This is a genomic window from Mycobacterium sp. 852002-10029_SCH5224772 (assembly GCF_001667315.1).
Lineage (GTDB): Bacteria > Actinomycetota > Actinomycetes > Mycobacteriales > Mycobacteriaceae > Mycobacterium.
Genome location: NZ_LZHT01000039.1, coordinates 1 through 57159, shown reverse-complemented (window position 1 = coordinate 57159; position 57159 = coordinate 1). Strand labels below are relative to the sequence as shown.

The 57159-nt window shown below is 68.7% G+C and carries 55 protein-coding genes and 1 pseudogene (1 of these 56 only partly in view); 21 read left to right on the top strand and 35 right to left on the bottom strand.

Annotation, left to right across the window (positions count from 1 at the left end):
• From A5775_RS08385 to glmS, 7 genes are all read right to left on the bottom strand, one after another.
• On the bottom strand, window positions 1–301 hold the 5' portion of the coding sequence (locus A5775_RS08385) for an alpha/beta fold hydrolase (RefSeq protein WP_197512432.1). It extends 755 nt beyond the left edge of the window; only the first 301 of its 1056 coding nucleotides appear in the window; its start codon is at window positions 299–301; its stop codon lies beyond the left edge, outside the window.
• A gap of 59 nt (window positions 302–360) precedes the next feature.
• The gene (gene alr, locus A5775_RS08380; protein ID WP_067250569.1) at window positions 361–1527 is read right to left on the bottom strand and encodes an alanine racemase; all 1167 of its coding nucleotides are present in this window, start codon (window positions 1525–1527) and stop codon (window positions 361–363) included.
• 183 nt (window positions 1528–1710) lie between these two features.
• Complete coding sequence (locus tag A5775_RS08375) at window positions 1711–3075, bottom strand: glutamate decarboxylase (RefSeq protein ID WP_156660620.1); 1365 nt, start codon at window positions 3073–3075, stop codon at window positions 1711–1713.
• Between the two features lie 39 nt (window positions 3076–3114).
• Complete coding sequence (locus A5775_RS08370) at window positions 3115–4536, bottom strand: NAD(P)H-hydrate dehydratase (protein ID WP_067250529.1); 1422 nt, start codon at window positions 4534–4536, stop codon at window positions 3115–3117.
• Between the two features lie 66 nt (window positions 4537–4602).
• Window positions 4603–5322 carry a rhomboid-like protein gene (locus A5775_RS08365; RefSeq protein WP_156660619.1) on the bottom strand — a complete coding sequence of 240 codons (720 nt, stop codon included), beginning with the start codon at window positions 5320–5322 and terminating at the stop codon, window positions 4603–4605.
• Window positions 5323–5335: 13 nt separating this feature from the next.
• A complete protein-coding gene (locus tag A5775_RS08360; protein ID WP_067250523.1) occupies window positions 5336–6229 on the bottom strand; it encodes a DUF4436 domain-containing protein in 894 nt (297 codons plus the stop codon).
• 139 nt (window positions 6230–6368) lie between these two features.
• On the bottom strand, window positions 6369–8234 hold the full coding sequence (glmS, locus tag A5775_RS08355; RefSeq protein WP_067250521.1) for a glutamine--fructose-6-phosphate transaminase (isomerizing): 1866 nt from the start codon (window positions 8232–8234) through the stop codon (window positions 6369–6371).
• A 403-nt stretch (window positions 8235–8637) separates the two neighbouring features.
• On the opposite strand from glmS, the gene A5775_RS08350 reads away from it, so the two are divergent.
• The 3 genes from A5775_RS08350 to A5775_RS08340 all read left to right on the top strand — a co-directional run bounded on the left by A5775_RS08350 (window position 8638) and on the right by A5775_RS08340 (window position 10850).
• On the top strand, window positions 8638–8835 hold the full coding sequence (locus A5775_RS08350) for an Rv1535 family protein (RefSeq protein WP_067250566.1): 198 nt from the start codon (window positions 8638–8640) through the stop codon (window positions 8833–8835).
• A 43-nt stretch (window positions 8836–8878) separates the two neighbouring features.
• The gene (locus tag A5775_RS08345; protein ID WP_067250517.1) at window positions 8879–9718 is read left to right on the top strand and encodes a dienelactone hydrolase family protein; all 840 of its coding nucleotides are present in this window, start codon (window positions 8879–8881) and stop codon (window positions 9716–9718) included.
• A gap of 91 nt (window positions 9719–9809) precedes the next feature.
• Window positions 9810–10850 (top strand): LLM class F420-dependent oxidoreductase, encoded by a 1041-nt coding sequence (locus tag A5775_RS08340; RefSeq protein ID WP_067250513.1) that lies wholly within the window; start codon window positions 9810–9812, stop codon window positions 10848–10850.
• A 4-nt stretch (window positions 10851–10854) separates the two neighbouring features.
• Here the strand turns inward: A5775_RS08340 and A5775_RS08335 are convergent, their stop codons facing one another.
• The 9 genes from A5775_RS08335 to eccCb all read right to left on the bottom strand — a co-directional run bounded on the left by A5775_RS08335 (window position 10855) and on the right by eccCb (window position 20943).
• Complete coding sequence (locus tag A5775_RS08335) at window positions 10855–12204, bottom strand: hypothetical protein (RefSeq protein ID WP_067250510.1); 1350 nt, start codon at window positions 12202–12204, stop codon at window positions 10855–10857.
• A gap of 3 nt (window positions 12205–12207) precedes the next feature.
• Window positions 12208–12537 carry a type VII secretion target gene (locus tag A5775_RS08330; RefSeq protein WP_067250507.1) on the bottom strand — a complete coding sequence of 110 codons (330 nt, stop codon included), beginning with the start codon at window positions 12535–12537 and terminating at the stop codon, window positions 12208–12210.
• A gap of 48 nt (window positions 12538–12585) precedes the next feature.
• On the bottom strand, window positions 12586–13920 hold the full coding sequence (glmM, locus tag A5775_RS08325) for a phosphoglucosamine mutase (protein WP_067250505.1): 1335 nt from the start codon (window positions 13918–13920) through the stop codon (window positions 12586–12588).
• 150 nt (window positions 13921–14070) lie between these two features.
• Complete coding sequence (gene rpsI / locus A5775_RS08320) at window positions 14071–14526, bottom strand: 30S ribosomal protein S9 (RefSeq protein ID WP_156660622.1); 456 nt, start codon at window positions 14524–14526, stop codon at window positions 14071–14073.
• A gap of 98 nt (window positions 14527–14624) precedes the next feature.
• Complete coding sequence (gene rplM, locus A5775_RS08315) at window positions 14625–15068, bottom strand: 50S ribosomal protein L13 (RefSeq protein WP_067250502.1); 444 nt, start codon at window positions 15066–15068, stop codon at window positions 14625–14627.
• 264 nt (window positions 15069–15332) lie between these two features.
• A complete protein-coding gene (locus A5775_RS08310) occupies window positions 15333–15635 on the bottom strand; it encodes a WXG100 family type VII secretion target (RefSeq protein WP_156660618.1) in 303 nt (100 codons plus the stop codon).
• 9 nt (window positions 15636–15644) lie between these two features.
• Window positions 15645–15962 carry a WXG100 family type VII secretion target gene (locus A5775_RS08305; RefSeq protein ID WP_067250495.1) on the bottom strand — a complete coding sequence of 106 codons (318 nt, stop codon included), beginning with the start codon at window positions 15960–15962 and terminating at the stop codon, window positions 15645–15647.
• 44 nt (window positions 15963–16006) lie between these two features.
• Window positions 16007–17272 (bottom strand): type VII secretion-associated protein, encoded by a 1266-nt coding sequence (locus A5775_RS08300; RefSeq protein WP_067250492.1) that lies wholly within the window; start codon window positions 17270–17272, stop codon window positions 16007–16009.
• Window positions 17269–20943, bottom strand: a complete 3675-nt coding sequence (eccCb, locus tag A5775_RS08295; protein WP_067250488.1) for a type VII secretion protein EccCb — start codon at window positions 20941–20943, stop codon at window positions 17269–17271. The genes A5775_RS08300 and eccCb overlap by 4 nt, the downstream gene beginning before the upstream one ends.
• 127 nt (window positions 20944–21070) lie before the next feature.
• On the opposite strand from eccCb, the gene eccD reads away from it, so the two are divergent.
• On the top strand, window positions 21071–22447 hold the full coding sequence (gene eccD / locus A5775_RS08290) for a type VII secretion integral membrane protein EccD (protein WP_082952927.1): 1377 nt from the start codon (window positions 21071–21073) through the stop codon (window positions 22445–22447).
• Entirely contained in the window at window positions 22444–23760 is a 1317-nt protein-coding gene (mycP, locus tag A5775_RS08285) for a type VII secretion-associated serine protease mycosin (protein ID WP_369827801.1), read from the top strand. Before eccD ends, mycP begins: the two co-directional genes overlap by 4 nt.
• On the opposite strand, the gene eccB is transcribed toward mycP, so the two are convergent.
• Window positions 23725–25107: a type VII secretion protein EccB gene (eccB, locus tag A5775_RS08280; protein WP_067250486.1), complete on the bottom strand. Its 1383-nt coding sequence runs from the start codon at window positions 25105–25107 to the stop codon at window positions 23725–23727. The two genes, mycP and eccB, sit on opposite strands and share 36 nt — an antisense overlap.
• A gap of 121 nt (window positions 25108–25228) precedes the next feature.
• On the opposite strand from eccB, the gene A5775_RS08275 reads away from it, so the two are divergent.
• Both A5775_RS08275 and A5775_RS08270 read left to right on the top strand, forming a co-directional pair.
• Window positions 25229–26113 (top strand): cutinase family protein, encoded by an 885-nt coding sequence (locus A5775_RS08275; RefSeq protein WP_067250481.1) that lies wholly within the window; start codon window positions 25229–25231, stop codon window positions 26111–26113.
• Window positions 26114–26155: 42 nt separating this feature from the next.
• Entirely contained in the window at window positions 26156–26791 is a 636-nt protein-coding gene (locus A5775_RS08270; RefSeq protein WP_067250478.1) for a cutinase family protein, read from the top strand.
• Here the strand turns inward: A5775_RS08270 and truA are convergent.
• The 8 genes from truA to infA all read right to left on the bottom strand — a co-directional run bounded on the left by truA (window position 26788) and on the right by infA (window position 31477).
• A complete protein-coding gene (truA, locus tag A5775_RS08265) occupies window positions 26788–27639 on the bottom strand; it encodes a tRNA pseudouridine(38-40) synthase TruA (RefSeq protein WP_082952926.1) in 852 nt (283 codons plus the stop codon). The genes A5775_RS08270 and truA overlap by 4 nt on opposite strands.
• A complete protein-coding gene (gene rplQ / locus A5775_RS08260) occupies window positions 27626–28270 on the bottom strand; it encodes a 50S ribosomal protein L17 (protein ID WP_067250471.1) in 645 nt (214 codons plus the stop codon). Before rplQ ends, truA begins: the two co-directional genes overlap by 14 nt.
• A 60-nt stretch (window positions 28271–28330) precedes the next feature.
• Window positions 28331–29374, bottom strand: a complete 1044-nt coding sequence (locus A5775_RS08255; protein WP_067250468.1) for a DNA-directed RNA polymerase subunit alpha — start codon at window positions 29372–29374, stop codon at window positions 28331–28333.
• A gap of 124 nt (window positions 29375–29498) precedes the next feature.
• On the bottom strand, window positions 29499–30104 hold the full coding sequence (gene rpsD, locus A5775_RS08250) for a 30S ribosomal protein S4 (protein ID WP_067250464.1): 606 nt from the start codon (window positions 30102–30104) through the stop codon (window positions 29499–29501).
• Window positions 30105–30114: 10 nt separating this feature from the next.
• Entirely contained in the window at window positions 30115–30531 is a 417-nt protein-coding gene (rpsK, locus tag A5775_RS08245) for a 30S ribosomal protein S11 (protein WP_008260256.1), read from the bottom strand.
• A gap of 6 nt (window positions 30532–30537) precedes the next feature.
• Entirely contained in the window at window positions 30538–30912 is a 375-nt protein-coding gene (rpsM, locus tag A5775_RS08240) for a 30S ribosomal protein S13 (protein ID WP_067250460.1), read from the bottom strand.
• Between the two features lie 178 nt (window positions 30913–31090).
• On the bottom strand, window positions 31091–31204 hold the full coding sequence (gene rpmJ / locus A5775_RS08235; RefSeq protein ID WP_003879483.1) for a 50S ribosomal protein L36: 114 nt from the start codon (window positions 31202–31204) through the stop codon (window positions 31091–31093).
• Window positions 31205–31255: 51 nt separating this feature from the next.
• Entirely contained in the window at window positions 31256–31477 is a 222-nt protein-coding gene (infA, locus tag A5775_RS08230; RefSeq protein ID WP_003418601.1) for a translation initiation factor IF-1, read from the bottom strand.
• Window positions 31478–31781: 304 nt separating this feature from the next.
• Here infA and A5775_RS08225 point away from each other — a divergent pair, with 304 nt between their 5' ends.
• The 9 genes from A5775_RS08225 (at window position 31782) to A5775_RS08185 (ending at window position 42166) form a co-directional block, all read left to right on the top strand.
• Complete coding sequence (locus A5775_RS08225; RefSeq protein ID WP_067250457.1) at window positions 31782–33413, top strand: FAD-dependent oxidoreductase; 1632 nt, start codon at window positions 31782–31784, stop codon at window positions 33411–33413.
• Between the two features lie 8 nt (window positions 33414–33421).
• Entirely contained in the window at window positions 33422–34954 is a 1533-nt protein-coding gene (locus A5775_RS08220; protein WP_067250454.1) for an ATP-binding protein, read from the top strand.
• Window positions 34955–34982: 28 nt separating this feature from the next.
• A complete protein-coding gene (locus tag A5775_RS08215) occupies window positions 34983–35831 on the top strand; it encodes an LLM class F420-dependent oxidoreductase (protein ID WP_067250552.1) in 849 nt (282 codons plus the stop codon).
• Window positions 35832–35851: 20 nt separating this feature from the next.
• Window positions 35852–36718, top strand: a complete 867-nt coding sequence (locus A5775_RS08210; RefSeq protein WP_067250450.1) for an LLM class F420-dependent oxidoreductase — start codon at window positions 35852–35854, stop codon at window positions 36716–36718.
• A 27-nt stretch (window positions 36719–36745) separates the two neighbouring features.
• Entirely contained in the window at window positions 36746–37741 is a 996-nt protein-coding gene (rfbB, locus tag A5775_RS08205; RefSeq protein WP_067250446.1) for a dTDP-glucose 4,6-dehydratase, read from the top strand.
• A gap of 1 nt (window position 37742) precedes the next feature.
• Window positions 37743–38360 (top strand): dTDP-4-dehydrorhamnose 3,5-epimerase, encoded by a 618-nt coding sequence (gene rfbC, locus A5775_RS08200; RefSeq protein ID WP_067250443.1) that lies wholly within the window; start codon window positions 37743–37745, stop codon window positions 38358–38360.
• A gap of 233 nt (window positions 38361–38593) precedes the next feature.
• Entirely contained in the window at window positions 38594–39715 is a 1122-nt protein-coding gene (locus A5775_RS08195; protein ID WP_067250549.1) for an acyltransferase, read from the top strand.
• Window positions 39716–39835: 120 nt separating this feature from the next.
• Complete coding sequence (locus A5775_RS08190; protein WP_067250440.1) at window positions 39836–40972, top strand: acyltransferase; 1137 nt, start codon at window positions 39836–39838, stop codon at window positions 40970–40972.
• A gap of 108 nt (window positions 40973–41080) precedes the next feature.
• Complete coding sequence (locus A5775_RS08185) at window positions 41081–42166, top strand: acyltransferase (RefSeq protein WP_067250437.1); 1086 nt, start codon at window positions 41081–41083, stop codon at window positions 42164–42166.
• A gap of 101 nt (window positions 42167–42267) precedes the next feature.
• Here the strand turns inward: A5775_RS08185 and A5775_RS25325 are convergent, their stop codons facing one another.
• Window positions 42268–42426, bottom strand: a complete 159-nt coding sequence (locus A5775_RS25325) for a hypothetical protein (protein ID WP_156660617.1) — start codon at window positions 42424–42426, stop codon at window positions 42268–42270.
• 102 nt (window positions 42427–42528) lie between these two features.
• On the opposite strand from A5775_RS25325, the gene A5775_RS08180 reads away from it, so the two are divergent.
• From A5775_RS08180 to mmsB, 3 genes are read left to right on the top strand one after another with little or no spacing between them, the layout of a single operon-like run.
• Window positions 42529–44049, top strand: coding sequence for a CoA-acylating methylmalonate-semialdehyde dehydrogenase (locus A5775_RS08180; RefSeq protein ID WP_067250434.1), 1521 nt, complete (start codon window positions 42529–42531; stop codon window positions 44047–44049).
• A gap of 7 nt (window positions 44050–44056) precedes the next feature.
• Complete coding sequence (locus A5775_RS08175; RefSeq protein ID WP_067250431.1) at window positions 44057–45226, top strand: acyl-CoA dehydrogenase family protein; 1170 nt, start codon at window positions 44057–44059, stop codon at window positions 45224–45226.
• A 12-nt stretch (window positions 45227–45238) separates the two neighbouring features.
• Window positions 45239–46117, top strand: a complete 879-nt coding sequence (gene mmsB / locus A5775_RS08170; protein ID WP_067250428.1) for a 3-hydroxyisobutyrate dehydrogenase — start codon at window positions 45239–45241, stop codon at window positions 46115–46117.
• A gap of 86 nt (window positions 46118–46203) precedes the next feature.
• Here the strand turns inward: mmsB and A5775_RS08165 are convergent, their stop codons facing one another.
• From A5775_RS08165 to A5775_RS08145, 5 genes are read right to left on the bottom strand one after another with little or no spacing between them, the layout of a single operon-like run.
• On the bottom strand, window positions 46204–46710 hold the full coding sequence (locus A5775_RS08165) for a MarR family transcriptional regulator (RefSeq protein WP_067250425.1): 507 nt from the start codon (window positions 46708–46710) through the stop codon (window positions 46204–46206).
• Between the two features lie 8 nt (window positions 46711–46718).
• Window positions 46719–47783, bottom strand: a complete 1065-nt coding sequence (locus A5775_RS08160; protein ID WP_067250421.1) for a histidinol-phosphate transaminase — start codon at window positions 47781–47783, stop codon at window positions 46719–46721.
• Window positions 47783–48802 carry a 3-oxoacyl-ACP synthase III family protein gene (locus tag A5775_RS08155; protein WP_067250418.1) on the bottom strand — a complete coding sequence of 340 codons (1020 nt, stop codon included), beginning with the start codon at window positions 48800–48802 and terminating at the stop codon, window positions 47783–47785. Before A5775_RS08155 ends, A5775_RS08160 begins: the two co-directional genes overlap by 1 nt.
• Window positions 48803–48809: 7 nt before the next feature.
• Window positions 48810–49457, bottom strand: coding sequence for a hypothetical protein (locus A5775_RS08150; RefSeq protein ID WP_067250415.1), 648 nt, complete (start codon window positions 49455–49457; stop codon window positions 48810–48812).
• Window positions 49438–51180, bottom strand: a complete 1743-nt coding sequence (locus A5775_RS08145; protein ID WP_231995133.1) for a thiamine pyrophosphate-binding protein — start codon at window positions 51178–51180, stop codon at window positions 49438–49440. The genes A5775_RS08150 and A5775_RS08145 overlap by 20 nt, the downstream gene beginning before the upstream one ends.
• Before the next feature lie 80 nt (window positions 51181–51260).
• On the opposite strand from A5775_RS08145, the gene A5775_RS08140 reads away from it, so the two are divergent.
• A complete protein-coding gene (locus A5775_RS08140; protein ID WP_067250409.1) occupies window positions 51261–51956 on the top strand; it encodes an ABC transporter ATP-binding protein in 696 nt (231 codons plus the stop codon).
• Window positions 51953–54469 carry an ABC transporter permease gene (locus tag A5775_RS08135; protein WP_067250405.1) on the top strand — a complete coding sequence of 839 codons (2517 nt, stop codon included), beginning with the start codon at window positions 51953–51955 and terminating at the stop codon, window positions 54467–54469. Before A5775_RS08140 ends, A5775_RS08135 begins: the two co-directional genes overlap by 4 nt.
• Here the strand turns inward: A5775_RS08135 and A5775_RS08130 are convergent.
• The 4 genes and pseudogenes from A5775_RS08130 to A5775_RS08115 form a co-directional block, all read right to left on the bottom strand.
• Window positions 54456–55082 (bottom strand): class I SAM-dependent methyltransferase, encoded by a 627-nt coding sequence (locus A5775_RS08130; protein ID WP_067250402.1) that lies wholly within the window; start codon window positions 55080–55082, stop codon window positions 54456–54458. The genes A5775_RS08135 and A5775_RS08130 overlap by 14 nt on opposite strands.
• Window positions 55079–55645 (bottom strand): DUF4389 domain-containing protein, encoded by a 567-nt coding sequence (locus A5775_RS08125; RefSeq protein ID WP_067250546.1) that lies wholly within the window; start codon window positions 55643–55645, stop codon window positions 55079–55081. Before A5775_RS08125 ends, A5775_RS08130 begins: the two co-directional genes overlap by 4 nt.
• 23 nt (window positions 55646–55668) lie before the next feature.
• Window positions 55669–56895, bottom strand: coding sequence for an NAD(P)/FAD-dependent oxidoreductase (locus A5775_RS08120; protein WP_067250399.1), 1227 nt, complete (start codon window positions 56893–56895; stop codon window positions 55669–55671).
• A gap of 15 nt (window positions 56896–56910) precedes the next feature.
• A pseudogene (locus tag A5775_RS08115) lies at window positions 56911–57159 on the bottom strand (hypothetical protein); the annotation flags it as partial.

Here is a 57159-nt window from a genome sequence, read left to right as displayed (position 1 = left end):
CGCGCTGGTCGTAGAAGACCATCCGCACCTCGGGAGCCAACTGGTCGGGCAGCCGCGTCCGCTGGAAATGAAACGCGCCCATTTGCAGACAGAATCCGTGGACGAACACCAGGGTCAAGGGCGCGTCGGCGGGGCCTGCTTCGCGGACCGCGAGCGGCACCCCGTCGGGCGTGGTCACCACCAGGCTGCGGTCGTCCTCGAGCGTGTTGAAATCCTCATGGGCGTAAGGGTCTTCGCCCGTGGCGCGCTGGGTCATCGACCGACGGGCCGAGGCCCCGATGATGGTGGCGATGGCCGTCAGCCCCGCGCCTCCCGCAAGCCAGGCCCTGCCCTTGTAGCGCACGCGGGTTCCGTCACGGCTCAACGGTGCGCCTCGCGGTAGGTCCTGGTGATTCGGCCGCGGGGGCTGGTCACCACTTCGTAGTGGATGGTGCCGAGCAGATCGGCCCAGTCCTGCGCGGTGGGTTCGCCGTTGCCGCCGGGTCCGAACAGGATCGCCTCGTCGCCCTCGGCGACATCGCTGCGCCCGGGGCCCAGGTCGACGACGAACTGGTCCATGCAGATTCGCCCGACACCCGGTCGGCGCCGGCCGTTGATCAACACCTCCAGCCGGTTCCCCAGGGACCGGAAGATGCCGTCGGCGTAGCCCACCGGCAGCAGCGCAAGGTTGGTGTCGCGCTGTGCGGTCCAGGTGTGCCCGTAGGACACGCTCTCCCCCGCACGGATCGACTTCACCAATGCCACAGGGCATTTCACCGTCATGGCCGGGACCAGACCCATGTCGCCTCGCTCGGGCACCGGGCTCAGGCCGTAGACCGCGATACCGGGGCGCACCATATCGAAGGCCAGGTCGGGACGCGACATCGTGGCCGACGAGTTCGACAGGTGCGCCACCTCGTAGGCGACCCCCTGATCGCGCGCCTGGGCCAGCATGTCGGCAAACCGTTGGGCCTGAAGGTCATTGACGGGGTTGGCGGGTTCGTCGGCGTACACCATGTGGGACATCAGGCCGCGTAGCACGATGGTGTTCTCGGCGACGGCGCGGCGCAGCGCGGCCAGCATCGACGGGTGCTGCGCCGGCGGGACGCCATTGCGGTTCAGCCCGGTGTCGACCTTGACGGTGATTGTCGCGGTCCGGCCGGTGCGGCGCACCGCGTCCAGCACCTCGTCGAGTTGGCGCTGCGATGACACGGCGATCTGTATGTCGGCCAGCAGCGCCGGCCCGAAGTCGATGCCGGGGGGGTGCAGCCAGGCCAGCACCGGCGCGGTGAGGCCGTCGGCGCGCAGCGCCAGCGCCTCGTCGACGGTGGCGACGCCCAACTCGGTCGCACCCGCGGCCAGCGCGGCGCGCGCCGTCTGGGCGGCTCCGTGGCCGTAGCCGTCGGCCTTGACGACGGCCATCACCTGCGCGTCGCCGGCCTGCTCGCACAGCAGCCGCACGTTGTGCTCGATGGCGCCCAGGTCGACCAGGGCCTCGGCATGCAGGCCCGGTGTCAGGGATATCGGCGTAGCGGCGGGCCCGTTCATGGCCGCCATTGTCCCAGAACCGCGCAGCGACGAGCGCTCCTGAGTCACACCCGCCACATGCGTCTCCGCTCCGGGGGACCACATTTGTGCCCACCTTCGAGCGACAAGCCAAGTTGTCGCGGTGAGGCGGGCAACAGCGCCCATGCCTGCGGGCCGAGACCGCTGTGACGAACGGGAAAACCGCTAGTGCGCGAAGTGCCGATCGCCGAAGTGGCCGCCGGGCCTGAGCTTGTCCAGCGAGGTCAGGGCCGAGACTGCGTCGTCGTGCAACGCCCGGGCCAGGTCGGCGGACAGGCCCTCGCGCACCACGATGCGCAGCACGGATACGTGCGTGGCGTTGTCGGGCATGGTGTAAGCGGGCACCTGCCAGCCGTAGCTGCGCAGCTCGTGGGAGAGGTCGAACTCGGTGTAGCCGCAATCCTTGGCGAGCCGGAAGCTGACCACCGGGGTGGCCGAACCGTCGGAGATCAAGTCGCAGTGATCCCCGACACGCAGCTGCTGACCCAGCCACTGCGCGGTCGATGACAGCGTCTGCATGACCTGCGTGTACCCCTCGCGGCCCAGCCGCAGGAAGTTGTAGTACTGGCCTACGACCTGGTTGCCGGGGCGGGAGAAGTTCAGCGTGAACGTCGGTATGTCGCCGCCCAGGTAATTCACGTGGAATACCAGGTCCTCGGGCAGGTACTCCTTGCTGCGCCAGACAACGAATCCGATGCCGGGGTAGGTCAGCCCGTACTTGTGGCCGCTGACGTTGATCGACACCACCCGGGGCAGCCGGAAATCCCACTTCAGCTCGGGACGCAGGAACGGCACCACGAATCCCCCGCTGGCGGCGTCGACATGAACCGGAACGTCCACGCCTCCGTTGGCGGCCAATTTGTCCAGCGCCGAGCAGATCTCGGCGATGGGTTCGAGTTCACCGGTATAGGTGGTGCCCAGGATCGCCATCACGCCGATGGTGTTCTCGTCGACGGCGTCGATGACCTGCTCGGGAGTGATGACGTAGCGCCCCTCCTCCATCGGCAGGTAGCGGGGTTCGACGTCGAAGTAGCGGCAGAATTTCTCCCACACCACCTGGACGTTGGACCCCATCACCAGGTTCGGGGTGCGGCCCTTCCAGTCTTTCCCGACCTTCTGGCGCCACCGCCACTTCATGGCCAGCCCGCCGAGCATCACCGCCTCGCTGGAGCCGATGGTGGACACGCCGCACGCGCTGAACGGGTCGTCGTCGTGCAGGTTGTCCGCGTGGAAAAGGTCGGCGACCATACTTACGCATCGCTGCTCGATCGCCGCGGTCGCCGGATATTCGTCCTTGTCGATCATGTTCTTGTCGAACGTCTCGGCCATCAGCCGGTTGGCCTCGGGGTCCATCCACGTGGTGACGAAGGTGGCCAGGTTCAGCCGCGAGCTGCCGTCCAGCATCAGCTCGTCGTGGATGAAGCGGTAGGCGGCCTCCGGGTCCATCGATTCGTCGGGCAACCGCAGCGCAGGCACCGGCGCGGTGAAGAGCCGTCCGGTGTAGGCGGGAGCGATGGAGTGCGCGGGCATTGAAGGGTGTTGCGGCACTGGGGAATCCTCTCGATGGATCTATAGGGCGGCTAGGGCGGCTCGAATGTGCGGGACCATGCGCGAGGCCGACGTGGGCGCGTCGCCGGGGCCCGGGTCGCGCGCGGAGCGTGCCGCCGCGCGCGCGTGGACGAAGGCAGCCGCCGCGGCCGCCTCGGCCGGTGGCAGGCCCGCCGCCAGCAGCGCGCCAATCATGCCGGACAGCACGTCGCCGGAACCGGCGGTGGCCGCCCAGGACTGCCCGGCCGGATTGAGGTAGACCGGGCCGCCCGGGTCGGCGACGACCGTGACGTTCCCCTTGAGCAGCACCGTGGCGCCGAACGCGTCGGCCAGCTTGCGGCACGCACCTACCCGATCATCACCGGGGGGGTTACCCGCTAGGCGCGCAAATTCACCCGCGTGCGGAGTCAGCACCGTCGGCGCGCTGCGACCGGCCACCAACTCGGGATGGGCTGCCAGGATGGTCAGCCCGTCGGCGTCGACGATCACCGGCAGGTCGGTGTCCAGCGCGAACCACAGCGCCGCGGCCCCGGCGTCGTCGGTGCCCAATCCGGGCCCCACGACCCAGGACTGCACCCGCCCGGCCGACGCGGGGCTGGGCGAGGCGATCACCTCGGGCCAGTGCGCGAGCACCTCGCGGTGCGCGCTGCCGGTGTAGCGGACCAGCCCGGAGGTCGCCGCGACCGCGGCGCCGGTGCACAGCACGGCGGCGCCCGGATACGTCGCCGAGCCGGCCATCACGCCGGTGACCCCCTGGGTGTACTTGTCGTCGTGGGGACCGGGCACCGGCCAGCGGGCGACCACGTCGGCGACCTCGAAGCCGAGCAGGTCGGTGTCGGGCAGGTCCAGCCCGATGTCGATCAGTCGCACCCGCCCGCAGTCGCCGAGCGCGTGCACGGGTTTGAGGCCGCCGAAGGTGACGGTCAGCACGGCGCGCACCGCGGGGCCGCTGGTGGCCCCGGTCGCCGCGTCGATGCCGCTGGGAATGTCGACGGCGACCACCGGGATCCTCGCCTCATCGACCGCGGCGAACACCTCGGCCGCGGCGGGCCGCAACGCCCCCGAGCCGGAAATGCCCACCACCCCGTCGATGACGAGATCGGTTGTCGGCGAGACGCTTTCGACGATCCTGCCGCCGGCGCCGCGAAACGCCGCCAAGCCTTTGCGGTGGGTGCGCTCGGGATTGAGCAGGATCGCGTCCGCGGCCGCGCCGCGACGGCGCACGAAGGTGGCCGCCCAGAGCGCGTCACCGCCGTTGTCCCCGGAGCCGACGACCGCGCACACACGTCGCCCGGTCACCCCGCCGGTGCGGACCACCAACTCGCCGATGATCTCGGTGGCCAACCCGTAGGCCGCACGCCTCATCAGGGCGCCGTCGGGCAGGCTGGCCAGCAGCGGCGCCTCGGCCTCGCGGATCGCATCTACGGAGTAGTAATGCCGCATCAGAGCCAGACTACGTGTCGCCGTCGCGGGGGCTTGGCGCCCACCATCTTTCGCCGCGGCCCAGCATCAGCCCGGGCCCGCCGGGGGCACGCTGCGGCGGGCCATGGCTTTGAGGCGGGCCGGACTCAATTGCCGGCTGCGTGTGGAGCGGGTGCGGGTCATCGGGTAAAAGCACAGGCCGATCAGGATCGAGGCGAAATGCCCGATCGCGGTGAAGTCGAGTTCGACGCGGTTCATCGTGACCAACGGGAAACCGAAGATGACGAACAGCACCCCGAGATAGCCCCAGCGCCAGGGCCGGGCGATGTGGTAGGTCAGCACGGCCATCACTCCGACCAGGAAATAGCTGACTCCGATGTCGCGCGCGTGCACGAGGCGCTGCGACGCCTCGCGTTCCTCGATCGCGAAATAGAGGATGCCCTCGCTGATATAGGTGGCGAGGATGTGCGAACTCAATCCCACAGTGAGCCAGCGCAGCTGACCGAGCCAATGTTCGGCCGGCGCGAGAAACAGGGTGAACAGCAGCAGGTAGGGCTCGAAGTTTTTGCCGTCGATCCACAGCAGGCTGGAAAACAGGACGTCGAGCGGGTTCTTGCCCAACTCGTGAATGTTGGTGGAGCGGTGCAGCAATACCGAGTGCAACTGCCTGCCGGTGAGATGGCTCTGGATGATCGTCGTGACCATCAGCACGAGCAGCCAGCCGTAGGTCAGCGGCGCGGTGCTGACGAAATGCCACACCGCCAGCGTCATGCTGCGCACTCGTCCCCGAACGGATGCAGGTGCCACGAGCCGCCGCCCGTCAGCTACTCGACGGCGCGGGCTCCGGAACCGCCGGCGCGGCAGCGAGGACCGGCGGTTTCAAATGTCGCCACCAGCAGCCGATGTAGAGCACCATCGAGATCGCCAACGCCAGCAGGACCCAGATCACGACGGTGATGTCCACCCAGCTGCCGAAGGGTGGCGAGCCGGGCAGCGCGTTTCTCAGCGGCACCACCGCGAACAGCATCGCCGCGTACCACGTCGTCATCGGCGGCTGGAACGGTCGCCGGTCCCGCGCGGTCTGAACCGCAACGAACAGCGCCAGACTGGCGATCGTGATGAGCACGCCGAGGATGACGATGGCGAACGCCGCGGTGCTCAGCGACCGCCGCACGTGCAGCCGGTACGGGCCGTCGGCCTGGGTCCTGGTCGCGGTGAGCTGCCACCCCGAGAGGTGGTCGATGAAGGCGACCGGCACGTGGTCGGGCGCCCGCTCGGTACCAGGGCCGTAGAAGATCTCGACTTCCAATGGTCCCGAACGATATTGGTCGAACGGCCAGCGTTCGATCTGCCCGGCGATGGTCAGGGGGACCGACATCAGCCCGGGAAGCATGCCCTTGGTCCAGGTGTGCCGCGACGGCATCGCCGAGGATCTGACGCGAAGGCTGAGATCGTCTTTCAGGTGGTGGGTTATCGGATCCAACAACGCCGGTCCGGGATTGAAGGCGAGGTTGACGGAGAGCACGCTGTTGTTGGACTGGAACTCTTCCACGTTGATGGTCGCCGACGGCTTGTCACCGCTCACCACCGGAGTGGCTACATCCAGACGACGGCCCGTGTCACTTTGGGCGTACATCATGACCGACCCGACGTATGCCGCGATGACGAGCAGGATCAGACCTACGATGCCGTATCTCTTGCCGCCCGATCGCATACTTCCTCCCGCACGGACGCCGCTTGGACCACTTGGCCGAAATGCTTTTCCAGGGCAATGTAATGGATCGGCCGCGGGCCCGTCGCCGATACGCGCGAAGCGGTCCGGCTCATGCCCGCCTATACCCGCCTATACCCGCCTATTCAACGGTGACGGATTTGGCCAGGTTTCGCGGCTTGTCCACGTCGTAGCCGCGCGCCTGGGCCACCGACGCGGCGAACACCTGAAGCGGGATCGTCGACAGCAGGGGCTGCAGAAGCGTTGATACAGAGGGGATTTCGATCAAGTGGTCGGCGTAGGGGCGCACGGTGTCATCGCCTTCTTCGGCGATCACGATGGTGATGGCCCCGCGGGCCTGGATTTCGCGGATGTTGGACAGCAGCTTGGCGTGCAGCACGGCCGACCCCTTGGGGGACGGCATGACGACGATGACGGGCAGATCGTCCTCGATGAGCGCGATGGGGCCGTGCTTGAGCTCGCCGGCGGCGAACCCCTCGGCGTGCATGTACGCCAATTCCTTGAGTTTGAGCGCACCTTCCAGCGCCACCGGATAGCCGACGTGGCGGCCCAGGAACAGCACCGTGGGCGACTGGGCGAATTGATAGGCCAACGCGGCCACCGGCTTGATCGTCGCGAGGACCCGCGCGACGAGGTCCGGCATCGCTTCCAGCTCGTGGTACTCCCGGGCGACTTCGTCGGGGTACTTGGTGCCCCGGGCCTGCGCCAGCGCCAGGCCGACCAGATAGTTGGCGGTGATCTGTGCCAGGAACGTCTTCGTCGACGCCACCCCGATCTCCGGGCCGGCGCGGGTGTAGAGCACCGCGTCGCATTCACGCGGAATCTGCGAGCCGTTGGTGTTGCAGATCGCCAACACCTTGGCCTTCTGCTCCTTGGCGTGGCGCACCGCCTCGAGGGTGTCGGCGGTTTCGCCGGACTGCGAGATGGCGACCACCAGGGTGCTGCGGTCCAAAACCGGGTCGCGGTAACGGAATTCGCTGGACAGCTCCACCTCGACCGGCAGCCGCGTCCAGTGCTCGATTGCGTATTTCGCCAGCAGCCCGGAGTGATACGCGGTGCCGCAGGCCACCACGAATACCTTGTCGATCTCGCGAAGTTCCTGATCGCTCAAACGCTGCTCGTCGAGCACGATCCGGCCGTCCACGAAGTGCCCCAGCAGGGTGTCGGCCACCGCGGCGGGCTGCTCGGCGATCTCCTTGAGCATGAAGTATTCGTAGCCGCCCTTTTCGGCGGCGGCCAGATCCCAATCGATATGGAACTCGCGGTATTCGACATCGTCGTTGCCGTCGAAGTCGGTGATCCGGTAGCCGTCCGCGGTGATCACCACGGCCTGGTCCTGGCCGAGTTCGATGGCGTTGCGGGTGTGCGGGATGAAGGCCGCCACGTCGGAGCCGACGAACATCTCGCCGTCGCCGATGCCGAGCACCAGCGGGGTGGAGCGGCGGGCGGCGACGATGGTGCCGGGGTCGTCGGCGTTGGCGAACACCAGCGTGAAGTGGCCGTCGAGGCGGCGCAGCACCGCGCGCACCGATGCGGGGAAATCGCCGGCGGTGGCGCCGTGGTGGTAGGCCTGCGCGACCAGGTGCACCGCGATCTCGGTGTCGGTGTCGCTGGCGAACTCCACGCCCTGGGCCTCGAGTTCGTGGCGCAGGTTCGCATAGTTCTCGATGATGCCGTTGTGGACCACGGCGATCTTGCCGGCGGCGTCGCGGTGCGGGTGCGCGTTGCGGTCGGTGGGGCGCCCGTGGGTCGCCCACCGGGTGTGGCCCAGGCCGGTGGTGCCGGTCAGCGACGACGGCGGCATCTGGGCGACGGCCTCTTCCAGGTTGGCCAGCCGGCCGGCGCGGCGGCTCACCGTCAGGGTGCCGTCACCGTTCGCCAATGCGATGCCCGACGAGTCGTACCCGCGGTACTCCATCCGGCGCAGCGCGGCCATGACGACGCCACAGGCGGGCTGCTGCCCGACATAGCCGACAATTCCGCACATTCTGACCAGGGTAGTGCAGGTGGACCACCGAGCCCGCAATCCGGCGCGAGGGTTAGGCCGCCCACCTGCACGAAAGGCGTGTTGGGTCCCCGCCGGCGCCCCGCCACACAGGTCACTGTCATAACGGGCGGAGACCCTTTTCACCTGCTGTGTGTGCGACGTTTTCGTTCGCGTCATCGCCCTGGGGGCGAAACCCCTAGCATTCGAATTGTCAGCAAAGATCGCTAACGACCAAAGGGCAAGCTGATCGAGATCTCATCGGCGTCTCTGGCTACCTGCAATCCGATTTTTGGCCCAGCGTGAATTCAGTCGTCGATGGTTGTTCACCGGGAATTGTGCAGCGGGTCGCATGGAAATGCGTAACTTGCTCCGACCGACCACCGTGCGCCATGAGGAGGCAATCATGACCGCAGTTCGGTACGACGACGTGGGGCCCGTCCCGTTGGCGCCCGCGCCCAGGCAAGCCGCCAAGCCGCGCCGGCAGCCGTCGATGGGCTCCGGAAACGCCTTGATGGACATGACTACCCATGTGCTCACCGCCACGCTGCGCCAGCTCTACGCGGCGTTGTGGCGCGCGGGCGTCATCGAGGTCACGGCCTAGTCATCTCCTCCGGGGCGCGATTGCGATGCGCTAACGTCGACGCGTGGCCCGCATCCGCAAGCTCGTCGCCGCTCTGCACCGCCGTGGTCCGCACCGGGTTTTGCGGGGTGACCTGGCCTTTGCCGGACTGCCCGGAGTGGTGTACACCCCGGAGGCGGGGCTGAATCTGCCCGGCGTGGCGTTCGGCCATGATTGGCTCGCCGGCACCGCCCGGTACGCGAACTTGCTCGAGCATCTGGCGTCGTGGGGCATCGTGGCCGGCGCTCCGGACACCCAGCGCGGCCTGGCTCCGTCGGTGCTGAACTTGGCCTTCGATCTCGGCACCACCCTGGACATCGTGTCGGGCGTGCGCCTGGGGCCCGGCAAGATCAGCGTGCATCCCGCCAAACTCGGCGTAGTCGGTCACGGTTTCGGTGGCTCGGCCGCGGTGTTCGCCGCCGCGGGAATGCCCGCCAAGCCCGCGGCGGTGGCGGCGATCTTTCCCAGCGTCACCAGCCCGCCCGCTCAACAGCCGGCCGCGACGCTCAAGGTCCCGGGGGTGATCTTCACCGGGCCGGGTGATCGGGCGACGTTGAATTCCAACGCGCTGGCGCTTGCCGAGGCGTGGGAGCCGGCGACGCTGCGCATCGTCAGCAAGGCCGAACCCGGTGGGCTGGCCGAGGGCCGGAGGCTGGCCACGGTGCTCGGCCTGCCCGGCCCCCACCGGCGGACCCAGCGGTCGGTTCGGGCGCTGCTGACCGGATACCTGCTCTACACCCTGGGCGGCGACAAGAAGTATCGCGAGTTCGCCGACCCAGAGGTGCACCTGCCCGGGACGGACGCCATCGATCCCGAGTCCGAGGCGATCCCCCTGGAAGAGAAGATCGTCGCCCTGCTGAAGTGAGGGACTGACGCCGACGGTTCGCCGAGCACCGGACGGGCACTTCGGCGGGCGCAGCATCCGCGCCCGCACGGTCGCGTGGTAAGTGTCATTGATGCGAATCGGGATCGCTCTGAACTATTCGAGCGGCTTTCACGAAGCCGTGGACCGCGTCGTCGAACTCGAGAAATCGGGCATCGAAGTCGCGGTGGTGGCCGAGGCGTATTCGTTCGACGCCATCAGCCAGCTGGGATACCTGGCCGCCAAGACCAACACCGTCGAACTGGCCTCCGGGGTCCTTCCCCTCTACATCCGCACGCCCTCGCTGCTGGCGATGACCGCCGCAGGGCTGGACTTCGTGTCCGACGGGCGATTTCGCCTCGGCATCGGCACTTCCGGGCCGCAGGTGATCGAGGGCTTTCACGGGGTCCCGTTCGACGCGCCGCTGGGCCGCACCCGCGAGATCGTGGAGATCTGCCGCAAGGTGTGGCGCCGCGAACGCGTGCAATACGCCGGCAAGCACTACCAGCTGCCGCTGCCCGCCGACCGGGGAACTGGTCTGGGCAAGCCGTTGCAGCTCATCAATCACCCTGTGCGCGAACGCATTCCGATCAGTATCGCCGCCCTGGGACCGAAGAATGTCGAGCTCACCGCCGAGATCGCCGAGGGCTGGCAGCCCGTCTTCTACCTTCCGGACAAGGCATCCTCGATTTGGGGCGAGGCGCTGGCGGCCGGTGCCGCCAAGCGCGATCCCGCGCTGGGGCCGCTCGATGTCATGGTGCACGCGTCGCTGGCCATCGGGGACGACGTCGACGAGCGGCTGGCCTGGGTCAAGCCGCAGCTCGGGCTCTACATCGGCGGAATGGGCGCCAAAGGCCGCAATTTCTACCACAATCTGGCGACGCGCTACGGGTACGGCGAGGTCGCGGACCGGATCCAGGAGCTGTATCTGTCCGGCCGCAAGCAGGAGGCCATCGACACCGTGCCCGACGAGCTGGTGCGCGGCATGTCGCTGATCGGCCCGCGCGGATATGTGGCCGAACGCATGGCCGCCTTCGCCGAGGCCGGGGTGACCACGCTGCTGTTGAGCCCGCTGGCCGCCGACCGCGACGAATCCGTGCGCTTCGTCGAGGAAGCCCTGCAGCTGCAACCCTGAGCGGTCACTGCCCCGCCTGCGGAAGCTGGTCTGCGGCAACCTCACACGGTGTCGATGCCTCGTCAGCGGGCGCCGGTTCGGCGGCGGGCGCCGGCGGCTCAGCCGATGTCGGGTCGGCCGGCGGCGGGGTCTGGGCCGGTTGGGCCGGCGGATCGGGCACATTGGGCTCGGGCGGCCCGGCGTCGACCGGCTGGGCCGGGTCGGTCTCCTCGGGTTCGGCGGGCGCGGCGGTGTCGTCGTCCTCAGTGACGTCGCCGGTGTCCTCGGCGGCCTCGCCATCCACGGGATCCTCGGCGTGAAAAGGGTTCTCGTCGAAGGGGTTTGCGTCCAGCGGATCGTCGAACGGGGCCGCACCGCCCGGCCCGTCGCCCGCCGACCCGAGCAGGCCGCCCATCGCATCGACGATCCTGCTGGCCAGCCCGAGGAGACCGCCGCCCCCGCCGAGCCCACCACCGCCGAGTCCGCCGCCACCAAAATCGCCCAACCCCCCGGCGGGCATCCCCGACGCATCGCCGAGCCCGGTTCCCCAGTCCGCGGCGGGCGGCGGCGCAGGCGGAGCCGGCGTGGGGGCGACCGGAGGAGGTGCCGCGGCCGTCAACGTCGGCGCCGGGTCCACCGGCACCGCGGCGGCGGCGACCGGCGCAAGCTGCATCGGGACGACCGTCGTCCCGAGATCGCCGGGGAATTCGAACCGCGCCGCAGGGGCGGCGGCCGCCCGGTCGATCACCATGGCGTAAGCGGTCTCGATCCCGTCGCAGGTGGAGCGCATCGCGTTCAGCCAGTCGTGACGAATATCGTTGTCCACGTAGGGAATTACCTGCTGACGCACCACACCCTCGGCACTGTGCAGGTCCCCCGCCGTGACCGCGGCGGCGGCGGCCAGCCAGGCCGGCCGCTGCGCCTGGGTGCGGTCGTCGACGGCGATGGCGGTCGCCACTTTCGAATCGACCAGTTGCCACAGGTTGTCGCGCAGCGACTCGCATCGCTGGGCCGCCGCGCGCAGTTCGGCGGCGACCGCGTCGGCGCTGTCGCAATGCCGCTGCAACAGCTGCACCGCGGCGTCCCCGCCCGGGCCCGTCCACGCCGCGGCCAGCTCGGCCGCCTGCGCGCGCTGCATGCGCAACGCTTCGGCCGCCACCACGCCGGCCGCCCGCAGCTCCGCACAGTCGCGGTCGAGCGCGCGCAGGTCGAGACCGTCCTCGCTCGCATACCATTCGCGGATCTGCGCGGGATGCGCTGTCAGGTCGGGATATTGGTAGCCGAGCGCGTGGCCGGCCTGCACGTAGGTCTGGGTGTGCTCGACGGCCCCCCGGCCCTCGGCGAGGCGCCCGTCCACATCCAACCGGTCGGCCATGAGCTACGCGATCCGCGCGGCGGCGTACAGTTCGGCGTCGGCGTAGCGCTCGGCGCCCGACCGCAGGGCGGCGGCGATCTCGGTGGACGCGCGCGACCACTGCGACACCTGCGCCGTCAACCGTTCCACCTCGGCGCGCAGGGCATCGCCGCGCGCGGTGTGCGCCCGCCCCGCGACGGCCCCGCTGAAAGCCAGCCTGGCGAGGTGGTCGCTGACCGCGCGGTCGAGGAATTCGGCCGCCATGGCGAATTGGTTAGCGACCCGGTGCGTGGCCGGCCCGTCGATCTGTGTGCGGGCGGCGGCGACAGGCCGTGTTCCCCCAACGAAATTCATGCCTAATCCGACGCCCGCGGGTGCATCGGGGTTCCGACCGCGGAAGGATCAGTGCGCGGCGCTGACCGCTTCGGCGACCCGGGTGGCGACCCGCGCAGCGATGTCCTCGTCGGGGGCCTCCACCATCACGCGGATCATCGGCTCAGTTCCCGACGGGCGCAACAGGATTCGACCGGTATCGCCCAGTTCGGCCTCGGCCTGCCCGACGGCGGCCCGCACCGACGGTGCGGTGGCGGCGGTGGCCTTGTCGGCGACCGTGACGTTGATCAGCACCTGCGGCAGCGTCCGCATCGCCGAGGCCAGATCGGCCAGCGACGAGCCGGTCTGCACCATCCGGGTCATCAGTCGCAGCCCGGTGACGATGCCGTCTCCGGTCGAGCCCAGCGCGGGCATCACGATGTGTCCGGATTGCTCGCCGCCCAAGCTGTACTCGCCGGCCCGCAGTTCCTCCACGACGTAGCGATCGCCAACGCCGGTGGTGCGCACCGTGATTCCGGCCGAGCGCATAGCCAGATGCAGCCCCAGGTTGCTCATCACGGTGGTCACCAGCGTCCGGGAGGCCAGTTCGTCGGCCTCGTGCATCGCCAGCGCGAGCACCACCATGATGTGGTCGCCGTCGACGAGGTTGCCGTTGGCGTCGATGGCCAGGCACCGGTCGGCGTCCCCGTCGTGCGCCAGGCCCAGATCCGCGCGGTGCGCGACGACCGCCGAACGCAGCGAGTCCAAATGCGTGGAGCCGCAGTTCTCGTTGATGTTGAGCCCGTTGGGGTCGGCGTTGATCGCGATCACCCGCGCGCCGGCCGCGCGGTAGGCGCGCGGGGCCACCGTCGAGGCCGCGCCGTGGGCGCAGTCCACCACCACGGTCAATCCGTCGAGCCGCAGCGTGCTGGCCTTGCTCAGGTGGCGCAGGTAGCGGTCGGCCGCGTCCTCGGCGTCGACGACCCGACCGATCCCGGCGCCGAGCGGGCGCTGGCCGGCGTCCCCGACCAAGGCTTCGATCTGGTCCTCGGTGCCGTCGTCGAGCTTGCGGCCTCCGGGGCCGAAGATCTTGATGCCGTTGTCGGGCATCGGGTTGTGCGAGGCGGAGATCATCACCCCGAAGTCGGCGTCGTAGGCGCCCGTCAGGTACGCGACCGCGGGGGTGGGCAGCACCCCCACCCGCAGCGCGTCGACCCCTTGGCTGGTCAGCCCGGCGATCACCGCGGCCTCGAGCATTTCGCCGCTGGCCCGCGGGTCGCGGCCGATCACCGCGATCCGCCGGCCCGGTGCCGGCGCGCTCGCCAGGTGCCGCGCCGCCGCGGCACCCAGCGCCACCGCCAGCTCGGCGGTCAACTCGCTATTGGCGACCCCACGGACACCGTCGGTGCCGAATAGTCGACCCATGCGAACAAACCTCTCACAGTTGTCGGGCTAGCACCTAACGTGCCCGTTCCTTTGTGAACGAAACGGGCCGCGTATGGGCGCAGACACGCCGCGACCGGCCACAACTTCTCCAAGCACGATGCGAAGTTGTGGCCGGAAAGCGACCGCTGATCAGCGCTTGCTGTACTGAGGCGCCTTGCGGGCCTTCTTCAGGCCGTACTTCTTGCGCTCGGTGGCGCGCGGGTCACGGGTGAGGAAGCCGGCCTTCTTCAGGGCGGGCCGGTCGTCGGGCGAGGCCACGATCAGCGCCCGCGCGATGCCCAGACGCAGCGCGCCGGCCTGCCCCGAGGGGCCGCCGCCGTGCAGGTGGGCGTAGATGTCGAAGCTTTCCACCCGGTCGACGGTGACCAGCGGGGCCTTGATGAGCTGCTGGTGCACCTTGTTGGGGAAGTAGCCCTCCAGGCTGCGGCCGTTCAGGGTGAACTTGCCGGTGCCGGGCACCAGACGCACCCGCACCACGGCCTCCTTGCGGCGGCCGACGGTCTGGATGGGCCGCTCGAACACGTAGGACTCGGCGGGGGCGGCGACTTCGGCGGCCTCGGAGGCCTCAACCGGGGCTTCGGTCACCTCGGCGACGACCTCGACGGTCTCCTGGGCTTCCGGGTTCTCGGTGGTTTCTGGGTTTTCTGCGTTCTCTGGGTTTTCCACGGACTCGGTCGTTTCGGTCACTGGGCCACCTGCTTGATCTCGTACGGAACGGGCTGTTGCGCGGCGTGGGGATGCGTCGGGCCGGCGTAGACGTGCAGCTTGCGCGCGATCTGCCGGGCGAGCTTGTTCTTGGGCAGCATGCCGACGATCGCGTCCTCCACGACACGGTCGGGGTGCTTTTCCATCAGCTCGCGCATGGTGCGGCTGCTCAGACCGCCGGGAAACCCCGAGTGGCGGTACGCCAGCTTCTTGTCCAGCTTCTGGCCGCTGAAGGCGATCTTGTCGGCGTTGATGACGATGACGAAGTCACCGCCGTCGACATTGGGGGCGAACGTCGGCTTGTGCTTGCCGCGCAGCAGGTTGGCTGCCGCGACGGCAAGGCGGCCAAGCACCACGTCCGTGGCGTCGATGACGTGCCACGACCTCGTGGTGTCACCCGCCTTTGGCGTGTACGTAGGCACAGCGCTTACCACTCTTTCTCTGCGAGCCTCTGTTCCCGAGGCTGTGGATCCCGGTGTGACCGGGTGCCGGTCAGGCGTCCGCGGCGGGGGCTGGTCTCGGCGACCGACGTTGACCCGAGGCCCTGGCGTACCGCACGCCAACGGAGCAGCTTACCGACCGCCATCCCCGCAGGTCAAAATGACTGTGTGGTCCCGACGGCTCTCCCCCGTCAGGACCACACAGTCTCACGGCGCGGCGAGGACCGCGCGGTGTCTCGTCGGCCGCTACCGCGCCCACACGCCGGCCGCCCGGCGGTCGGCGTTGGCCACCTCGTCGGCACCGTCGCGGACAGCGTTTCCGAGTTCGGCCAGCATCTCGTTGAGCGCGGTCGCCGACTGGTGCCATTTCAGCTGTTCAGCCTGGTAGGCGGCGGCCGCTTCACTGGTCCAGAACTGCTGCAAGGGCGCGATGTGTGCTCTCAGCTCGTCCAGGGCGGCATTGAAGCGTGCCGATGTCGTGTGAATTTCCTGGCGCACCGAGTATTCGATTTCACCGAAGTTGTAGGACAGCACCGAGTCCACGGGGATCCTTTCTCGTCACAGGTTTCCGCCGACGGCGGCGATGTGGTCGGCGTGGCTTTGGCCGGCCTCCTGCAGGGTGGCCGCGTTGCGCCGAATGGTGTCGGCGATCGCGTGCAGGGCGTGGTAGAGCTGCACCGACTGCGCGTTCCAGCGATCCATCACGTCTTTGAAGCGGGTGGCCGCGAGCCCACCCCACGCCGAGGCCGGCACGCCACTCATGCGGCCGATGAACGCTTGCAGCATCGCCCTGATTTCCTCGTTGCGGGCGTCGGTGGTGCCGGCCACCGACCGCATCAGGTCGAAGTCGGTACTAAGTGTGTTCGGTGCGGCCATACCAACTACGACCGCGACGGCGCTGGTTCGGTTCCACGAATTTGTCATCCGATCGCGTGGGCGGATCTGACCGCCTGCTCGCAGGCGTCGCGGACGGCGCCTTCGTCGCCCGGCCGGCTCTGACATCCGACGCTGATTCGTACGGGGCCGTCCAGCAGCACCGCCCAACGCACGTCATGACCCGGGCGCACCTCGCGGTAGGTCACCGCCGGCCGGCCGGCGCTGGTGCCGGACGGGTTGAAATCGACAAACAGCCCGGCGGGTTCGCCGTCGATCGCGCGTTTCAACCGCTCCGCGGTGCCGCTCAGCGTCTCCCCGGCCACCGGCGACTGGGTGATGTGCAGGGCGACCTCGGGATCCGCCGGCGACGTGACCTGCACCCGCGCCGATCCCGGCCCGGTGACCACCCGTTGCGTCGGCCACGTCGCCGGCACCGACAGCGCCACGCGCCCCTCCACCAAAACCGTTGTGGGCGCGGCGTCCACACGCTTCGGGGCCACCGCGCCGGGCCGGCTCGGCGTCATTACCGTCGGAGCCATCGCAGCGGGAGCCGCCGCGGCGACGACGATGGCGGCGGCCCCGAGTCCGCCCAGCGTCCGGGCGCGCGACGGACGGGTGGTGACAGGTGCGGCGGCGGCAGGCCCCGAGGGCGCGGGGCGTGCCGCGATGGCCGACCGCGCCAGCCTGATGAGCCGAAGATCGTTGATTTCCAGGGTATTTGGTGCGCGGCCCCGAACCCTCTGACAGCTCCCGCGTACCGCGTCGGCAATCAACGCGGCCAGCGCCGAGGCCCCGGCGACCGTGCTCGGCGCGTCGATCAACACGGCCTCGGGGCCCGCACGGGCGATAACGCCCGCGACGGCTTCGGCGACGGATTGCGGCTCGGCATTGCGCGCCACGGCGGTGACCTCGCCCGCCGTGATCGCCACCAGCCGCTCGGCGATTTCGACCACCACAGCCGGTTCCGCGCGAGACGCCCGCGCCAGCAGCCACGATCGCGGGCGCGTCCGCGCCGCACCGGCCACCCTCGTCGCCGCCGCGGTCACCACACCCACGCGCGACGACGACCACCAGGACGGGTGCACGACGACCATGCCGTCGGCGGACGCACAGGTTGCCGACCGCAGCGCGGCGTCCCATACGGCATCGACGGCTACCGGCCGCTCCCCCACCAGCGCCACGCGATCGTCGATCGCGTCCAGGGCGGCCCGGACGACGGCGGATGTTTCGTGAGTGTTTGTGCTTGTGCCGCAACATAACCGACGGATCGTTGCGGGCCCGGCGGCGATGATCGCGGGGTGCTCGTTCATGGCGGGCTCCAGGCCACCTGGACGAGGTCGTCGTCACCGGCGCGGATGGTCAGAAGGCCACGCCCCGGCGGCAGTTGCACCGCGCGAGTGGGGCCGAACGGCGCCCCCTCGGCGTGAACTGCGCCCATCATCAGGGTCGTGCACCCGAGGTCACGCAGACCCGCCAGCAGCGGCTCGAACATCGCGCGCTCGGCCCCGCCGCTGCGCCGGGCGAGAACGAGATGCAGTCCCAGATCTTGGGCGTATGGCAGGAATTCGACGATCGGCGTCAGCGCGTTGCCCGCCGGGGTCGCAACCAGGTCGTAGTCGTCGACGACGACATAGATGTCCGGTCCGGACCACCACGAGCCCGCGCGCAACTCGGCCTGGGTCGCGTCGGGTGATGGCATCCGCCCGCGCAGCAGGTCGAGTAACTCGGGCAGCGACACAGACAAGGCGGCCGGCGACATCGCATACCCGCGAAGATGTTCCGACTCGACTATTCCGAGCAGCGCCCGCCGGAAGTCGACGATCCACAACTGGGCTTGCGCGGCGGTCTTGGTACGAATAATTTCTCGGCACACGGTTCGCAGCGTCGCGGTCTTCCCGCACCCGTTGCCGCCGACGATCACGAGATGCGCGTGTTGACCGAAATCGATTGCCACCGGCCGCAGTTCGCGCTCTTGCACACCGAGGAGCATCGATGCGCCCGATTCGCGCACCAAGGTCTCGCGATCGACGTGCATGGGCAGTAGTGGTATCGGCGGCGCAACCGACTCACCGGCGGGCACCTCGGCCACGGGCAAGGCGATCACCATGTGCAGCCCGTCACGAGACAGACCACGGCCCGGACTGTCGCGCGGGACGTGTTGAGCGGCCTTGCGGTCCAGTTCGGAGTCGGCGGGATCGCCCAGCCGCAGCTCGATGCGGGTGCCCAGCTGATCCCGCAGCGCCGGTCTGATATCGGCCCAGCGCGATGCCGACAACACGGCGTGCACACCGAATGAAAGCCCTTGGGCCGCCAGGGCGGTGATCGATGCCTCCAGCGCCTCGAACTCCTGGCGCACGGTTGCCCAGCCGTCGACGACGAGAAAGACGTCACCGAACGGATCACCCCTCACGGTGCCCGGCACGGTGCGCCGCCGGCGGTAGTCGGCCATCGAGGCGATTCCGTGCTCACCGAAGGTGACTTCGCGGCGTCGCACGATCGACTCGCATTCGGCGACGATCCGTCCGACGAGGCGAGGTTCACCCCGCCCGGCGACCGCGCCCACGTGCGGCAGCCCCCGCGCCGACGTCAGCGTCCCACCACCGAAATCCAGGCAGTAGAACTGCACCTGCCTCGCGTCATGCGTCGCCGCCAGCGCGGTGATCAGTGTGCGCAACGCCGTCGACTTGCCCGATTGCGGCCCTCCGACGACCGCCACATTACCTGCGGCCCCAGACAACTCGGCCATCAGTGTTGTCCGGCATTGCTCGAAGGGGCGGTCGACAAGGCCGATGGGGACGGTCAGGCCGGCGGCACGGTCGACCAGGGTGTGCAGCTCCGGGGCCGGCCCCAGCGGGGGCAGCCACACCCGGTGCGCCGGTGGTCCCTGGCCGCGCAGCCGATCCAGGACCGCACGCGCGATGGTCGGTGCGGGTGCCGCGCTCGCCTCGTCGGCGCGGCGAATCGCGCCGGTGACCCCGGTGGTAAACGCCTGGACCGAGCGCGCCATCGCAGCCGTCGCATCAGGTGGCGGGTCCGACCGCAGCGGTTCCGACACCGAGGCGGCCTGGAAGCGAATCGGTTCGCCGCCGCTCACCCGCACGAAGCCCGCACCGGGGGCGGTGGGCAGTTCGTAGGCGTCGAGATTGCCTAGTACCGTACGGGATTCGGCGGCGGACAGGGTCTTCAGACATAGCCGGTACGACAGGTGGGCGTCGAGGCCGCGTAGCCGGCCTTCATCGAGACGCTGACTGGCCAACAGCAGGTGCATGCCCAGGGATCGGCCGAGTCGGCCGATCGCCACGAACATGTCGGCGAAATCGGGATGCTGGCTCAGCAATTCGGAGAACTCGTCGACGATGACGAACAGGGTGGGCAACGCGGGCAGGGTCAGGGCCGGGGCGCCCGGCTGGCGCGCACGCTCGTAGGCCTCGACGCCGGGGCAGCCCGCCGTCCGCAGCAGCTGCTGGCGACGGTTCATCTCACCGGCCAGCGCGTCGCGCATGCGGGCCACCAGCGGCGCATCGTCGGCGAGGTTGGTGATCACCGCGGCCACGTGTGGCGCCTGTGCAAAGTCGAGAAAGGTTGCGCCGCCCTTGAAGTCGATGAGCAGCAGGTTGAGTTCTTCAGGCGAGTTGCGGGCCATCATGCCCAGCGCGATGGTGCGCAACAGCTCCGACTTGCCCGACCCGGTGGCACCGATGCAGAGCCCGTGTGGTCCCATCCCGTTCTCGGCCGGCTCTTTGATATCCAGCTCGAGCGGTGTGCCCCGCGTGGTAGTCCCGATGGGGACGCGGAGCCGGTCGCGACGCCCCCGGCGGCGCCATAGCGTCGCCGGGTCGAAACGTTCCACATCGTCGATCCCGGCCAGGCCCGGCCAGCCGGGGTCACCGGCTCCCGCGCCGGTCACCCGCGGCCGATGCCCGGCGAGCCGGCGGGCACATACCAAGGCGTCGAGGGCGTCCATCCGGTCCGGGGAAGACACCGTTGTGGTCTGGGTGGACTGTCGGATCGTCAGCGCCGCAGCGCCGTGGCCGGCACCGACCGCGATCGTGGTGGCACCGGTGATCGGGGCGGCGCCCTCGGTCAGCTCGGCGACCACCACCACCCGGGGCGCCGGCACTCCCGCCAGGGCCCGCCGCATGTGTGCGGCAGTCGCATAGACCATCCGCACCGCACCCGCCGCATCCGATTCTGCGGGATGTTGGTTGTGCGGCAGCCATTTCAGCCATTCCCAGTGGGCGCGATGCGTGTCGCTGATCGCGGCGACGATCCGCACCTGATCGGGCGCGTGCAGCGCCGCGAGTTGGCAAATCATCGCGCGTAGCAATGCACGCGCGGCGCTCAGCTCACCGTCGATCGTCACCAGCGACCCTTCAGGTAAGTCGACGGTGATCGGGCCGACGATCGTCGAATGCGCGCGGAGGAAACGACGCAACGCCGTCTCGGTGACCGGATCGCGAAGCTCCTCGGCGGGCAGCGCCGGGGCCACCAGACCGCGGGCGAGTGGCTGGGTTCCGATGCCCACCCGCACGCGGCAGAAGTCGGCGTCGCCCGAGCGGCGCTGCCACATGCGCGGGCCACCGATCAACGTCCACAGTGTGTCGGGATCGGGATGGCTCCGAATGCCTGACGCGCGCTGCGTCATAGCGATTTCGGACACGGACCGGCTCAGCTGATCCAGGTATCCGAGATAGCGCCCGCGGTCGGCATCGATGCCTTCGCCGCGCCGGCGGGCACGGCCGGTCAGCCCGGCCGCCACCGTCGACACCAGCATCATCAGCGGAAAGGCAAGGAACAGGGGGTGGCGGGTCAGGGCGGTCCCGGACGCGAACGCCGCCGCCATGATGCCCATGCTCACCAGCGAGAGCGCAACCGGCAGCAGGCGGGGCAGCAGGCCCGGCGCTGCCGCTGACGGCAGGTCCGGGGGAGCCTCGACAACGATCGGCGGCTGTTGTGCCGCGGGCACCAGAACCTGGTTCATCTCATCCCCTTCAGTTCGACGACGGTATGGAGCACCGACCACGGCGACAAGTCACCTGTGGACAGCCGGATACCGGGCCGTCGACACCTGGCTATGTTCTCTCCTGATCCGAGCGAAGGGTTCGCCGTTGGCTGCATCCGAGACCGCCCTGTGCCGTGTCTGCGTGCATTGGGGCGCCGCCGTCGCCGATCTGGCGCTACCCGCGGGAGTCCCTGTCGCGGTGCTGATTCCGTCGATCGTCGACGCCCTCGGGGTTCATCTCCCCGACGGCGATGCGGTGCGCTACCAGTTGTCGGTCCCCGGGGCATCGCCGCTGGATCCGTCGACGACGTTGGCGCAGCACCGCATCGGCGATGGCGCGGTCCTGATGCTGAGCCGACCCGGCGCACCGTTGCCCGCACCTCGTTACTTCGATGTCGCGCAGGCCGTGTCGGCCACGCTGGCCGCGGCCACCGGATCGCGCGACGACGGGAGCCGGCGAGCCGCCCGGCTCACCGGCGCGGCGGCGGCTGTCTTGCTGACGGTGGTGGGCGGGCTGGTGTTGGTGGGAACCACGTTCGGCCCCAACCCTCCTCGAGAGGGCGACACGACGGTCGCCGTTGTGGCATCGGCCGCCTTCGTCGCCCTCGGGCTTGCGGTGCTCGCGCACCGGGCCTATCGAGACCCGATCGCCGGGCTGGCGCTCGGCGTGATCGCCACGGTGCTCGCGACGGTGGCGGGATTTGTGGCGGTGCCCGGTGCGCCGAGCGTTTGCCACGTATTGCTGGCCGCGGCGGCGGCCGCCGTCACCTCGGTGGTGGCGACGCGGCTATCGGGTTGCGGTGACGTCGGATTGACGGCGGTGGCGTGGTTCGCGACGATCGTGGCCGCCGCGGCGCTGGCGGGTGCGATCACCGCCGCGCCCTTGCACGTCATCGCTTCGGTATCCGGGGTGATGTCCCTGGGCCTGCTCGCGGCGGCACCGCGCGTATCCATCACGTTGGCGGGGTTATCGCCCCGCTTGGCCGCGCCGGACGTCGCCGACCACGAGCCGAGCGACTCGTGGCTGTCCGCGCAAGCGATCCGCGCGGACCGCTGGCTGGCGAGCCTGCGTGCGGGGCTGTCGTCATCCGCCGGCGCCGCCGCGGCCGTCGCCGTCCTCGCCGGCGCACCCCGCCTGTCCTGCATGGCGTTCGGGGCCCTCACCGGCGCGGTGTTGCTGATGCGGTCCAGGTCCGGCACGGGCACAACGAGGCTGACCTTCGCCGTCATCGGAATCGTCAGCGCGGCAACCACCTTCGGCGTCGTCACCCTGCGCATACCGATGCACGGCGCCCTGCTTGCCGCGGCGACGGTGACGCTCGTCGCCGCGGCCATGTACGTCGGCTTCGCCGCACCAGCATCCTCGCCCGTCGTACTGCGAAGCCTTGAACTGCTGGAGTGGCTGGCGTGGGCGGCGCTGGTCCCGCTGGCCTGCTGGATCGGTGGACTCTACGGCGCGGTCCGGGGATTGAATCTCACGTGAGGGTATCGCACGTGGGGCGACTGCTGGCGGTGTCGGCGTTCACGATGCTTCCCGCGTTCGGAATACCCTCGGCACAAGCGGTTTCGCCCCCCGGCGTCGACGACAGGTGGTTGCCCGACCCCGCCTTGCCCGCACCGCTACGCCCGACCGTGCAGCGCGAAGTGTGTGCGCCGCTGACCGTCGACGCGGGGCCGGGCCGAAACCCGCCGCCGGAGGTGTTCGACCTGTCGGAGGTGTGGCGGCTCACCCGCGGTGCCGGACAACGGGTCGCGGTCATCGACACCGGAATCTCGCGGCACCGCCGACTGCCCGACGTGGTGCCCGGCGGCGACTACGTGTCCACCGGCGACGGCACGCAGGATTGTGACGCGCACGGCACGCTGGTAGCCGGAATCATCGCGGCCACGGCGGATTCCAAGTCCGACGGCTTCAGCGGGATCGCGCCCGAAGCCACCTTGATCAGCATTCGGCAGTCCAGCGCGAAATTCGCCGTCGCCGGCGACCGGTCGCGCGCCGGGGTCGGTGACGTCGACACCATGGCCAAAGCCGTTCGAACCGCCGCCGATCTCGGCGCATCGGTGATCAACATTTCCTCGGTCGCGTGCGTACCGGTGACCACCGCGCTCGACGACCGTGCGCTGGGTGCCGCGCTGGCCTACGCCGTCGACGTCAAAAATGCCGTGGTCGTTGCGGCGGCGGGCAATACCGGTGGCGCCGCGCAGTGCCCCCCGCAGCGATCGGATGCCACCTGGCAGACCATCACGGTCGCGGTCAGCCCCGGGTGGTACGACGACTATGTGCTGACCGTCGGATCGGTGAACGCCGAGGAAGCACCGTCGGCCTTCAGCCTCGCCGGCCCCTGGGTGGATGTCGCCGCACCCGGCGAGGCGGTGACCTCCCTCGCGCCCGATCCGGTGTCCGGCACGAGTTATGCCGCCCCGGTGGTGAGCGGGCTGGCGGCGCTGATTCGAGCCCGCTTCCCGGCATTGACCGCGCGCCAGGTGATGCAGCGCATCGAGTCGACGGCGCATCATCCGCCCGCCGGATGGGATGCGCTCGTCGGCAACGGAACCATCGATCCGTTCGCCGCGGTCAGCACCGGGACGGGCCCTTCCACCCGCACCCCCAAGCCGTCGCCGGTCGCGGCGCCGGCCACCGTCTCGCCGCCGGCAACCGCGCCACGCGATACCCGCCCCCGGGACACCGCGGTGCGCGGAGCCGCGATCTGCCTCGCCGCGCTGACGGTCGCCCTGGCCGCCGGCGCGCTCAGCAGCCGGCTACGGGGAACCCGCGGCCGTGTCCCGGGCGATTGAGGCGCGGTCTCTGCTCAGCTCGGGTCCGGCCGGCAGGACCGTGAGAAGTGGCCAGGGCACCGGGGTCGCCTCCGTCAGACCGAGATCGTGAGCGGCGTCGTCGCCGTGGATGGCAAAGCGGACCCCGGTGTCGGTGATCAGGTAACGGGTGCCCGCCCTGTCGCCCGCCCGCACGTAGGCGCTGCGGCCGGGCGGCACGTAGACGTCGTCCAACGCGGGGCCAGGACCGTCGGCTTGCGCCAGAGTCACCGCCGCCTGACCGGACGGAACCGGTGGCCGGCTGCCGGCCAGTAATGCCACACCTCCCGGGCCCGAAAGCGCGTCCTCCCAGCTGGCGCACACCGTGCCGGCGGGCTCCGACAGCGTGGGTGCCCGGTGGGGAAAGCCGGCCACGGGCAGCTCGGCGACGACGGGAGCGGACCGGATCGCCTCGGGCGCGACGGTGGCGGGGTTGACGCCGTCCTGGGCGTTGCTGAAGCGCAGCAGGTCGGCGGCCACCTGGCCGATCCGCTGCACGCCGGCGGCCAGGACGGCGTAATACTCGTCACCGTCGGCGCGTGTGATGCGAAGCACACTGCCGACGCGAAATCCCGGCAGCCCGCGCGCCGGGCCCCCCGCGCCATGGATCCGGGGCGCCGAGATCGGCGGCGCCTCGGGGACGGCGTTCAGCAACGCCTGCGACACCACCTGCGGCGCGCGCCCCTCGAGCCGCAGCGCACGCACGACCGCGGCATCGGCCAGGTCCACGATCGCCCGGTGCCCGTCGTAGAGCAGGTAGGCCGGCGAACCAGCCGCCGGAGCCGCCAGGAGGGCCTGTCCGGACGTCAGGCGGGCGACCTCGTGATCGGCGACGTGGCCGACGATGACCGTCGTGCTGCTGGCGCCACCGCTATCGCACATCGAGAATGCCAGGTCCCGCGCGGACAGCGGCCTGCCGACGAACTGCGGCGCGCCCGGAATGCCCAGCAGCGGGCCGCGTTTGCTGCCCTCCAGGTCGGCCTCGCGAACCGGCTGCGGATCGGCGGCCGTCGCCGCGATGAGCCGCGCCGACGCCAGGTTCAGCACCGGATGCCAGACATCGCCCACCCGAACGAACAGCGCACCCGATTCCCGGGCCATCACGATCTGCGCGCGATCCAGCGGGACGTGCGGCCGCAGCAAACCCAGAACCGCGCAGCCGGCCAGCGCGAGCGCGGTGAACACACAACCGGCGGCCAGCGATGCCGGCGGCATACGCAAACGTGAACTGGCCGGCGACATCGCCTCGCCCAGCAACGCGCATTCGATGCGGCGCAGCTGATACCGGTGAGCGCTGACGTGTAGCCACGTGGTCGGCTGACGCGGCACTGATCCCCCCACCCTGCGAACCCGTCTGGACACACCCTAGGCCGCCGATCGGCGCCGTCGGAGCGCTTATCCACAGGTCGCAGGAGTTTCGTCGCGGCCGAAATTGGGTAAAATTGCGCGGGTGAAAACTCACCGCGCAGCTCGCTCCCTCGGTCTGGGCGCTTCCGCGCTGGTGACCGCCGCCGGCCTGCTCGCGACGCCCGCGGCGGCGCCGGTCGCGAACGCCTTCGACTGCCCTGACGTCGAAGTCATCTTCGCCCGCGGCACCAACGAGCCCGCCGGCCTGGGCCGGGTCGGCGACGCGTTCGTGGACTCGCTGCGCCAGCAGACCAACTTGAACATCCTGCCCTACGGGGTGAACTACGCCGCCAGCAAGCTGCAGCTGCACGGCGGTGACGGCGCCAACGACACCATCGACCGCGTCAAGAAGAGCGTGGAGACGTGCCCCAACACCAAAATCGTGCTGGGCGGCTACTCGCAGGGCGCGTCGGTGATGGACATCGTGGCCGGCGTCCCCATCGGCGGCATCAACTGGGGCAACTCGCTGCCGCCGCAATACGCCAGCAACATCGCCGCCGTCGCCACCTTCGGCGATGTGGCCGACCGCGCCGGCGGGACGCTGCCCAGCCAGAGCGCGCTGCTGGGTTCCAAGGCCATCGACCTGTGCAACCCCAACGACCCGATCTGTCACGCCGGTCCCGGCAACGAGTGGAGCGGGCACACCGAGGGCTACGTCCCCGTCTACACCACCCAGGCGGCGGCGTTCGTCGCGTCCAAGCTGGTCGGCGTCGGCCAGTCGGTGCCCGGGTACGGCCCATCATTCCCGGGCGCCGGCCCGCAGGCTCCCGGCCCGCTGCAGCCGGGCTACGGCCAGCAGACTCCGGTGTACGGGCAGACCCCGCCCGGTTCGAACCCCTCGATCCACGGCGGCACCGGCACGGCTCCGGCGCCGGCGCCGCTCGCACCGGGGCCGACGACGCCCGCACCGCAAGCACCTCTCGTCTAAATCGTTACCGGCGGGTTATCAACGCGCCCTTAGTATCTCTGTGTGAGGCTTATCCCTTTAGGGCTAGGCGTCGGATTGCTCGCTGGGGCAGCGTTATTGGTCGCCCCGCAATTGGTTCCCCGTGCATCGGCGTCCTGCCCCGGCGTTGAAGTGGTGTTTGCGCGCGGAACCGATGAGGCACCCGGGGTCGGGAAGGTGGGCGGTGCCTTCGTCAGCTCGTTGCGCGAGCAGACCCGCAAAAGCGTTGGCGCATACGGGGTGAACTACCCCGCCGACAAGGACTTCCTGGCGGCCACGGCCGGCGCCAACGACGCCAGCAACCACATCCAGCGGATGGCGGTGAACTGCCCCAACACCAAGCTGGTGCTGGGCGGGTACTCCCAAGGCGCCGCCGTCATCGACATCGTCACGGCCGCACCGGTGCCCGGCCTCGGGTTTCGCAAGCCGTTGCCGCCCGCGGCCGCCGATCACGTCGCCGCCGTCGCGCTCTTCGGGAATCCGTCCGGCCGGGCGGGCAACCTGATGAGCGCGCTGAGCCCGAATTTCGACGGCAAGACCATCGACCTGTGCAACCCGGGTGACCCGATCTGTTCGGGCGGCCTCCGGTGGGCGTCGCACCTGAGCTACGTGCCCGGATTGACCAACAAGGCCGCGAGTTTCGCCGCGGCGCGGGTCTAGCGTGAGCGCACATCCCGGGTGATCAGATTGCGCGCGGCCAGCTGGTCATCGGGCGGATAGTCGACGCCGACCAGCGTCAGCCCGTGCGCCGGGGCGGTCGCGTAGTCGCTGGATCGGGCTGTGGCGGAAAGCAATTCACGGCACCAGGAGACGGGGCGGCGGTGTTCCCCGACGGCCAGCAGGGCCCCGACCAGTGAGCGCACCATCGACCAGCAGAACGCGTCGGCACTGACCCGCGCGGTGATCGAGTCACCGTCGCGCGTCCACTCCAGCCGCTGCAGCTCGCGGATGGTGGTGGCGTTCTCGCGGTGCCGACAGAACGCGGCGAAGTCGTGCAATCCCAACAGGTCCCGCGAGGCGGTGGCCATCGCCTCGACGTCGAGAGGGCGCGGCCAGGCGGTGACGTAGCGGGCCTGCTGCGGCTGCACGCCCCACGGCGCCGTCGACAACCGGTACACGTAGTGACGCCGCAGCGCCGAGAACCGGGCGTCGAAACCCGCGGGGGCGCGGGCGATGTCGACGACCCGGACGTCCGCGGGCAGGAAACGGCCCAGCCGGCGCAGCAGCGGCAGGAACTCGGCCTCACCGGCGTGCGCCGCCCGAGGGTACGCATTGGGCAGCGCGACCGCCGGCACGTCCACATGGGCCACCTGCCCGGTGGCGTGGACTCCGGCATCGGTGCGCCCCGCCGCGCGCAGCCGCACCGGCGTGCGAAAGACGGTCGTCAGCGCCTCGTCGAGGATCCCGGCCACGGTACGCTGGCCGGTCTGAGTTGCCCAGCCTGCGAAACCTGTTCCGTCGTAGGCGATATCAAGCCGCAGACGGACGTCCTCGCTAACTCTCGTCAGCCTCGTCGTCTGCCTTCTCGGCGGCTTCGGCTTCGGCTCTCGCGGCGACGGCCTTGTCGGCCTTGTCTTCGGCTTCGGCCTGGGCCTTGGTCGGCTCGTCGGAGGCCTCTTCGACGTTGGTCTCCTCGGCCTCGGCCGTGGCTTCCTCGGCCGTCGGGCCGACGGCTTCCTGCGGCTCGACAGCCGCCTGAGGCGCCGCCGCTGCCGCGAGGGGAGCGTCAGTCTTCTTGGTTGCCTTCACCCGACGGGCCCGATCCGCCTCGGAGGTCACCGTCTTCTCCCGCACCAGCTCGATCACGGCCATGGGCGCGTTGTCACCCTTGCGGGGCTCGACCTTGATGATGCGGGTGTAGCCGCCGTTGCGGTCGGCGAAGAACGGCCCGATCTCCTCGAACAGGACGTGCACCACGTCCTTGTCGCGGATCCTCTTCATTACCTCTCGACGGTTGTGCAGCGCACCCTTTTTCGCGTGCGTGATCAGCTTTTCCGCATATGGCCGCAGCGCACGCGCCTTCGGCTCGGTCGTCTTGATCCGGCCGTGCTCGAACAGCGACGTGGCCAAGTTGGCCAGAAGGGCCTTCTGGTGCGATGACGACCCGCCGAGGCGAGGGCCCTTGGTGGGCTTGGGCATTGCGACTATCTCCTAATTGGGGCCGGTCCCCGTATCAGGTAGGACCGGGACGGACTTTCTTTACAGCTGTTCGGTTTCCGCGTAGTCCTGGTCGTCGTAGGCAGCCTCGGTGGACCAGGTGCCGGTGGCGACGTCGTAGCCCGCGACCTGCGACGGGTCGAAGCTCGCCGGGCTGTCCTTGAGCGACAGGCCCAGCTGGTGCAGCTTGACCTTCACCTCGTCGATGGACTTCTGACCGAAGTTGCGGATGTCGAGCAGGTCGGACTCGGTGCGGCTCACCAGCTCGCCGACGGTGTGCACACCCTCGCGCTTGAGGCAGTTGTAGGACCGCACGGTCAGGTCCAGGTCGTCAATCGGCAGCGCGAACGACGCGATGTGGTCGGCCTCGGCCGGCGACGGACCGATCTCGATGCCCTCGGCCTCGACGTTGAGTTCGCGTGCCAGGCCGAACAATTCGACCAGGGTCTTACCCGCCGACGCCAGCGCGTCGCGCGGATTGATCGAGCTCTTGGTCTCGACGTCCAGGATCAGCTTGTCGAAGTCGGTGCGCTGCTCGACACGGGTGGCGTCCACCTTGTAGGTGACCTTGAGCACCGGCGAGTAGATGGAATCGACTGGGATGCGGCCGATTTCGGCGCCCGAGGCCCGGTTCTGCACGGCCGGCACGTAGCCGCGGCCACGCTCGACGACGAGCTCGACCTCGAGCTTGCCCTTGTCGTTCAGCGTCGCGATGTGCAGGTCGGGGTTGTGCACCGTGACACCGGCGGGGGGCACGATGTCCCCCGCGGTGACCGCACCCGGGCCCTGCTTGCGCAGGTACATGGTGACGGGCTCGTCCTCCTCGGAGGACACGACCAGGCTCTTGAGGTTCAAGATGATCGCGGTGACGTCTTCCTTGACGCCGGGCACGGTGGTGAACTCGTGCAGCACGCCGTCGATGCGGATGCTGGTGACGGCCGCGCCCGGAATCGAGGACAGCAGCGTCCGGCGCAACGAATTGCCCAGGGTGTAACCGAATCCCGGCTCCAGCGGCTCGATGACGAACTGGGAGCGGTCGTCGCTGAGGACTTCCTCCGACAGTGTGGGTCGCTGAGAGATCAGCATGGTTTCTTCTTCTCCTTCTCGGCACCCGCTATTTGATGCCGCTGTGTTGTCCGCTCCGACCCGCCGCGCCCGGCTTCGCCGAGCTTGCGATCGTCGCAGACCTGCGCTGGGTTCAGCGCAGGGCTTACTTCGAGTAGAACTCGACGATGAGCTGCTCGGTGAGCGGCACGTCGATCTGCGCCCGCTCGGGCAGCTGGTGGATGAGGATGCGCTGACGCTCCCCCACGACCTGCAGCCAGCTGGGGATCGGCCGGTCGCCCGCGGTCTCCCGCGCGATCTGGAACGGCACGGTGTTCAGCGACCCGTCCCGCACGTCGATGATGTCGTGCTGCGACACCCGGTAGCTGGGGACGTTGACGTGCACGCCGTTGACGCTGAAGTGCCCGTGGCTGACCAGCTGGCGGGCCATCCGGCGGGTACGCGCCAGCCCGGCGCGGTACACGACGTTGTCGAGGCGGCTTTCCAGGATCCGCAGCAGCTCTTCACCGGTCTTGCCGGATTGCCGGGAGGCCTCGGCGTAGTAGCGACGGAACTGCTTCTCCATCACGCCGTAGGTGAAGCGGGCCTTCTGCTTCTCCTGCAGCTGCAGGAGGTATTCGCTTTCCTTGATCCGCGCGCGGCCGTGCTGGCCGGGCGGGTAGGGGCGCTTCTCGAAGGCCTGGTCGCCCCCGACGAGGTCGGTGCGCAGGCGGCGTGACTTGCGAGTGATGGGTCCGGTGTAACGAGCCATTGGTTATCTCCTAGACCCTTCTGCGCTTCGGGGGGCGTACGCCGTTATGCGGCTGGGGGGTGACGTCGGAGATCGCACCGACCTCCAGACCGGCGGCCTGCAACGACCGGATCGCCGTCTCCCGGCCCGAGCCCGGGCCCTTGACGAACACGTCGACCTTCTTGACGCCGTGCTCCTGCGCCTTGCGGGCCGCGTTCTCGGCGGCCAGCTGCGCGGCGAACGGCGTCGACTTCCGCGAGCCCTTGAACCCGACATGACCCGACGACGCCCAGGCGATGACGTTGCCCTGCGGGTCGGTGATGGTCACGATCGTGTTGTTGAAGGTGCTCTTGATGTGGGCGGCGCCGTGCGGGACGTTCTTCTTTTCCCGGCGACGGGTCTTTTGCCCCTTCTTCGGGGCGGAGGCGGCCTTCTTGGCTGGTGGCATGGGTGGTTACCTGGCCTTCTTCTTGCCGGCGATGGTGCGCTTGGGGCCCTTGCGGGTGCGCGCGTTGGTCTTGGTCCGCTGGCCGCGCACCGGCAGGCCGCGGCGGTGCCGCAGGCCCTGGTAGCAGCCGATCTCGATCTTGCGGCGGATGTCGGCCTGGACCTCGCGGCGCAGGTCACCCTCCACCTTCAGGTTGGCTTCGATGTAGTCACGCAGGTGGGTCACCTGGTCGTCGGTGAGGTCCCTGGTGCGCAGGTTCCTGTCGATCCCCGTCGCTTCCAGAATCTCGTTCGAACGGGTCCGGCCGACGCCGAAGATGTATGTCAGCGCGATCTCCATCCGCTTGTCACGCGGCAGATCGACGCCTACTAGTCGAGCCATAGGTGGCGTTTCCTCTTTTTCTCGGCGGAGGTCTGATCCCAGCCCGTTCCCGCAACCCCGGTAGGGGCGGTGCTATCTCGCGGGGCCCGGCCTCCGTCCGGGCGTGGATGAGCGACGTATTCGCTCAGTGGTGCTGGGAGGTCTGCATTCAGTTGTGGTGGTGCGAAGGGTGCTATCGCTAGCCCTGGCGCTGCTTGTGGCGCGGATCGGAGCAGATCACCATGACCCGCCCGTGCCGACGGATCACCCTGCACTTGTCACAGATCGGCTTGACGCTCGGGTTCACCTTCACAGCTGTTCGATCCTGTTCTGTGTCGTTCGTAGGTTGGTTCGATTGGGCTTTTTACTTGTACCGGTACACGATGCGGCCGCGGGACAGGTCGTAGGGAGACAACTCCACCACCACCCGGTCCTCGGGCAGGATGCGGATGTAGTGCTGCCGCATCTTGCCGCTGATGTGGGCAAGCACCTTGTGACCGTTCTCCAGCTCAATGCGGAACATCGCATTGGGCAGCGGCTCGACCACGCGGCCTTCGACCTCGATGGCGCCGTCTTTTTTGGCCATAACTAGTTAAGAATCCTCGTCGTTTAGTCTCGTTCTCGTCTGCGCCCAGAGCGGCGCAACATGGCACACCGACTTGAAACGTGAGCCGGTGACAGGAAATTCCTAGGACAGGACACACAAAAAGTCGGCGCGGATGCCGCACCGTCGTTCCACGATACCTGGTCATCGGCCTGCACCAAAATCGCCGTCGGCGCAATGCGGGCCGCCCGCTCGACCTCCCATATGCCCGCTGACGAGCGCATACTTAACGCCAGTGAATACACCCGCACGCCCCGCCGACACCGCACCACAGCGCAAGCCCGTCATGCTCACCGTCGACGACGATCCCTCGGTTTCCCGGGCCGTCGCGCGCGACCTGCGTCGCCACTACGGCGAGGACCACCGGATCGTGCGCGCGGAGTCGGGGCCCGACGCGCTGGGCACGCTCAAGGAGCTCAAACTGCGCGGCGAGACGGTCGCGCTGCTCATCGCCGACTACCGGATGCCGCAGATGAGCGGCATCGAATTCCTCGAGCAGGCGATGGACCTGTATCCGGCGGCGCGTCGCGTGCTGCTCACCGCCTACGCCGACACCCACGCCGCCATCGACGCGATCAACGTCGTCGACCTGGACCACTACCTGCTCAAACCGTGGGACCCGCCGGAGGAGAAGTTCTACCCCGTCATCGACGGGCTGCTGGATGCCTGGCGGGCGGCGCCCGAGCATCCCATCCCGCACACCAAGGTGATCGGTCACCGCTGGTCGGCGCGGTCCTGGCAGGTGCGCGACTTCCTGGCCCGCAACGGCCTCTACTACACCTGGTTCATGGCCGACGAGCCCGCCGGCGAGCGGCTGCTGGGCGCCGCCGGCGCGGACGGCCTGCGGCTGCCGGTGATCGTGACCCAGCGCGGCGACACCCTCGTCGAACCCACCGACGCACAGCTGGCCGAAACCCTGGGCCTGACCACCACGCCCTCCCAGGAGTTCTACGACCTGATCGTGGTCGGCGGCGGACCCGCGGGTCTGGCCGCCGCCGTGTACGGCGCCTCCGAGGGCTTGCGCACGGTGCTCATCGAGCACACCGCGACGGGCGGTCAGGCCGGGCAGAGCTCGCGCATCGAGAACTATCTGGGCTTCCCGGACGGGGTGTCCGGGGGCCAGTTGGCCGACCGGGCCCGCCGGCAGGCCGAGAAGTTCGGCGCCGAGCTGATCACCGCCCGCAAGGCCACCGCCCTCGAGGTGAACGGATCCAAGCGCGCCGTGCGGTTCGCCGACGGCGGCTCCATCGACGCGCACGCGGTCATCCTGGCCACCGGCGTCGCCTATCGCCAACTGAACGCCGAGGGATGCTCGGAGCTCACCGGCTGCGGCATCTACTACGGGGCGGCCGTCTCGGTCGCAGCGGACTGCGAAGGCGAAGAGGTCTACGTGATCGGCGGGGCCAACTCCGCCGGCCAGGCCGCCATGTACCTGTCGCGGACGGCCAAGTCGGTCAACATCGTGGTGCGCGCCCCGTCGCTGCAGGCGTCGATGTCCTACTACCTCATCCAGCAGATCGAGGCGAATCCCAAGATCAACGTGCTGACCTGCACCGAGGTGCAGCGCGCCGCCGGCGAAGGCCACCTGGAGCAGCTGAGCCTGGTCAACAACCGGACCGGCAAAATCGAGGACGTCACCTGCGGCCGCATGTTCATCTTCATCGGCGCCGCGCCGCGCACCGACTGGCTCGACGGGGTGCTGGCCCGCGACGACCACGGCTTCATCCTGACCGGCCCGGACCTGCGCAACGTGTGCGGCTGGACGTTGGACCGTCCGCCGCATCACCTGGAAACCAGCGTGCCGGGGGTGTTCGCCACCGGCGACGTCCGTTCGACGTCGGCCAAGCGGGTCGCGGCCGCCGTCGGCGAGGGGTCGATGGCCGTGATGCTGGTCCACCGCTACCTGGCCGAGAGCTAGGAGGGGCCATGACCGGCGCCGAACCGAGGACCATGCCCTGCGAGCCCGACGAGCTGCGCAGCCTGTTCCTGTTCGAGGCGTTGACCGACGAGCAGCTCGCGGTGCTGTGCGCCAACGGGCACATCGAGAACTACGAACCCGGACCGATCTGCGTCGAAGGTGAACCGGCGACCTGCTTCTACGTGCTGATCGAGGGCGAGCTGATGATGTCCAAGCTCTCCGGCGGCCAGGACATCGAAACCAACCGGACCTCGCAGCGCGGCGTGTATTGCGGCGCCTGGCGGGCGTTCACCGGCGGGAAGCAGAAGAACTACGACGCCTCGGTCCACGTGACCAAGCCGTCGCGCTTCTTCGTCATGGACGCGCCCGTCTTCGCGCATTTCATGCGCGACCAGTTCCCGATGGCCGTGCACCTGCTCGACGGCATCGCCGTCGGCACCGACCGGACTCGCCGGATCATCGACAACCGGGAGAAGCTGCTGGCGCTGGGCCGGCTCTCGGCCGGGCTCACCCATCAGCTCAACAACCCGGCGGCGGCGATCTCGCGGGCCGCGTCGGATCTGCGCGAGCGGGTGGCCGCCATGCGGCACAAGCTGGCGATGCTCGCCGACGGGACCATCTCCGCCGAGGCGCTCAGCGCGTTGGTGCGGCTGCAGGAGAGGGTGGCCGAACAGGTCGCCAAATCCGCGTCAGCGCACCTGAGCGCCCTCGAGACCGCCGACCGCGAGGACGCCGTCGGGGACTGGCTGGACGACCACGGCATCGAGGGCGGGTGGGACATCGCGCCGACGTTCGTGGAGGGCGGCATCGACACCGATTGGCTGGAGCGGATTTCCGCGGTCAGCGACGAACTCGCGTCGACGTCGGTGGAGCAGGCGATCCGATGGATCAACTACACCATCGAGAGCGAGCTGCTGATGAACCAGATTCTTGAAGCGAGCAAACGGATTTCGGCGCTGGTCGCCGACGCCAAACAGTATTCGCAGCTGGACCGCGCCCCGTTCCAGGTGACCAATGTGCACGAGCTGCTGCGCAGCACGCTGGTGATGTTCGCCGACCGGTTGACCAAGGATGGGGGCAAAAATTCGCACGGCGTCACCGTGGTCAAGGAGTTCGACCAGTCGCTTCCCGAAATCCCTTGCTATCCAGGCGATCTCAACCAGGTGTGGACCAATATCATCGACAACGCGATCGCCGCGATGCGCGATACCGGGGGGACGCTGACCATCCTCACCTGCCGGGAGGGCGAGAACATGGCGCGCGTCGAAATCTGCGACACCGGGCCGGGAATACCCGAGGACGTGCGTGAGCACATCTTCGAGCCGTTCTTCACCACCAAGCCGTTCGGCGAAGGCACCGGCCTGGGGCTGGACCTGGCGTTCAACATCGTCGTCAAGAAACATCGCGGCGACCTGCGGGTCGAATCGGCGCCCGGCGACACCCGATTCATCGTGCTGCTGCCGCTCGAGCCGCCCGCCGCCGTCGCCGACCTCGACGCCGACGTGGGCGAGACGGACGAAAACGTCGCCACCCCGGAATAGGGCCGCACCGCGCCCGGTTTGGATGACCATGACCGATGCAGCAAGCAAGCCCGATCTCCGCCGGTTCGGATCGTTCGGACGCGGCGTCACCCCGCAGCAGGCCAAGGACATCGAGGCGCTGGGCTACGGGGCCGTCTGGGTCGGCGGTTCGCCGGCCGCCGAGCTGGCCTGGGTCGAACCCCTCCTGGAAGCGACGACGACGCTGCAGGTCGGCACCGGCATCGTCAACATCTGGACCGCGGCCGCCAAGCCGGTGGCCGAATCCTTCCACCGCATCGACAAGGCCTACCCGGGCCGCTTCCTCCTCGGCATCGGCGTCGGCCATCCCGAGGCCCACACCGAATACCGCAAGCCCTACGACGCCCTGGCGGACTATCTCAAGCAGCTCGACGACTACGGGGTGCCCGCCCACCGCCGGGTGGTCGCCGCCCTCGGCCCGCGCGTCCTGCGGCTGTCCGCCGAGCGCTCCGCGGGGGCACACCCCTACCTGACCACGCCGGAACACACCGCGCGGGCCCGCGAGATCATCGGCCCGTCGGCGTTCCTGGCGCCCGAGCACAAGGCGATCCTGACCACTGACGTGGAGAAGGCCCGGGCGGTCGGCCGCAAGGCGCTCGACGTGTATTTCAATCTCGCCAACTACCGAAACAACTGGAAGCGGCTGGGTTTCGGTGACGACGAGGTCACCCGGCCGGGCAGCGACCGGCTGGTGGACGCTGTCGTGGCGTATGGCACCGTGGACCAGATCGCGGCTCGGCTCAAAGAGCATCTCGACGCCGGAGCCGACCACGTCCCCGTACAGGTGTTGACGAAGGATGAAAACCTGGTCTCAGCGCTGGCCGAACTGGCGGGGCCACTGGGATTGAATCCGTCCTGACGACTCGCAGGGGGAGCTAGATGACCGAGGGTGTTTCGCTCAAGCCCGACCTGGGCCGGTTCGGCGTGTGGCTGCCGACGCGATCCATCACCCCCGAGCTAGCCGCGGGAATCGAATCGCTGGGCTACGGCGCCGCCTGGATCGGCGGCTCGCCGGACGCCGACCTGTCCTGGGTCGAGCCGGCCCTGGCGCGCACGGCGTCGCTGCAACTGGCCACCGGAATCGTCAACATCTGGTCGGCGCCCGCCCCGGCCGTCGCCGATTCCTTCAAGCGCATCGAAACCGGCCACCCGGGAAGGTTTTTGCTCGGTATCGGGGTCGGCCACCCCGAGCACACCCAGGAGTACGTCAAGCCGTACGACGCCCTGGTCGCCTACCTCGACCAACTCGATGCGGCCCTGGTGCCGACCAGTCGCCGGGTGGTCGCCGCACTCGGGCCGCGGGTGCTGCGGCTCGCAGCGCAGCGCAGCGCCGGCGCACACCCCTATCTGACCACCCCGGAACACACGGCCAAGGCGCGCGAGTTGCTCGGCGGGGCAGTGTATTTGGCGCCCGAGCACAAGGTGGTGCTCAGCACCGACACCGAGAAGGCCCGCGAGATCGGCCGCCAGACCGTCCAGCATTACCTGGGCCTGAGCAACTACGTGAACAATTGGCTGCGGCTGGGATTCACCGAAGCCGACGTGCGCACGCCCGGCAGCGACCGGCTGATCGACGCGGTGGTCGCCCACGGCACCCCGGAAGCCATCGCTGGGCGGTTGCGCGAGCATCTGGACTCCGGAGCCGACCACGTGGCCGTGCAGGTGCTGGGCGGTAATGCCGATGAATCGCTGCTACCTGCGCTAACCGAATTGGCCGGGGCTCTGGGGCTAACTGCCACAAACTGACCGATCGGCTCGGTTAGGGTTTGGGGCATGCGGTTACTGGTCACCGGCGGCGCTGGTTTCATCGGCGCCAATTTCGTGCACAGCACCGTGCGCGAACACCCCGAGGACTCCGTGACGGTGCTCGATGCCTTCACCTATGCGGGCCGGCGCGAGTCGCTGGCGGGCGTCGAGGACGCCATCGAGTTGGTGGTCGGCGACATCACCGACGCCGAACTGGTGTCGCGGCTGGTCGCCGAATCCGACGCCGTCGTGCATTTCGCCGCGGAGAGCCACGTCGACAATGCGCTGGAGGGCCCCGAGCCGTTCCTGCACACCAACGTGGTCGGGACCTTCACCATCCTCGAAGCGGTGCGGCGTTACGGCGTGCGGCTGCACCACATCTCGACCGACGAGGTCTACGGCGACCTCGAGCTCGACGACCCCCAGCGGTTCACCGAGGCGACGCCCTACAACCCGTCCAGCCCGTATTCGGCGACCAAGGCCGCCGCCGACATGCTGGTGCGGGCCTGGGTGCGGTCGTACGGGGTGCGCGCGACGATCTCCAACTGCTCCAACAACTACGGGCCGTATCAGCACGTCGAGAAGTTCATCCCGCGCCAGATCACCAACGTGCTCACCGGGCGCCGGCCCAAGCTGTACGGCGCCGGCGCCAACGTCCGCGACTGGATCCACGTCGACGACCACAACAGCGCGGTGCGACGCATCCTGGAAAAGGGCGAGATCGGCCGCACGTACCTGATCAGCTCCGAGGGTGAGCGCGACAACCTGACCGTGCTGCGGACACTGCTGCAGATGATGGGCCGCGAGCCCGACGACTTCGACCACGTCACCGATCGCGCCGGCCACGATCTGCGCTACGCCATCGACCCATCGACGTTGTACGACGAATTGTGTTGGGCGCCAAAGCATACCGACTTCGAGGAGGGGCTGCGTGAGACCATTGACTGGTACCGCGCGAACGAATCGTGGTGGCGCCCGTTGAAAGACGCCTCGGAAGCCCGTTACGAAGAACGCGGGCAGTGACGTGAAAGCCCGCGAACTGAAAATTCCCGGCGCCTGGGAGATCACCCCTGCCGTCCACGGCGATTCGCGCGGCCATTTCTTCGAATGGCTCACCGACAAGGGATTCAGCTCCTTCGCCGGTCACCGGTTGGACGTCCGGCAAGCCAATTGCTCGGTCTCATCGGCGGGGGTGCTGCGCGGGCTGCACTTCGCCCAGGTACCGCCGAGCCAGGCCAAGTACGTGACCTGCGTGCGCGGTTCGGTGTTCGACGTCGTCGTCGACATCCGGGTGGGCTCGCCGACATTCGGGCAGTGGGACTCGGTGCTGCTCGACGACTCCGAACATAGGACGATTTATCTCTCCGAAGGCCTCGGGCATGGATTCCTGGCATTGCAAGACAATTCGACGGTGATGTATTTGTGCTCGGCGGAATACAACCCGCAACGCGAACACTCCATTTGCGCAACCGATCCGGCGCTGGGAATCGATTGGCCACTGGTCGACGGCGCACCGCCCACCCTGTCCGAGCGCGATGCCGCCGCCCCCAGCTTCGACGAAGTGCGCGCCTCCGGCCTGCTTCCCACCTGGGCGGAGACGACGGCGTTCCTCGATGATCTGCGGGCAAAGCCCACGAATTGACGCGGTGAATCGGTCCATTCCCGCGATGTGCGTTACCCCGCAACGTTCTTGGCGCTCACCGAGCGCGGAATTGCCTTCGCGCGGCGACCCGCTTATTAGACATATATCTATCAATACGCATTGCCGCAATCGAATTGGCCCACTACCGTAAACCGGCCCTTTTCGGCGTTGCGTGGCGTTAGGATGGCGCCGATGATGACCACGATGCCCTGTTCAAACGGCGGGAAATGCCGATGAAACTTGGGCAGGTTTTCGATCCGCGAAGCAATGCGCTGAACGCATGGCGGTTAGCGCTCGCGGCCGAGGTCATCTTTTGGCATACCTACCCGATCCGCGGTCATCTCCCTTCGGTGCGGGCCATTCTGCAGCTGCTGCTCTGCGTCGGCGTCGACGGCTTCTTTGCGATCTCGGGGTTCCTCATCACCGCGAGTTGGATCAGCAACCCCCAGCTGCGCGCGTACCTCGCCGCTCGCGCTCTGCGCATCCTGCCCGGCTTCTATGTCTGCATGATCGTGACCGCCTTCGTGTTCGCCCCGCTCAGTGTGGCGATCCAGGGCGGTTCCGCGGCGAGGCTGCTGTTCTCGTTCGCTCCGTTCGAGTACGTCCTGAAAAACATCGCGGTGATGTGGCTCAAGCCCGACGTCGGTGGCACGCCGCACGACATTCCCAACGCGGGCATCTGGAACGCATCCCTGTGGTCGCTGTTCTGGGAAGTGATGTGCTACCTGGTCGTTGCCATTATCGGCGTGGCCGGACTCGCCAACCGCCGGTGGGTTTCCCCGGCGATTCTGGTGGCGGCGGCCATCGGAGCGTCGATGATGCCGCCCGTCACCTTCCCCGAGGTGTTCAATCGGCCGACGGGCAACGTGGGCACCGTCATCATCTTCCTGGCGTGCCGCGCCGCGATCATGTTTGCGGCGGGAGCGCTGCTGTATCAATGGCGCGATGTCATTCCCGCTCGGTGGTCGCTGGTCGCGGTGAGCGTGGTCATCGTGCTGCTGGCCGGCCAGCTGCCGGATTACCGGGTGGTCGCCGCCGTCCCCCTGGCGTATGCCGTCGTCGTCTCCGGCTCCCTGCTGCACAACAAGCGCCTGAGGTTGCGTACGGACCTGTCCTACGGCATGTACATCTACGCGTACCCGACCCAGCAGCTTTTGGCCGTCCTCGGCCTGCTCAGCCTCAACCCGTTCGTGTTCTGTCTCACCGTGGCGGCAGCGACCGTGCCGCTGGCCGCAGCGAGCTGGTTCCTCGTTGAAAAGCCGGCCAGGTCGTTGAAGGCGCGCATCAAACGGAAATCTGCGGGTGCCCGCGAAGCGGCGATGGTGTTGCCTCCGGAGGTCCCGGGCGCCGCATAGCGTCGGTTGCGACAGCTCAACGACTGAAACGACGGCTCGACCGGCTCCAGCGGTTGTACCCCGCCCACCGGCTGCCGGCCGATACGATGGCGCCGACGGTGCAACGGGCGACGGAGGCAGATGAAGCTAGGACAGGTATTCGATCCGCGAAGAAACGCGCTCAACGCGCTTCGGCTGGCGCTGGCGGCCGAGGTCATGCTGTTCCATTCGTGGCCGATCACGGGACACATGCCCCCGAAGGGGACTCTGCAGCTCTTCTTCTCGGTGGGTGTGGACGGCTTCTTCGCGATCTCCGGCTTCCTGATCACCCGGAGTTGGCTCACCGACCCGCGCCTGCGTGACTACCTCGCCGCCCGCGCCCTGCGCATTCTGCCCGGCTTCTATGTCTGCCTGATCGTGACCGCGTTCGTCTTCGCCCCACTCAGTATGGCGATTCAAGGCGGTTCGGCCGCCAAGCTGCTGGGGTCCATCGCCCCGCTCGAGTACGTCCTGAAAAACAGTGCGATCGCGTACCTGCAGCCGAGTATCGACGGAACACTGCGCGATGTACCGGGCGGAAACGCCTGGAACGGCTCGATGTGGTCGTTGATCTGGGAACTGCTGTGCTACCTCGTCGTTGCCGCTATCGGCGTGGCGGGACTGGGCAATCGTCGCTGGGTCTCCCCCGCGGCTTTGGCGGTGGCAACGCTGGGCGCGTTGGTCTTGCCGCCTCTGACATTTCCCGGGGTCTGGACCATTCCGCAGCTCGCGGTGCGCTCGGCCATCATGTTCTCGGCCGGAGCCATCATGTATCAGTGGCGAGACGTCATCCCCGCCCGATGGTCGCTGGTCGCGGTCTGCCTCGTCATCGTGGCCGCGTCCGGGTTCCTGCCCGATTACCGGGTGGTTGGTGCGCTTCCGCTGGCCTACGCCGTCATCGTGTCGGGCTCCTTGCTCAAGAGCGAGCGATTGAGGCTGCGCACCGATTTGTCCTACGGCGTCTACATCTACGCCTTCCCGGCCCAGCAATTGCTGGCCGTCAGTGGACTCGCGACGCGCCTCCACCCGGTGCTGTTCTTTCTCGTTTCGGTGACCGCCACCCTGCCGCTCGCCGCGATCAGCTGGTTCGCCATCGAGAAACCCTCGATGGCCCTCAAACGCCGGCTTCGGGTCAAGTGGTCGGCTCCCGTCGCGTCCAGCTCCGACGAGGCCGGGCCTGTCAGCACGGCCAACGTCGTGGGCGAGCGGCCGGCTCCGGAGGCCCCGGGTACCGCCTAGCCCGGGTCGCCCCCGGCTGGCAAAACCTCGAACAGCCCGACCCTCCCTATCCGATGGCGATCAGTATTCCCGCCGATACCGCGGGGTGAACACGACGGGCGGAGGCCAATGACCCTCGGGCAGGTATTCGATGCGCGATGTAATGCGCTGAATGCGTGGCGGCTGGTGCTGGCTGCCGAAGTGATGCTGTGGCACTGCTGGCCGATCACGGACCGCTTGCCACCCGCGGCGACGCTGCAACTCCTCTTCTCGGTAGGGGTCGACGGCTTCTTCACGATCTCGGGATTCCTCATCACCAGGAGTTGGCTCGAAGACCCGCGAGTACGTGACTACCTGACCGCCCGCGCCCTTCGTATCCTGCCCGGCTACTACGTCTGCCTGATCATGACGGCACTCGTCTTCGCCCCGCTCAGTGTGGCGATCCAGGGCGGTTCGGTAGGTAAGCTCATGTCCTCCGGCGCGCCGCTCGAATACATCCTGAAAAACAGCGGCGTCGCCTACGTCCATCTCGATATCGGCGGAACACCAAGCGGTGTGCCACATTCCGGGCTCTGGAACGGTTCGCTGTGGTCCCTGGCCTGGGAGGTGATCTGCTACCTCGCGGTCGCCGGTATCGGCCTGGCGGGACTGGCCGATCGCCGGTGGGTTTCTCCGGCGATCCTGCTCCTCGCTACGGGTCTGGCAACGGTGACGCCGCCGATGACTTTCCCCGGCACATGGACCATCCCGCAGATCGCCGTGCGCTCCGCCATCACGTTTGCTGCTGGAGCCGTCATCTATCAGTGGAAAGACGTGATCCCCGCCCGCTGGTCACTCGTCGCGGTCAGCGTCGTGATCGTGCTGGCCGCCAGCAGGCTGCCCGACTACCGGGTGGTGGCCGCCCTCCCGCTGGCCTACGCGATCATCGTGTCCGGCTCCCTGCTCAAGAACCGCCGCCTGGTGCTGCGCACCGACCTGTCCTACGGCGTCTACATCTATGCGTTCCCGACCCAGCAGCTGCTGGCCGTGTGCGGGCTCGCGCGTCTGCAACCGATCGTGCTCTTTCCCGTCGCCGTGGTGGCCACGCTACCGCTGGCCGCGGCAAGCTGGTTCCTCATCGAAAAGCCCTCGATGGCACTCAAGCGCCGCCTGAAACAGAAGTGGTCGGCCTCCGCGGAAGCCGGAGGCGACGAGCCCTCCACAACGCCAGGGTGAACATCTGCGCGACCACAATGATCGCCGCGCACGGCGGCGGATCCCAGCACCGCTCTGAAAAACCGAAGGGCCCCACCGTCGGCGACAGCGCGAACCTCGGGTCAGCGCGCAGCGAGTGCGGGTTCGTCGGCCATCAGCACGGGCGTGGCGATGCTCAGTAACCGCTCCCGGACCCGGGCCTCGGAGACCAGCGCGTCGATGAACGCCATGGCCATGGCGCCCGCCCCGACCACCAGGTAGTCAGCCTCGATGGTGTGCATGCAGCTGTGAGGCTAGCCGCCACCCACCTTGCCAAGGCCCGAACCGGGTTACTAGGATATGCAAGTATCCGCTTAAGCGCGTCAATCACACTCGAGGGCCCCATGACCACACAAATTCCCCACTTCATCGACGGTCAGCGCACCGCCGGCCAGTCCGGTCGGACCGCCGACGTCTTCGACCCCAGCACCGGGAAGGTTCAGGCGCAGGTGCCGATGGCCGGCCAAGCCGACATCGACGCCGCGGTGGCGTCGGCCCTTGAGGCCCAAAAGGGCTGGGCCGCAACAAATCCACAGCGCCGCGCGCGGGTGATGATGCGTTTCATCGAGCTGGTCAACCAGAACATGGACGAGCTGGCCGAGCTGTTGTCGCGTGAGCACGGAAAGACGGTGCCCGACGCACGCGGCGACATTCAGCGCGGCATCGAGGTCATCGAGTTCGCCGTCGGCATCCCGCACCTGCTCAAGGGCGAGTACAGCGAAGGCGCCGGACCGGGCATCGACGTCTACTCGCTGCGCCAGCCGCTGGGCGTGGTCGCCGGCATCACCCCGTTCAACTTCCCGGCGATGATCCCGCTGTGGAAGGCGGGCCCGGCGCTGGCCTGCGGCAACGCGTTCGTGCTGAAGCCCAGCGAGCGCGACCCGTCGGTCCCGGTGCGCCTCGCCGAGCTCTTTCTCGAGGCGGGCCTGCCGCCGGGTGTGTTCCAGGTCGTGCACGGCGACAAGGAGGCCGTCGACGTCATCCTGAACCACCCCGACATTCAGGCGGTCGGATTCGTCGGCAGCTCCGACATCGCCCAGTACATCTACGCGGGCGCGGCCGCCACCGGCAAGCGTTCGCAGTGCTTCGGCGGAGCCAAGAACCACATGATCGTGATGCCCGATGCCGACCTGGACCAGGCCGTCGACGCGCTAATCGGCGCGGGGTACGGCAGCGCGGGCGAGCGCTGCATGGCGATCAGCGTGGCGGTCCCGGTCGGTGAGCAGACCGCGGACCGGCTGCGGGCCCGGCTCATCGAGCGGATCAACAACCTGCGCGTGGGCCACAGCCTGGACCCCAAGGCCGACTACGGTCCGCTGGTGACCGAGGCCGCCGTGGCGAAGGTGCGTGACTACATCGGCCAGGGTGTCGACGCGGGCGCCGAATTGGTCATCGACGGCCGCGAACGCGCCAGCGACGACCTGACTTTCGGTGACGCCAACCTCGAAGGCGGCTTCTTCATCGGGCCCACCCTGTTCGACCACGTCACCCCGGACATGTCGATCTACACCGACGAGATCTTCGGGCCCGTGCTGTGCATCGTGCGCGCCCATGACTACGAGGAGGCGCTGCGGCTTCCGTCCGAGCACGAGTACGGCAACGGCGTGGCCGTCTTCACCCGCGACGGCGACGCCGCCCGCGACTTCGTCTCCCGTGTGCAGGTCGGCATGGTGGGTGTCAACGTGCCGATCCCGGTGCCGGTGGCCTACCACACCTTCGGCGGCTGGAAGCGCTCCGGCTTCGGCGACCTCAACCAGCACGGGCCCTCGTCGATTCTCTTCTACACCAAGACCAAGACCGTGACCCAGCGGTGGCCGTCCGGCATCAAGGACGGCGCCGAATTCGTCATTCCCACAATGGATTAGGTAAGTCATGTTCACCCTGAACGACGACGAGCGGGTCATCACCGAGACGGCCGCCGCGTTCGCTGCCAAGCGCCTGGCCCCGCACGCCCTGGAATGGGATGCGGCCGAACACTTTCCGACCGACGTGCTGCGTGAATCGGCCGAGCTCGGCATGGCGGCGATCTACTGCCGCGACGACGTCGGCGGCAGCGGGCTGCGCCGGCTCGACGGGGTCCGCATCTTCGAGCAGTTGGCCATCGCCGACCCCACCACCGCCGCGTTCCTGTCGATCCACAACATGTGCGCGTGGATGATCGACACGTTCGGTACCGCCGAACAGCGCAAGGTCTGGGTCCCGCGGTTGGCGTCGATGGACGTCATCGCCAGCTACTGCCTGACCGAGCCGGGCGCCGGGTCCGACGCCAGCGCGTTGAGCACCCGCGCCGTCAAGCAGGGCTCGGATTACGTGCTCGACGGCGTCAAGCAGTTCATCTCCGGGGCGGGCGCCTCGGACGTCTACGTGGTGATGGCCCGGACCGGCGCCGAGGGTCCGCGCGGCATCTCGGCGTTCGTCATCGAAAAGGACACTCCCGGGCTGAGTTTCGGCGCGCTGGAGGAGAAGATGGGCTGGCATGCCCAGCCGACCGCGCAGGTGATCCTTCAGGGGGTGCGGGTGCCCGCGGACGCGATGCTGGGCGGCGCGGACGGCGAGGGCGCCGGATTCGGCATCGCGATGAACGGCCTCAACGGCGGGCGGCTCAACATCGCCGCGTGCTCGCTCGGCGGCGCCCAGGCCGCCGCCGACAAGGCCGGAGCCTACGTGCGCGACCGGCAGGCGTTCGGCAAGTCGCTGCTCGACGAGCCGACCATCCGGTTCACCCTGGCCGACATGGCGACCGGACTCGAGACGTCGCGAATGATGTTGTGGCGGGCGGCCAATGCGTTGGACACCGACGATCCCGACAAGGTCGAGTTGTGCGCGATGGCCAAGCGCTATGTCACCGACACCTGCTTCGAGGTGGCCGACAAAGCCCTGCAGCTGCACGGCGGCTACGGCTATCTGCGCGAGTATGGTCTGGAAAAGATCGTGCGCGACCTGCGGGTGCACCGAATCCTGGAAGGGACCAACGAAATCATGCGAGTGGTCATCGGTCGGGCGGAAGCCGCACGATTTCGAGCTTCTCAAACCACCGCATAGATAGGGTCCGAGATGACCGAGCACCTGACCGTGGCTTTCCTGGGCTTGGGCCATATGGGCGGCCCCATGGCCACGAATCTTGTTGCCGCCAACCATGCGGTGCGCGGGTTCGATCCGGTGCCCGCGGCGCTGTCCGCGGCGGCCTCGGCCGGCGTCGCCGGTTTCGGCAGCGCCGTTGAGGCGGTGACCGGGGCGGACGTCGTCATCACCATGCTGCCCAACGGCGAGTTGGTCAAACGCTGCTACGCGGAGATTCTGCCGGCCGCGCGACCGGGTGCGCTGTTCATCGACAGCTCCACGATCTCGGTCGACGACGCCCGCGAGGTGCATGCGCTGGCGGAATCGCGCGGCGTCGCCCAGCTGGACGCGCCCGTCTCGGGCGGGGTGAAGGGCGCCGTCGCCGGGACGCTGGCGTTCATGGTGGGCGGCGACCCGGAAAGCCTGCAACGGGCGCGGCCGGTGCTGGAACCCATGGCGGGCAAGATCATCCACTGCGGCGCGGCCGGGGCCGGCCAGGCCGCCAAGGTGTGCAACAACATGGTGCTGGCGGTGCAGCAGATCGCGATCGGGGAGGCGTTCGTCCTGGCCGAGAAGCTCGGGTTGTCGGCGCAGTCCCTGTTCGACGTGATCACCGGCGCGACCGGGAACTGCTGGGCGGTGCACACCAATTGCCCTGTGCCGGGCCCGGTTCCAACATCGCCGGCCAACAACGGGTTCGAGCCGGGCTTCGCGGCCGCCCTGATGAACAAGGACCTGGGCCTGGCGATGGATGCCGTGTCCTCCAGCGGTTCGGTCGCCCCGCTGGGCCGCCACGCCGCCGAGATCTATGCGAAATTCGCGGCCGACCACGGGGACAAGGATTTCAGCGCGATCATCGAGACACTGCGTTGATCTAGCGCCGAACGTCGACTTGTGCTGGGAAATAAGCCGATTTCGCCGCAGCAGCAGGACGTGGGGCGCGCGCAGGCGTCCAGAGCTCAGAAGTCGCCCGCGTTGCGGCGCAACGTCTCGATGCAGGTCGCCAGGTCCTGCGATTCGGCGTCGGACATCCCGAGATCGGCGAACACCTGCTTGTTGAGCGTGACGGTGGCGTCCTCGACCGTCGAGCGGCCCAGGTCGGTGATCTGCACCAGCGTGGTGCGCCCGTCGGTGGGGTGCGGCACCCGCTGCACCAGCCCGTCGGCCTCCAGCCGGCGGATCGCGTGGGTCACGCTGGTGACATGAACCTGCAGCCGGTCGGAGGCCTTCGTAATCGGAAGGGCCCCGGTCCGGCTGAACGCCAGCAGCCGCAGCAATTCGTACCGGGAGAAGCTGAGGTCGTAGGGGCGTAACGCCGTCTCGACGCGGGCCAGCAGGATCTGGTGCGCACGCATCACCGACGTCACCGCGACCATGCCCGGCGCCACGTCGCCCCACCCGGCACGCTCCCAGTTGGCACGCGCCGCGGCGATCGGATCACGTTTGTCCGGTCGTGATTGCGCCACGCCCCTTCTTACCGCACTTGGAGCCCCAGCGTGGCCTTTCCCAACGCCGACAGCACCGCGGTCGTCGACGCCCGGGCGCCCACGGTGATCCTCGCGGCACCATCTGGGTAATACCGCAAACGCGGGCCGCTGCCGCCGAAAACCTCGCCCCACGGCCGACACCGCCCACCCGTCCCGGAAGGCAGATACAGGAAGTTCGCCTGCGCGTCGGTCGTGTATATCCCCATAGCGCTCAGGCGCATCCGGAGATAACGGCGTTCGGCGGTGATCGACCGGATCCGTCGCAGCAGTTCGCATTCCGCGTCATAGGACGCCGCGACCGCAAGCAGGCCGGTGATCGCGATGCCGAACGGCACCTGCTGGGTCCACAGCGTCGGCGCCAGCTCGCGGGATGCCACCGCATAGCCGATCCGCAGGCCCGCCAAGCCGTAGGCTTTGGAGAAGGTCCGTACCACCACGACGTTGGGAAAACGCGCGACCAATGCCGCTACGTCGAAACGGTGCTCGGGAGCGGTGAACTCGATGTAGGCCTCGTCGAGCAGTACGACCGTGTCGCGCGGCACCCGGCGGAGAAACCGCAAAACGGCGGACGTTGGCTCCAGCGTGCCGGTCGGGTTGTGCGGCCGGCACACCGCCACCACGCGGGCGGCCGCGGCCGCGTCGGCCAGCGCGTCGAGGTCGTTGTGGCCGTGTTCGTCCAGTGGAACGAGTGACGAATTCAGCCGCGCCATGCGCGCGACGATCGGATAACCGTCGAACGTGGGCGATGCCATCGCCATCGTGTCACCCGGTGCGGTCAGTGCCTGCAGCGCTTGAAAGACGACACCCGTGGCCCCGGCGCCCAGCACCACCTGGTCGGCGGGCACCCCGATGTGGCCGGCGATCACGTCGCGCAACCGCTCCGGCAGGAACTCCGGATACCGATTCACCGCGCACACGGAACGGATCAACGCCGAACGTACCGACGGCAGCGGGGGAAACGGGTTCTCGTTGAGCGACAAGGCAAACGGATCCACCGCATCGGGCAGCACGTCGCAGGTCTCGCCGGCCACCAGGCCTCCGGCGGGGTGCATCAGCCGCGTCCGCCCCAGCGCACCGAGGCGGCGCCGGCGAAATCGCCGGCATGCGCGAATGCCGCCATCATGACCACCTCCCCGGCGTGGAGCCGGCCGTCAGCTATCGCACGGTCCAGATTGATCGGGATCCCGGCACCGAACAGGTTGCCGCACTCGTCAAAAGTGTCGCAGTGTCTGGATTTGGGCAACTCGAGCGCGTCGCGCCAATTGCGCAGGAACGCCCTGTTCGGCTGGTTGGTGACCAGCAAGTCGATGTCTTTGGCGGCCAATCCGATTCGATCGCACACCGCCAGCGCCACGTCGGGAACCTGCCGGTTTCCGCGGGCCAGCACCTTGGTGATCTTGCTGTCGGTGAAACCGATGCTGCCCTCACCGGGGCCGGCCTGCCACCACTTGCGCGGCGGGTCGTAGGAAAGCGTCATCTCGCCCGCATACTCACCGTAGGTGCGGCACTCGACATCGAGAATGGGCGACTGTTCGCTCACCGCGACCAGTCCTACGGCTGCCCCATCGCCGGGCACCGCCGACTGCGCCTTGCGGCGGATGCTCGGTTGATCGAAAAATTGTCCGGCCGCATTCTGCGCGATGGCGATGAGCGCGGTGCGCCCTTGGCCCGTCGACAACAATGAGCGGGCCACGTTGAGCGCCAACACAAACGCCGCGCAGCCTCCGTTGTTCAGGTCGAGCACCCAGGACGGCCGCATTCCCAGCCGATGCGCGATGCTGCCGCCTTGGCCGTAGAACGCCATGTCGGGCACCTGCGTGTGCGTGATCAGCACGTCGGCGCCTTCCACGACGTCGTGGCCGTGCCGCTCGATCAGGCCGCGGGCCGCGCGTTCGATCATGTCGACGGAACTCTCGTCCGCGCCGACGTGATGGCGAAACTTCGGGGCGCGGAACATCACGTTGTCGCGCAGCTCGTCGGATTCGGCGAATCGCGCGTAGTAGTCGGCGGGAATCGGCGCGCCCGGCAGATACGTGGAGACGTCGATCAGGCTGACGCTTGGCTTACCCATGGTGCACTCATCTCATCCACACCGGGGACACCGGCAGGCCGTTGCGGTGGCGGTACTCGGCGATCGCCTTGAGGTTGTTCATCTCCAGCGCGTGCCCGGCGCCGAACATATCCCAGAAGTCACCGACCCATACCGGCCGGGACGGTGGCGCCGTCTCCGGATACGGATTGTGGTCATAGAACGGGTGATGGCAATTGGTCCACAGCACAACCGATCCCGGCTTGTCGAGGACGGCCTGGGCGTCGACGACACGCATCAGGTAGATCATCCACAGGTGCTTGCCCTGATCCCAGGCGCAGTGATAGTCCACCGTCCGCGCCTGCGCATTGGCGACGGTGCGGGTGTAGATCGGGGTTTCCGAGCCGAGCCGGTCGTATGCCAGCCACAACCCGGGTTCCTCGGTGGGGGTGAACCCGCGCAGGCTGTACGTCCACTCCTCCAGGCTGCGCGTGTCGGCCATGTACTCGTACAACTCGTCGGGTGGACAGTCGACGTAATCGTTGACGGTGCAATACCGTCCGAAGACCTGGTCGTGCGGGTACACCGACCGCATCATGTCCATGATGATCGGCGTGGCCTGCTCCCTGGGACTGGTTTCGATGCGGGTGACCCCGTCGATGAGGTCGGGAATATCCTCAAGCGCTGGCAGCGACATTGGCGCAGTTCTCCTCGGTAAGTGAAATCGCGTCCACGGCAGTACCTTTGACAGGAACCGCGGTGAGAAATGGTGCAAACGGTGGGATCTCGTCGGCGGCACACTCGACACTGACGACCGCCGGGCCATCGACGTCGAGCGCCGCGCCCATCGCCGCGGCGAACCCTTCGACGTCGCTGACGTCCACCGACGTCAGGCCCGGGAACATCGCCGCCAGACCGGCGCCGAGCCGGCTGGGGCGGAAACGGTTGTAGCTGTACAGGTCGTCATAGAACAGCTGCTCGCGGGTCACGCACATGGCGTGCGCGTTGTTGTTGAACAGTACGAACGTCATCGGTAACCGGTATTGCACGGCGGTGTGCACCTCCATGCCGTGCATGAAGAACGCGCCGTCCCCGGCGATCACCACGGTGCGGCCGCCGGGCCGGCCACTGTTGGTGCGCCCCAACGTCATTCCGATCCCGGCCCCGAAGCTGTAGCCCATGCCGCCCATGCCGAGCGCGACGACGAACCTGCCTCCGCGCCGCACCGGCAGGTGGTGGATCGCCGACGCACCGGTGTTGCCGGCGTCGACCACGATGTCGGCCCCGTCGGGTACGACGTCGTCCAGCACGGCCATGGCGTCGCGGTACCGCACACCCGGTCCGGCGCAGGCCGGGGGCTTCATCTCGGTGCGCCGCACCACGTCGGGCACACGCAGCCCGGGCGGCCGACCAGGGCCGAGCAGCGCTTGAGTCAGCGTATGCAGCGAGCCGCGTAGGTCATCGGTATGCACATGGGTGCAGGCGAGATACGGCGGCATCGATCCGATCGAGAGCGTCCGCACCGCGGCCAGCGCGTCGTCGAGTCCGGTGCGCGCAGTGACCGTCAGGCGCGTGCCGACAATGAGACACGCACCGCTGGCGGCCACCTCGTCGGCCACGCTCGGGTGACCCATGACGCCGGTGACCCCCAGCGATGACGATGATCCGAAACCCGGTGTGCCGGCAACATCCTTCGCGTCCGGCACGGTGGCAACCCGCGCGCGTAGCACCGTGCGCAGCTCTTCGAGCTCGGCCCGGGCGTCGTCGCGGGCCACCTGTTCGCCGGCGATGATGGTGACCCGCCCCCGCGCACGGCGCAGTTCGGCGACGATCGGATGCGGGTTGCCGATCCGCCCTCGCGCGCCACCGTTGCGGACACCATGCCCGCCGTCGATGCATGCCTGCTGAATATCCTTGGGCAGCAACAACACCGCCGGGCCGCCGGTACGCGCCGTGGCGATGGCCCGGGGCAGCAGTAACACGATGTCGGACGGTGTGAGCACCCGCTCGCAGAACACCGACACCGCCGAGAACAGCGCCTGGGCGTCCAACGATCCGTTGGCGCCGCTGGTGTCCTGGAAGCTGCCCCGGCCGTCCATCGCGCGGGCCGGCTGGCCGACCAGCGCCAGCACCGGGACCCGGCTCGCCAGCGCCTCGCCCAGACCCGCGACGAGGTTCAGCGCTGCGCCGCCCGAGGTCGCGGCCACCACGCCCAGGCCGGCACCGCTGCGGCTGTACCCGTCGGCCATAGTGGCCGCGGAGAACTCGTGCTTGGCCAGCACGGCGTTGATGTCGTGGCGAAAGTGCGCGGCGTCGTACAAATCCTCGATGTTGGCGCCGTCCACGCCGAAGACGTGGTCGACTCCGATTGCCGCGAGGTGCCCGACGATGTGGTCGACCACCCGGTTCCTACCGAGCATGCCTGAAGAAACGAGGCAGGCGGCCGGCCGGTTCATCGCCGGCTAATGAACCGTTCACCCGCGGTCATCGTGATGTCGGAATGACCATCGAACTGCGCAACGTGGTGCGCGAATACCGGGTCGGCGGTCATACGGTGCGGGCACTCGACGACGTCAGCCTGCGGCTGGCCGGCGAGCAGTTCGTGTCGGTCGTCGGGCCCTCCGGGGCGGGTAAGAGCACGTTGCTGCACCTGCTCGGCGCGCTTGATGCCCCCGATTCGGGGTCCATCGCCTTCGACGGCGAAGAGATCGGCCGCCTCGGCGATGAACAGCAGTCGCGGTTCCGCCATCACCGGGTGGGTTTCATCTTTCAGTTCTTCAACTTGTTGCCGACGCTGTCGGCCTGGGAGAACGTCGCCGTCCCCCGGCTGCTCGACGGTGTCCGGCTGGGCAGGGCGAAACCGGATGCGGTCCGGCTGCTCGACCGGGTCGGGCTCGGCAACCGGACCCAGCACCGGCCGGCGGAGCTGTCCGGCGGCCAGATGCAGCGGGTCGCGGTGGCGCGCGCATTGATGATGGACCCGCCGCTGATTCTCGCCGACGAGCCGACCGGAAACCTGGACTCCGCGACGGGCGCATCCATTTTGGGGCTCCTGGCCGAGGTCGCACACGAGGACGGTCGGGGCCGGCTGGTGGTGATGGTGACCCACAACTCCGATGCGGCCGCGGCCACCGACCGGGTGATCACGCTGCAGGACGGTCGGGTCGGGTCCGACGTCATGGCGGTCGCGGGGTGAGATCCGGGGCGCAACGCGGCTTTAAGATCGCGGCGACGGCGAGCAGGCTGCGCGTCTTCAGCCTGCGGGAGCTTGCTGTGCATCGGCGCCGCACGTTCGCGTCGATCGCCGTAATGGCGGTCTCGGCAACGTATTTGGTGGCGATCTTCGGCATCTTCGGGTCGATCACCGGCTCCGTCGGCCGACTGGCCGACGGGATCGCCGGGGTCGCCGCGCTCGAGGTGTCCGGTATCACCGACGCCGGATTCTCCGACTCGATCCTGGCCGAAGTAGCCGCCGTTCCCGGCGTTGCCACCGCGGCACCGATGATCCGGACGTCGACGTCCACACCGTCGGGGCCGGTGCTGCTGCTGGGTGCGGACGCGAGCACCGCCGCGCTGGGCGGCGCCCTCAAAGACGCGGTCGCCCGGCCCGTGCAGGCGCTGTCCTCGACGCCGACCGGCGTCCAGGTCGGCCCCCGCGTCGGCTTCGCCAAAGGGCAGGCATTTCAACTGGGTTCGGCTTCGGTCACGGTCACCGACGTGCTCGCCGGCAAGCCGTATGCGGACCTCAACGGCGGACACTACGTCCTTGCGCCACTGGCGTTGGCGCAGAACGCCACCGGCCGCTCCGGCCAACTCGACTCGATTCTGATCACCACGAAGCCGGGCGCCGACCTCGGCGCCGTTCGCGCCGCGGTCACCGCAGCGGTGAACGGCCGCGCAATCGTCGCGGCCCCAAGCTTCCGGGCGGCCCGCGCCGGTGACGGCGTCAAGCTGATGAACTACATGGCCTTGCTGGGCGCCGCGGTCGCGTTGGTGGTCGGCGCGTTCTTGATCTACACCACGATGACGATGGCCATCACCGCGCGCCGGCCGGTCATCTCGATGCTGCGCGCGATCGGTGGCCGGCGCCCCACCATTGTCGGCGACATGCTCGCGGAGGCCGCGATTCTCGGGCTGGTCGGCGGAGCCATCGGGTCCGGCATGGGAATTGTGGCGGGCCACATCGCGATTGGCCGGTTGCCTGCGGCGGTGACGCAGGGGCTGGAGGCCCGCGTCGAGTACTGGCTGCCCGGTTACGCGATACCGCTGGCGCTCGCGGCGACGGCGCTCACCAGCGTGGCGGCGTCGGCGATGGCGGCGCGGCAGGTGTACAAGGTTTCGCCGATCGAGGCGCTGGCCCCGGTCGGGGCCTCGGCGGCCGACGCCGTGCCGCGGTGGCTGCGCATCGCGAGTGGCCTCGGTGCCGCGGCGGTATTCGCGACCTCGATGTGGGTCGTCACGGGTCAGCGCGGCAGCGCGGCCGTCGTGGCGATGGCCGCGGTGTTGGGCGCCGAGATCGCCCTGGGGTTCGCGCTCACCGCGCCCATCGTCACCGCCACGGCGGCGACGGCGCGAATGTTCGGATCGTGCGGGGCGCTCGCGGCGGCGACGATCAGGCGTGCGCCCCGGCGGGTGTGGGCGACGGTGATGACCGTGCTCATCGGGGTGCTCACCACCGTCGTCATCACCGGCACGAACGCCGACATGATTCGATCGGCACGGGACATCTTCGCGCCGGTCGCCGATGCCGACGTCTGGGTGAGCGCGGATCCCCCCGACAGCTACCCCACCGACGTTCTGCCGCAGGGGCTTTCCGAGAAGGTCGCCGCCCTTCCCGGCGTAGCGAAAGTGACCGAGGGGGCGTTCGGGTTCGCCGTCGTCGGTGGCACCCGCGTCCTGCTCGACGGGTTTTCCACCGGCAGCCACGATGCGCTGCTGCGCGCGCTCGACGAACGAGTGCGGAACGAGGTGCTCGCCGGGCGCGGTGTGGTGCTCACGCAGAATCTGGGCGCGATTCTGCACGTCCGGGCCGGCGACCAACTGCGGCTGCAGACGCCGCACGGGCCGCGGTCGGTGGCCGTGCTGGCCTTGGTGCCGTTCTTCTCGACCGTCATCGGCACGGTCGGAATCGATCTCGATCGCATGCGGGCATGGTTCGATCGCCCGGCGGCAACGATACTGCAGGTCGCCGCGGCCCCCGGAGTGGATCGGCAGCGACTGCTGGCCAGCGTCCGCGAGGCGGCGCCGGCCCCTAACCACGTGTACGACGGCCCGGCGGCGCTGGCGGGGCTGGCGGCCCCGCTGCACCAGAGCATGTTCATCGCCAACGCGGTGTGGATCATCGTCGTGGTGGTGGCCGCGGTCGCACTGCTCAACACGTTGACGCTCTCGGTGACCGAGCGCCGGCGCGAAATCGGTGTGCTGCGGGCGATGGGGTCCAGCCGGCGGTTCAGTTTGCGGATGGTGCTGGCGGAGGCGGCCGGAATCGGTTTCGTCGGCGGCGTTTTGGGGCTTGCGGTGGGACTGACGGACCAGTGGCTGTTCAGTCGCATCAGCGGGGACATCATGAATTTCGAAGTCGGATTTCGGTTGAGCCCGCTGGCGCTCGCCTTCACGTTGGGGGCGCTGGCGATCAGCCTGCTCGGTTCGGTGCCGCCGGCACGGCGCGCGGCGCAGCTCAACATCATCGAGGCGGTCAGCGTGGATTGAGGGTGGCGAATCCCTGCAGGTGGGGTGTGCACGGGAAGGGCACCGGCGTTCGCGGAATGCTGCGCAGCGCGGTGGTGTCGAATCCGGCCGCGGCGATGGCCTCGAGGGTTCGGCGGTTCGGCTCGCAACCGCCGGCCAGCCACGACCACGGCGTGGCGATCAGGTCTTGAAACCGGCCGGTCGCGCCGTCCCCGCGCACATGCTCGAGGACCACAAGTCTGCCCCCGGGCATCAGCACCCGCCGGATCTCACCGAGGGTAGCGGCCACATCGTCGACCGAGCACAACACGAGTCCGATATGCACGGAGTCGAAGGAGTTGTCCGGGAAGGGAATTGACTCGCCTGTTCCCTCGACGATGTCGACGGCGACGCCGCGGCGCTCGGCGAGCCTGCCTGCCATCCGCCGAAACGGCGCCTGGGGCTCGACGGCGGCGACGGACGTCACCGCGGCGGGCAGAAACATCAAGTCGGTCCCCGGCCCCAGACCGAGCATCAGCAGCCGTCCGGTGGCGTTGCTCAGCGCGGCGCGTCGATACCGGTGGTAGAACAGCCGGTCGAAAACCGGCTGCCCGAATCGATAGACGTAGGGGAACAGGATATTTCGCAGGGTCATCGGCCACCCAAATCCATTCGGAACGGCGGATATTCGTCGCGCATCAAAGACACGTACACGGCCACCCGGTATCGCCAGCGGACCATGCCCATGAGCAGGTCGAAGGTGCCCTGCGGGATCGTTCCGGTGAACAACAGGGTCAGCGCGGCGATGACACACAGCACCTGCAGCAGCGCCTCCATCGACCAGCACAGCAGAACCTGGGGGATCGCCAGCAGCCACTTCACCAGCACCGCCGCGTTTTTCAGCCGCTCCGGATAGTCGACCACAAGGTCTGCGGGGTAGTCGGGCCGTGACGCGAGGGTGAAAGGCGGATACCTGTCGGTGCTGTTCATCGGGAACCGGTAGTTCATCACTCGCCACGACCAGCGCAACACCCCGACGTTGAATTCGAAGAGCGGCCGCGGATAGCGCCCGGTGCACAAGATGGCCACGCCGGCGGCGACCGTCGAGAGCGGATACACCAGGTAGAGCAGTATCAATATCGGGTAGTGCGGCAGCGCCAGCACACACCACTTCACCAGCCAGAGCCAGCGCGAAGGCGTATCGAAATCGCCTCGCACCCTTACGGAATCGGCCGGATCGTTCACGGGCTGGAGGGGAGGACCGTCGCCGTTACCCCCAAGTTTCGGCTGATTTCCGCGGACATCCGGCGGTGACTCGTGACGCGCAGAAAAGCCGTCAGCGCGCAGGCCTGCAGCCGGTCGGAGATCAATGCGGCCGGTCCCAGCACGACCTCACCGTGCGACACCGGCAACGACGCCACCCACGACACGGCCATGACTTTGCGTCGCCGGGTCTTCTCATACCAGCGCAGCGCGCTCGAAACATCGGTGCGGCGGCGGCTGGCCCCACCCACGTCCGCCAGCGCCTTGCGCAGGACCATCGTGTCGAGCAACGCCTGGTTGGTCCCCTGCGCCAGCGTGGGCGGCATCGTGTGTGCGGCATCGCCGAGCAACGTCACCGGGCCCCGGCCCCTGCGCGGGATCGGATGGCGAAAATGCGGGAACGGCGAGTGGGCCAGATCGTCGTCGGTCAATGTCGCGAGCACTCGATCGACCGCCTCGGACCATCCGGCGAAATGGGACCGGATCATCTCGACCGGACGTTGCGGCCGGACGAAGTCATGCGACCACGGCAAGTCGAACCACCACTGCACATCGCAACCGCCGGCCGGCCACAGGCCGAGGTTTCCGCGCGCACCGATGATCATCAGCGCGGCATCGGACTCGGTGATCTCCGGGCACTCCGGAAGGGTGACGAGTCCCTGCCAGCTGCACCAGCCGGTGGGCTTCGCGTCGCGCGCGCCGACCCACTCGCGCACCGTCGAGTGCAGCCCGTCGGCCCCAATCAACACGTCCCCGTCGGCGGCGGTGCCATCGGCGAACTCGACGCGGACCCCGTCGCCCGCACTGACCACCGCGGTCACCCGGGAGTCGCAGCGGACGCGCTCGACCGGGAACCCCTCCAGCACCCGTTCCAGCAGGACCCGGCGCGGGACCATCCGCACCGGCGCGCCCAGACGCCGCACCATCGTGGTGACGTCGAGGGTGGCGAGCGGGCGGCCCCGCGACGTCACGGCCCGCACGGTAGCCAGCAGCTGACCGGCGCCGTCCATGTCGACGCCCAGCTGATTCAGGACCGTCTCGCCGTTGGACCAGATCGTCACCGCCCCGCCGGCCGCCCGCACGTCGGGACGGCGCTCGAAGACGGTGACGTCATGCCCGTCGCGCAGCAATCCCCGGGCAACGGAGATGCCGGCCACGCCGGCGCCCGCCACCAGCACCCGTAGCGAACGCCCGTGGCCGAACACGCTGGCTCCGATCCGCTACAGCGAGCGCTGCAACAGCACCTTGCCGCTGTCGGCGGCGACCACTTGCACGGCGGCGATCTGGTCGACCGGGGTCGAGATGGCGCCCGCGGGTGACGCGGTGTGGCCGGGCACGGCCACCCACGTCGCCAGCCGGGTTTGGCTGCCGTCGCGACCCACCACGACCATCGCCAGCGTGTCATGGTGCGCGTTCAGCGGGGCCAGGCACACGCACCGCAGCGTGATGGATGTCCCCCAGTGCTGGCC

Excerpts from the sequence above, each read along its gene's own strand:
- alr (WP_067250569.1), bottom strand. The coding sequence starts at position 1,527 with ATGAACGGGCCCGCCGCTACGCCGATATCCCTGACACCGGGCCTGCAT.
- A5775_RS08375 (WP_156660620.1), bottom strand. The coding sequence starts at position 3,075 with ATGCCCGCGCACTCCATCGCTCCCGCCTACACCGGACGGCTCTTCACC.
- A5775_RS08370 (WP_067250529.1), bottom strand. The coding sequence starts at position 4,536 with ATGCGGCATTACTACTCCGTAGATGCGATCCGCGAGGCCGAGGCGCCG.
- A5775_RS08360 (WP_067250523.1), bottom strand. The coding sequence starts at position 6,229 with ATGCGATCGGGCGGCAAGAGATACGGCATCGTAGGTCTGATCCTGCTC.
- glmS (WP_067250521.1), bottom strand. The coding sequence starts at position 8,234 with ATGTGCGGAATTGTCGGCTATGTCGGGCAGCAGCCCGCCTGTGGCGTC.
- A5775_RS08350 (WP_067250566.1), top strand. The coding sequence starts at position 8,638 with ATGACCGCAGTTCGGTACGACGACGTGGGGCCCGTCCCGTTGGCGCCC.
- A5775_RS08340 (WP_067250513.1), top strand. The coding sequence starts at position 9,810 with ATGCGAATCGGGATCGCTCTGAACTATTCGAGCGGCTTTCACGAAGCC.
- A5775_RS08335 (WP_067250510.1), bottom strand. The coding sequence starts at position 12,204 with ATGGCCGACCGGTTGGATGTGGACGGGCGCCTCGCCGAGGGCCGGGGG.
- A5775_RS08330 (WP_067250507.1), bottom strand. The coding sequence starts at position 12,537 with ATGAATTTCGTTGGGGGAACACGGCCTGTCGCCGCCGCCCGCACACAG.
- glmM (WP_067250505.1), bottom strand. The coding sequence starts at position 13,920 with ATGGGTCGACTATTCGGCACCGACGGTGTCCGTGGGGTCGCCAATAGC.
- A5775_RS08305 (WP_067250495.1), bottom strand. The coding sequence starts at position 15,962 with ATGGCCGCACCGAACACACTTAGTACCGACTTCGACCTGATGCGGTCG.
- A5775_RS08300 (WP_067250492.1), bottom strand. The coding sequence starts at position 17,272 with ATGAACGAGCACCCCGCGATCATCGCCGCCGGGCCCGCAACGATCCGT.
- eccCb (WP_067250488.1), bottom strand. The coding sequence starts at position 20,943 with ATGAACCAGGTTCTGGTGCCCGCGGCACAACAGCCGCCGATCGTTGTC.
- rplQ (WP_067250471.1), bottom strand. The coding sequence starts at position 28,270 with ATGCCCAAGCCCACCAAGGGCCCTCGCCTCGGCGGGTCGTCATCGCAC.
- A5775_RS08255 (WP_067250468.1), bottom strand. The coding sequence starts at position 29,374 with ATGCTGATCTCTCAGCGACCCACACTGTCGGAGGAAGTCCTCAGCGAC.
- rpsD (WP_067250464.1), bottom strand. The coding sequence starts at position 30,104 with ATGGCTCGTTACACCGGACCCATCACTCGCAAGTCACGCCGCCTGCGC.
- rpsK (WP_008260256.1), bottom strand. The coding sequence starts at position 30,531 with ATGCCACCAGCCAAGAAGGCCGCCTCCGCCCCGAAGAAGGGGCAAAAG.
- rpsM (WP_067250460.1), bottom strand. The coding sequence starts at position 30,912 with ATGGCTCGACTAGTAGGCGTCGATCTGCCGCGTGACAAGCGGATGGAG.
- infA (WP_003418601.1), bottom strand. The coding sequence starts at position 31,477 with ATGGCCAAAAAAGACGGCGCCATCGAGGTCGAAGGCCGCGTGGTCGAG.
- A5775_RS08225 (WP_067250457.1), top strand. The coding sequence starts at position 31,782 with ATGCTCACCGTCGACGACGATCCCTCGGTTTCCCGGGCCGTCGCGCGC.
- A5775_RS08220 (WP_067250454.1), top strand. The coding sequence starts at position 33,422 with ATGACCGGCGCCGAACCGAGGACCATGCCCTGCGAGCCCGACGAGCTG.
- A5775_RS08215 (WP_067250552.1), top strand. The coding sequence starts at position 34,983 with ATGACCGATGCAGCAAGCAAGCCCGATCTCCGCCGGTTCGGATCGTTC.
- A5775_RS08210 (WP_067250450.1), top strand. The coding sequence starts at position 35,852 with ATGACCGAGGGTGTTTCGCTCAAGCCCGACCTGGGCCGGTTCGGCGTG.
- rfbB (WP_067250446.1), top strand. The coding sequence starts at position 36,746 with ATGCGGTTACTGGTCACCGGCGGCGCTGGTTTCATCGGCGCCAATTTC.
- A5775_RS08195 (WP_067250549.1), top strand. The coding sequence starts at position 38,594 with ATGAAACTTGGGCAGGTTTTCGATCCGCGAAGCAATGCGCTGAACGCA.
- A5775_RS08190 (WP_067250440.1), top strand. The coding sequence starts at position 39,836 with ATGAAGCTAGGACAGGTATTCGATCCGCGAAGAAACGCGCTCAACGCG.
- A5775_RS08185 (WP_067250437.1), top strand. The coding sequence starts at position 41,081 with ATGACCCTCGGGCAGGTATTCGATGCGCGATGTAATGCGCTGAATGCG.
- A5775_RS25325 (WP_156660617.1), bottom strand. The coding sequence starts at position 42,426 with ATGCACACCATCGAGGCTGACTACCTGGTGGTCGGGGCGGGCGCCATG.
- A5775_RS08180 (WP_067250434.1), top strand. The coding sequence starts at position 42,529 with ATGACCACACAAATTCCCCACTTCATCGACGGTCAGCGCACCGCCGGC.
- A5775_RS08175 (WP_067250431.1), top strand. The coding sequence starts at position 44,057 with ATGTTCACCCTGAACGACGACGAGCGGGTCATCACCGAGACGGCCGCC.
- mmsB (WP_067250428.1), top strand. The coding sequence starts at position 45,239 with ATGACCGAGCACCTGACCGTGGCTTTCCTGGGCTTGGGCCATATGGGC.
- A5775_RS08160 (WP_067250421.1), bottom strand. The coding sequence starts at position 47,783 with ATGCACCCCGCCGGAGGCCTGGTGGCCGGCGAGACCTGCGACGTGCTG.
- A5775_RS08155 (WP_067250418.1), bottom strand. The coding sequence starts at position 48,802 with ATGGGTAAGCCAAGCGTCAGCCTGATCGACGTCTCCACGTATCTGCCG.
- A5775_RS08150 (WP_067250415.1), bottom strand. The coding sequence starts at position 49,457 with ATGTCGCTGCCAGCGCTTGAGGATATTCCCGACCTCATCGACGGGGTC.
- A5775_RS08145 (WP_231995133.1), bottom strand. The coding sequence starts at position 51,180 with ATGCTCGGTAGGAACCGGGTGGTCGACCACATCGTCGGGCACCTCGCG.
- A5775_RS08140 (WP_067250409.1), top strand. The coding sequence starts at position 51,261 with ATGACCATCGAACTGCGCAACGTGGTGCGCGAATACCGGGTCGGCGGT.
- A5775_RS08130 (WP_067250402.1), bottom strand. The coding sequence starts at position 55,082 with ATGACCCTGCGAAATATCCTGTTCCCCTACGTCTATCGATTCGGGCAG.